At 71.1% G+C, this 41,070-nt stretch carries 33 protein-coding genes; 25 read left to right on the top strand and 8 right to left on the bottom strand.

Annotated elements, in window-relative coordinates:
• Positions 1-43: 43 nt before the first annotated feature.
• Entirely contained in the window at positions 44-2,878 is a 2,835-nt protein-coding gene (locus LE548_RS36600; RefSeq protein ID WP_225101343.1) for a glycoside hydrolase family 3 C-terminal domain-containing protein, read from the bottom strand.
• A 349-nt stretch (positions 2,879-3,227) separates the two neighbouring features.
• Between LE548_RS36600 and LE548_RS36595 the strand changes: the two genes are divergently transcribed.
• The 8 genes from LE548_RS36595 (at position 3,228) to LE548_RS36560 (ending at position 14,884) form a co-directional block, all read left to right on the top strand.
• Complete coding sequence (locus tag LE548_RS36595; RefSeq protein WP_225101342.1) at positions 3,228-4,913, top strand: extracellular solute-binding protein; 1,686 nt, start codon at positions 3,228-3,230, stop codon at positions 4,911-4,913.
• 27 nt (positions 4,914-4,940) lie between these two features.
• Positions 4,941-5,996, top strand: a complete 1,056-nt coding sequence (locus tag LE548_RS36590; protein ID WP_225101341.1) for a sugar ABC transporter permease — start codon at positions 4,941-4,943, stop codon at positions 5,994-5,996.
• Complete coding sequence (locus LE548_RS36585; RefSeq protein WP_225101340.1) at positions 5,993-6,937, top strand: carbohydrate ABC transporter permease; 945 nt, start codon at positions 5,993-5,995, stop codon at positions 6,935-6,937. The genes LE548_RS36590 and LE548_RS36585 overlap by 4 nt, the downstream gene beginning before the upstream one ends.
• A 174-nt stretch (positions 6,938-7,111) precedes the next feature.
• Positions 7,112-9,292, top strand: coding sequence for a sialidase family protein (locus tag LE548_RS36580; RefSeq protein WP_225101339.1), 2,181 nt, complete (start codon positions 7,112-7,114; stop codon positions 9,290-9,292).
• On the top strand, positions 9,289-11,259 hold the full coding sequence (locus tag LE548_RS36575; protein WP_225101338.1) for a beta-galactosidase: 1,971 nt from the start codon (positions 9,289-9,291) through the stop codon (positions 11,257-11,259). The genes LE548_RS36580 and LE548_RS36575 overlap by 4 nt, the downstream gene beginning before the upstream one ends.
• Complete coding sequence (locus LE548_RS36570) at positions 11,256-13,475, top strand: glycoside hydrolase N-terminal domain-containing protein (protein WP_225101337.1); 2,220 nt, start codon at positions 11,256-11,258, stop codon at positions 13,473-13,475. The genes LE548_RS36575 and LE548_RS36570 overlap by 4 nt, the downstream gene beginning before the upstream one ends.
• Before the next feature lie 36 nt (positions 13,476-13,511).
• Entirely contained in the window at positions 13,512-14,225 is a 714-nt protein-coding gene (locus LE548_RS36565; RefSeq protein ID WP_225101336.1) for a hypothetical protein, read from the top strand.
• A gap of 86 nt (positions 14,226-14,311) precedes the next feature.
• A complete protein-coding gene (locus LE548_RS36560) occupies positions 14,312-14,884 on the top strand; it encodes a chorismate mutase (protein ID WP_225101335.1) in 573 nt (190 codons plus the stop codon).
• Positions 14,885-14,947: 63 nt separating this feature from the next.
• On the opposite strand, the gene LE548_RS36555 is transcribed toward LE548_RS36560, so the two are convergent.
• Positions 14,948-17,005, bottom strand: a complete 2,058-nt coding sequence (locus tag LE548_RS36555) for a TIM-barrel domain-containing protein (RefSeq protein WP_225101334.1) — start codon at positions 17,003-17,005, stop codon at positions 14,948-14,950.
• Between the two features lie 75 nt (positions 17,006-17,080).
• On the bottom strand, positions 17,081-18,094 hold the full coding sequence (locus LE548_RS36550; protein ID WP_225101333.1) for a LacI family DNA-binding transcriptional regulator: 1,014 nt from the start codon (positions 18,092-18,094) through the stop codon (positions 17,081-17,083).
• A gap of 321 nt (positions 18,095-18,415) precedes the next feature.
• Here LE548_RS36550 and LE548_RS36545 point away from each other — a divergent pair, with 321 nt between their 5' ends.
• Entirely contained in the window at positions 18,416-20,353 is a 1,938-nt protein-coding gene (locus tag LE548_RS36545) for an acyl-CoA dehydrogenase family protein (RefSeq protein ID WP_225101332.1), read from the top strand.
• A gap of 31 nt (positions 20,354-20,384) precedes the next feature.
• On the opposite strand, the gene LE548_RS36540 is transcribed toward LE548_RS36545, so the two are convergent.
• Positions 20,385-20,849 carry a hypothetical protein gene (locus LE548_RS36540; protein WP_225101331.1) on the bottom strand — a complete coding sequence of 155 codons (465 nt, stop codon included), beginning with the start codon at positions 20,847-20,849 and terminating at the stop codon, positions 20,385-20,387.
• Between the two features lie 224 nt (positions 20,850-21,073).
• Between LE548_RS36540 and dxr the strand changes: the two genes are divergently transcribed.
• From dxr to ispG, 3 genes are all read left to right on the top strand, one after another.
• Entirely contained in the window at positions 21,074-22,345 is a 1,272-nt protein-coding gene (gene dxr / locus LE548_RS36535) for a 1-deoxy-D-xylulose-5-phosphate reductoisomerase (RefSeq protein ID WP_225101330.1), read from the top strand.
• A gap of 8 nt (positions 22,346-22,353) precedes the next feature.
• Positions 22,354-23,646 (top strand): RIP metalloprotease, encoded by a 1,293-nt coding sequence (locus LE548_RS36530; protein WP_225101353.1) that lies wholly within the window; start codon positions 22,354-22,356, stop codon positions 23,644-23,646.
• Between the two features lie 278 nt (positions 23,647-23,924).
• Positions 23,925-25,082: a flavodoxin-dependent (E)-4-hydroxy-3-methylbut-2-enyl-diphosphate synthase gene (gene ispG / locus LE548_RS36525; protein ID WP_225101329.1), complete on the top strand. Its 1,158-nt coding sequence runs from the start codon at positions 23,925-23,927 to the stop codon at positions 25,080-25,082.
• A gap of 25 nt (positions 25,083-25,107) precedes the next feature.
• Here the strand turns inward: ispG and LE548_RS36520 are convergent, their stop codons facing one another.
• Positions 25,108-25,527: an ATP-binding protein gene (locus tag LE548_RS36520; RefSeq protein WP_225101328.1), complete on the bottom strand. Its 420-nt coding sequence runs from the start codon at positions 25,525-25,527 to the stop codon at positions 25,108-25,110.
• A 91-nt stretch (positions 25,528-25,618) separates the two neighbouring features.
• Here LE548_RS36520 and LE548_RS36515 point away from each other — a divergent pair, with 91 nt between their 5' ends.
• The 5 genes from LE548_RS36515 to LE548_RS36495 all read left to right on the top strand — a co-directional run bounded on the left by LE548_RS36515 (position 25,619) and on the right by LE548_RS36495 (position 30,154).
• Positions 25,619-26,509, top strand: coding sequence for a helix-turn-helix transcriptional regulator (locus tag LE548_RS36515; RefSeq protein ID WP_225101327.1), 891 nt, complete (start codon positions 25,619-25,621; stop codon positions 26,507-26,509).
• Positions 26,506-26,763 carry a DUF397 domain-containing protein gene (locus LE548_RS36510; RefSeq protein ID WP_225101326.1) on the top strand — a complete coding sequence of 86 codons (258 nt, stop codon included), beginning with the start codon at positions 26,506-26,508 and terminating at the stop codon, positions 26,761-26,763. The genes LE548_RS36515 and LE548_RS36510 overlap by 4 nt, the downstream gene beginning before the upstream one ends.
• 210 nt (positions 26,764-26,973) lie before the next feature.
• Positions 26,974-27,822: a GNAT family N-acetyltransferase gene (locus LE548_RS36505; protein WP_225101325.1), complete on the top strand. Its 849-nt coding sequence runs from the start codon at positions 26,974-26,976 to the stop codon at positions 27,820-27,822.
• A gap of 20 nt (positions 27,823-27,842) precedes the next feature.
• Complete coding sequence (locus LE548_RS36500; protein ID WP_225101324.1) at positions 27,843-28,373, top strand: GNAT family N-acetyltransferase; 531 nt, start codon at positions 27,843-27,845, stop codon at positions 28,371-28,373.
• A gap of 74 nt (positions 28,374-28,447) precedes the next feature.
• Positions 28,448-30,154 carry a proline--tRNA ligase gene (locus LE548_RS36495; RefSeq protein ID WP_225101323.1) on the top strand — a complete coding sequence of 569 codons (1,707 nt, stop codon included), beginning with the start codon at positions 28,448-28,450 and terminating at the stop codon, positions 30,152-30,154.
• A gap of 61 nt (positions 30,155-30,215) precedes the next feature.
• Here LE548_RS36495 and LE548_RS36490 read toward each other — a convergent pair whose 3' ends face one another.
• From LE548_RS36490 to LE548_RS36480, 3 genes are read right to left on the bottom strand one after another with little or no spacing between them, the layout of a single operon-like run.
• Positions 30,216-31,115 carry an aminoglycoside phosphotransferase family protein gene (locus LE548_RS36490; RefSeq protein ID WP_225101322.1) on the bottom strand — a complete coding sequence of 300 codons (900 nt, stop codon included), beginning with the start codon at positions 31,113-31,115 and terminating at the stop codon, positions 30,216-30,218.
• Between the two features lie 45 nt (positions 31,116-31,160).
• Positions 31,161-31,667: a ferritin-like domain-containing protein gene (locus tag LE548_RS36485; protein WP_225101321.1), complete on the bottom strand. Its 507-nt coding sequence runs from the start codon at positions 31,665-31,667 to the stop codon at positions 31,161-31,163.
• On the bottom strand, positions 31,664-32,179 hold the full coding sequence (locus LE548_RS36480) for a hypothetical protein (RefSeq protein WP_225101320.1): 516 nt from the start codon (positions 32,177-32,179) through the stop codon (positions 31,664-31,666). Before LE548_RS36480 ends, LE548_RS36485 begins: the two co-directional genes overlap by 4 nt.
• A 326-nt stretch (positions 32,180-32,505) precedes the next feature.
• Here LE548_RS36480 and rimP point away from each other — a divergent pair, with 326 nt between their 5' ends.
• From rimP to LE548_RS36440, 8 genes are all read left to right on the top strand, one after another.
• Positions 32,506-33,024 carry a ribosome maturation factor RimP gene (rimP, locus tag LE548_RS36475; protein ID WP_225101319.1) on the top strand — a complete coding sequence of 173 codons (519 nt, stop codon included), beginning with the start codon at positions 32,506-32,508 and terminating at the stop codon, positions 33,022-33,024.
• Positions 33,025-33,026: 2 nt separating this feature from the next.
• Entirely contained in the window at positions 33,027-34,013 is a 987-nt protein-coding gene (nusA, locus tag LE548_RS36470; RefSeq protein ID WP_225101318.1) for a transcription termination factor NusA, read from the top strand.
• A 101-nt stretch (positions 34,014-34,114) separates the two neighbouring features.
• Positions 34,115-34,411, top strand: coding sequence for a YlxR family protein (locus LE548_RS36465; protein WP_225101352.1), 297 nt, complete (start codon positions 34,115-34,117; stop codon positions 34,409-34,411).
• A 147-nt stretch (positions 34,412-34,558) separates the two neighbouring features.
• Positions 34,559-37,633, top strand: coding sequence for a translation initiation factor IF-2 (infB, locus tag LE548_RS46200; protein WP_225101317.1), 3,075 nt, complete (start codon positions 34,559-34,561; stop codon positions 37,631-37,633).
• 185 nt (positions 37,634-37,818) lie between these two features.
• Positions 37,819-38,112, top strand: a complete 294-nt coding sequence (locus tag LE548_RS36455; RefSeq protein WP_225101316.1) for a DUF503 domain-containing protein — start codon at positions 37,819-37,821, stop codon at positions 38,110-38,112.
• Positions 38,113-38,188: 76 nt separating this feature from the next.
• Positions 38,189-38,641: a 30S ribosome-binding factor RbfA gene (rbfA, locus tag LE548_RS36450; RefSeq protein WP_225101315.1), complete on the top strand. Its 453-nt coding sequence runs from the start codon at positions 38,189-38,191 to the stop codon at positions 38,639-38,641.
• Positions 38,638-39,543, top strand: a complete 906-nt coding sequence (truB, locus tag LE548_RS36445) for a tRNA pseudouridine(55) synthase TruB (protein ID WP_225101314.1) — start codon at positions 38,638-38,640, stop codon at positions 39,541-39,543. Before rbfA ends, truB begins: the two co-directional genes overlap by 4 nt.
• Before the next feature lie 253 nt (positions 39,544-39,796).
• Positions 39,797-41,070, top strand: a 1,274-nt coding sequence (locus LE548_RS36440; RefSeq protein WP_225101313.1) for a serine protease, incomplete at its 3' end; no start/stop codon positions are given.

Here is a 41,070-nt window from a genome sequence, read left to right as displayed (position 1 = left end):
TCCGGTGCCGGACCCCTTCTTGCCGTCGGTCTCCTCCGGACCCTCAACCGGAGAAGCCGACGTGCGCGAGCCGCAGCGGGCCGCGCAGTCCGATGCGGACGTCGTGCACGCCCTCGGCGACGAGGCCGGTGCCCAGGGTGGTGTAGGCGTAGGGGCCGGCGGTGGGGCTGTCCAGGCGCAGAGCCGCGAGCACCGGGCCGCCGTCCAGGGAGAGTTCGAGCACGCCCTCGCCCGCCAGCTGCGCGCTCACCTCGGTCACGCCCGGACCGAAGTCGCAGGCGCGGTAGAGCAGTTCGGCCGTACCGCCGTCGGCGGGAGTCACCGCGTCGCCCGCCGTCCGCGTCCGGTCCACGATCGCGATGCCCGACTGCTCGTCGAAGTCCACGCCCGCGAGGCCCCGTCGGGCCACCGGACGCGGCGCGGGCCCGGTGCCGTCGAGGTGGACCGTCGTACGCAGCCGCACGTCCTCGCTGGACGCGCCGACCAGCAGCTCGTACGGCCCCGTCTCCAGGCGTGGTCCATCGTGCGCCACGTCCCAGAACTCCAGCGCGGACAGCGGGACCTCGAAGGACACCTCGGCCCGCTCGCCGGGCGTGAGCGTGAGCCGGCGGTGCGCCAGCAGTTCGCGGCGCGGGCGGGTCACCGACGGGTCCACGGCCCGCCCGTAGAGCTGGACCACCTCGTCCGCCGCCCGGTCCCCGGTGTTCGTCACCGAGCAGGAGACCGTGAGCACGCCGTCCGCGACACCGGTCACGAGGTCGCCGTAACCGAACGACGCGTACGACAGGCCGTGCCCGAAGGGGAACAGCGGGGTGTCCTCGAAGTACAGATAGGTCTGGCGGCCGCCGATCACGTCGTAGTCGAACAGGTCGGGCAGATCGGCGTCCGAGGCGTACCAGGTCTGCGGCAGCCGGCCCGCCGGGGAGACGTCGCCGGCCAGGACCCGGGCCAGTGCCGTGCCCGCCGCCTGTCCGCCGTGCGCGGTCCACAGCGCGGCCGGGAGCCGCGCCACGTCCACCGCGTACGGATAGGCCGAGGTCAGGATCAGTACCGTACGCGGGTTCGCGGCGCGGGCCGCACGCAGCAGCCGCTGCTGATGCTCCGGCAGGGCGAGGGTCGTACGGTCCTCGGTCTCGCGGCCGTTGATGTGCGGGTCGTTGCCCGCGACCACCAGGACGACCTCCGCCGCCTCCGCGACCCGGGCCACGGCCTCCTCGCCCCGCTCGACCGTGATCACCTCGAAGACGTCACCGGAGTCGGCAACCTGCACGCCGTCGGCGGCGACACGGACATGGCGACCCGTGCCCAGATGCCTGAGGAGGTGACCGTTGTGGTGCGGTTCGAGACGGAAGGTCTCCTGGACCACCCAGCCGCCCGGCTGGTCGGCCGAGGCGCGGACATACCCGTCCTCGGCGACCGACAGATACCGGCCGTCCGGCGCGCGCAGGGTCAGCACGCCCTCGCCCCAGTCCACCAGCGCGAACTCGGTGCCGGTCACGTCCGCGGTGAGCGGCGGCAGATCGGTGCGGCCGGCCAGCAGCGCCGGGTCCAGGGCCCCCTCGGCGCCGCGTGCCTCGTCCGGCGCGTCCGTCGGCGGCACGTGCAGGAACGCGTCGGCGGCGGTGCGCAGCCGGACCCGGTCCACGCCCTCCGCGAACTCCACACGCTCGGCGCCGAACCGCTCGTACAGGCCCTCCAGAGGGGTGGAGCGGTGCAGCAGGCTGCCGCTGTACCAGTCGAGCTTGCACTCGTCGGCGAGCAGGCCGACCACCGCGATCCGGGTGTCGGGCGCGAGCGGCAGCAGGTCGTCGTCGTTCTTCAGCAGCACGACCGCCTGCTCGGCGGCCTCCCGGGCGAGCGCCCGGTGCGCTGGGGTGTCGAACTCGCCGGTGCAGGCGTGCGGGTCGTAGTGCGGGTCGAACTCGCCGAGCCGGAACCGGACGGAGAGCTGCCGGCGTACGGCGGTGTCGATGTCCGCCTCGCTCAACAGGCCCTGCTCGTACGCCTTCCGCACCCGCTCGACGATCTGCGAACCGTCCGTGCCGTGGTCGGTGAAGCTGTCCACGCCCGCCAGCAGCGCGGCCGCGGTGGCCTCCTCGTGGGTGTCGAAGTAGTGCTCGGCGTCGACCAGGTTGGAGGGCGCGCCCGCGTCCGAGCAGACCAGCAGCTCCTCGTCCGTCCAGGTCCGCAACGGGTCGCGGAGGTACGGGGAGAGGTGGTTGGGGCGGCCGTTGACCAGGTTGTACGCCGGCATCACCCCGGCCACCGCGCCCGCCTTCACCGTCTCCTCGAAGGCGCGCAGATCGTACTCGTGCAGCACGCGCGGGCGGACGGAGGCGGACGACGTGGCGCGGTCCGTCTCGTTGTTGTGGGCCAGCCAGTGCTTCAGGACGGGCGCGGTGCGCCAGTACAGCGGATGGTCGCCGCGCAGGCCGTGGGTGTACGCCGTGGCGATCGCCGAGGTCAGCTTCGGGTCCTCCGCATACCCCTCCTCGTTACGGCCCCACAGCGGATGGCGCAGCAGATTCACCGTCGGCGACCAGACGTTGAGGCCGACCCGCTCGTCCCGGGCCCGCATCGCGCGGACCTCCTTGGACACCGCCTCGCCGACCCGCCGCACCAGCTCCGGATTCCAGGTCGCGCCCAGGCCCACGGCCTGCGGGAACACCGTCGCCGGGCCCATCCAGGCCACCCCGTGCAGGGCCTCCTGGCCGGTGCGGAAGGCGGCGATGCCGAGGCGCTCGACGGCCGGCACGAACTGGTGGAGAAAGGAGATCTTCTCGTCCAGGGTGAGCCGCGCCAGCAGGTCGTCGATGCGCTTCGCGAACGGCAGTTGCGGGTCGCGGAACGGCGGAGTGGACGGCGAGTCAACGGTCACGAGCGGTTCCCCTTGCGGATGGAGCGACGAGACGCTTTCGAAGCGCTTCGATGCTCGGCCGAGCGAGGCCGGGTGTCAAGGTGCTGGGCGTGAAGAGGGGGCACGAGGGCGCACATCTCGCCGACATGGCAAGGGAGTGTGGTGGCCTTATGAAGGAGCCGCGGCTCGCAGGAATCTTGGGAACGACCCTTGTGCACCCCCAGGTGTTCACTTAACCTCGCAGCAACATCGAAGCGCTTCGACTGACTCAATTTCGTCGAAGTACGTTCCAGCTCAGCCAGATCCACTCAAGACACCGCAGCCGACGGCCACCGCCGGGTGTCCTGGTGCGCCATGAAGGGTTGACGCAATGACGCCGAACGCCGCCTCTTCCGCCCCAAGTCGGAGAAGCTTCCTCGCCTCCACCGCGGTCGCCGCCGCGGCGGTCGCCGGAGGCATGCCGTTGCTCACCGCCTGCGGCAGCTCGGACAGCGGCACGGGCGGCGGCTCCTCCGGGGGCAAGGGCGAGAAGAAGCTGCTGCCCTCCTACGTCGCGAGCAACGTGGTGGTACCGGACATCCCGTCCAAGAACGGCTCGCCGATCGGCTTCACCGCCAAGCTCGACCTGGCGACCCTGAAGACCTCGGTCTCCAAGAAGCTCGGCAAGGGCGGCAAGGTCACCATCATGTCGCCGTTCTGGGGCTCCCCGCCCAAGAGCGACAACGCCTACTACAAGGCGATGAACGACATGATCGGCGTCGACGTCGTCTGGCAGAACCAGGACGGCAACACCTACGACCAGAAGCTCGGCGCGGTCCTCGCCTCCAGCGACGTACCCGACGTCGTGGTCGTCCCCAGCTGGAACATGGGCGGCAAGATACCCACCGCCATCATCAGCAAGTTCGCCGACCTCGGCCCCTACCTCTCCGGCGACGCGGTCAAGGACTACCCGAACCTCGCGGCCATCCCGACCGACGCCTGGCAGCGCTGCATCATCGGCGGCAAGCTGCGCGGCCTGCCGATGCCCTCCTCGTACGTCACCAGCATGGTGCCCCTCTACCGCAAGGACATCTTCGACAAGCAGGGCTACCAGGTCCCGCGCTCCGCGGACGAGTTCATGTCCCTCGCCAAGGAGATCACCAACGCCAAGGCCAAGCGCTGGGCCTGCCTGGACATGAAGTGGACCGCCTTCCAGATGTTCGGCGTGCTCTCCGGCAGCGAGAAGGCGCTCGGCTGGAACCTGGTCGACGGCAAGCTGATCAACCGCATCGAGACCCAGGAGTACCTCGAAGCGCTGGAGTGGGCCCGCAAGCTCTTCGCCGCCGGATACGTCCACCCCGACGCGATGATGGGCAAGAGCGCCCCCGACCCGGGCCCCAAGTTCGCGGCCGGCGAGTTCCTGATCTACCCCAACAACATCTCCCAGTGGTGGGGCCGCACCGCCGAACAGGCCACCCAGAACCCGTCGTTCAAGATCTGGGGCATGGACATCTTCGGCCATGACGGCGGCAATCCGCAGCTGTGGGCCGAACAGCCCGCCGGGATCTTCGCCTTCATCAACAAGAAGGCCTCGCAGTCCGTGGTCCGTGACGCGCTGGCCGTCGCCAACGTCACCGCCGCGCCGTACGGCACCAAGGAGTACATGGCCACCAACTACGGTGTCGAGGGCGCCGATTACACGGTCAAGAACGGCGTTCCCGTCAAGACCACCCAGGGCAACAACGAGGTCAACAACGCCTACGTCATGGTCGCGAGCCCCGCCGCCACCGTCGCCCACCCCGACTTCCCCGAGGTCGCCAAGGCCCAGGTCGAGTGGCAGCAGCGGATGGGCGCCTTCACCAAGAAGTCCAGCTTCTACGGCCAGATGATCACCGAGCCGTCCCGCTACACCAACCTCGGCGACAACTTCGAAACGCTTGAGGACGACATCACCCGCGGCCGGAAGAAGATCAGCGACATGCAGCAGGCCGTCTCCGACTGGAAGAGCGGGGGCGGCGACAAGCTGCGCGACTGGTACAAGAAGCTTCTCGACGAGAACGGCACGGCGGCCGGCTGACGCGAGACACGAGGCAAGGAGAAGGCTGTGTCCCACAGCACGGTGCCTCGGAGCAGGGCCGGGGCGGACGACAGGGCGGGGAAGAGCGCGACGGCGTCGGACGGCGCCACCGCGACCCGGAAGGACCGGAAGAACCAGCAGAAGGCGAGGACCGGGAAGCTCAGCCTGCGCCTGCGCTTCAGACGCGACCGCGTCCTGCTGCTGATGACCCTGCCGGCGATCCTGCTGATCCTGCTCTTCAACTACCTGCCGATCCTCGGCAACATCGTCGCCTTCGAGGACTACGACCCCTACGTCAGCGACAACGGCATCGTCTCGATGCTGCACAGCCCCTGGATCGGCCTCGCCAACTTCCAGCAGCTCTTCGCGGACTCGGCCTTCTGGCACGCGGTCCAGAACACGCTGGTGCTGTTCTTCCTGCAACTCGTGCTGTTCTTCCCGGTGCCGATCCTGCTCGCGCTGCTCATCAACAGCGTGATCAGGCCGAGGGTGCGGGCGGTCGCACAGGCGGTCCTGTACCTGCCCCACTTCTTCTCGTGGGTGCTGGTCATCGCCGTCTTCCAGCAGCTCTTCGGCGGTGCGGGCGTCTTGTCCCAACTGCTGCGCCGGCACGGCTACAACGGCCTGGACATCATGACCAACCCGTCCACCTTCAAGTTCCTCGTCACGGCGGAGGGGATCTGGAAGGACGCGGGCTGGGGGATCATCATCTTCCTCGCCGCGCTGGCCTCGGTGAGTCCCGATCTGTACGAGGCCGCCGCGATGGACGGCGCCGGCCGCTGGCGCCGCATGTGGCACGTCACGCTCCCCGCGCTGCGCCCGGTGATCGCGTTGTTGCTGGTCCTGCGGGTGGGCGACGCCCTGACCGTCGGGTTCGAACAGATCCTGCTCCAGCGTGACGCCGTAGGACCGGGCGCGGCGGAGGTCCTCGACACCTTCACCTGGTGGAACGGCGTGCGCAACCAGGACTTCGGCTACGCGGCCGCCGCCGGACTGATCAAGGGCGTGGTCAGCCTCGGACTGGTCCTCGCCGCGAACAAGGTGGCCCATCTCATGGGCGAGCAGGGGGTGTACAAGAAATGACCGCCGTCATCGACAAGCCGCCGGTGCAGGAGCGACCGCCGTTCCGGTGGGCCGCGCCGCCCCGCCCGGTGTGGGAGGAGGAGCCGACCAAGGCGGGCCTCGCCGGCAAGGGCCTGGTCCTCACGCTGGCCTGTCTCGGCATCCTCTTCCCGCTGTGGATCGTGATCGTCACCAGCCTGTCCTCCCGGAAGACGATCGACCAGGCGGGCGGCCTGGTGATGATCCCCAAGGGCATCACGTTCGTCGCGTACAAGGAGCTGCTGAGCGGGGGGCAGGTCACCCGGGCCGCGGTCATCAGCATCCTGGTCACGCTGGTCGGCACGCTGTTCTCGATGACGGTGTCGGTCCTGTGCGCGTACGGCCTCTCCCGCATCGGCTCGCTCGGCCACCGCTGGTTCCTGATGCTGCTGCTGGCGACGATGTTCTTCAGCGCGGGCCTGATCCCCACGTATCTGCTGGTGCAGTCCCTGGGCCTGATGAACAGCTACCTCGCGCTGATCCTGCCGAGCGCGGTGAGCGTGTTCAACATCCTCGTCCTGCGTGGGTTCTTCATGGGCATCTCGCAGGAACTGATCGACAGCGCGCGGATCGACGGTGCCGGGGACTTCCGGATCCTGTGGCAGATCGTCGTGCCGCTGTCGCGGGCCGTGCTGGCGGTGATCACGCTGTTCTACGCCGTGGGCTACTGGAGCGCGTGGTTCAACGCGTCCCTGTACCTCAACGACCAGGACAAGATGCCGCTCCAGAACGTCATGATCCAACTGGTTCAGAAACAGCAGGCCCCGGTGGGCCTGGGCCAGGCCATCAAGACCGGCCAACTGTCCGGCCTGGCCGTACAGATGGCGGTCATGGTGATGGCCCTGCTCCCGGTGGCGGTCCTGTCCCCGTTCGTCCAGAAGCATTTCAAGAAGGGGATGCTGACGGGAGCGGTGAAGGGGTGACGGTTCGCTGCGCGGCCTGTGCCGGAGAACCGCGGGACGCCGTACCTGCCTAGCTGCGGGCAGTCGTGCCGCTGGGGCGGCACGGGTGGGCGCAGCGGCACCCTGCACGCGCCGGTAAGCGACCCCACCCCCGCCCAGCAACCACACCGGTCCACCAATTCACCGAGGTACCCCATGCCCACCCCCACCCGCAGAACCGTCCTCGCCGGCACCGCAGCCGCCGCAGCCCTCCTCGCCCTCCCCGCCAACGCGACCGCAGCCCAAGCCCCGCAGAAATACCGCTGGCGCAACGCAGCAATCGGCGGCACCGGCTTCGTCACCGGGATCCTCTTCCACCCCACCACCCCCGGCCTCGCCTACGCCCGCACGGACATCGGCGGCGCCTACCGCTGGGACGAGGACACCGCCCGCTGGACCCCCCTCACCGACCAGCTCGGCTGGGACGACTGGAACCTCCTCGGTGTGGAGGCCCTCGCCGTGGACCCGGCCCACCCGGACCGGCTCTACCTCGCCCTCGGCACGTACGCCCAGTCCTGGGCCGGCAACGGAGCAGTCCTCAGATCCGAAGACCGCGGCGCGACCTGGCGGCGCACCGACCTCACCGTGAAACTCGGTGCCAACGAGGACGGCCGCGGCACCGGCGAACGCCTCCTCGTCGACCCCCGCGACAGCGACACCCTCTGGCTCGGCACCCGCCACGACGGACTCCTCAAGTCGACTGACAGAGGCGCCACGTGGGAGAAGGACAGCACCTTCCCCACCACCCCCACCACAACCGGCCAAGGCGTCACCCTCCTCCTCGCCGTCGGCCGTACCGTCTACGCCGGCTGGGGCGACTCCGACGGCACCACCGCGAACCTCTTCCGCACCACCGCCGGCGGCACCGGCTGGCAACCCGTCCCCGGACAGCCCACCGGCACCGCCGCCAAGGTCCCGATCCGCGCCGCGCACGACCCGCACACCCGCGCGCTGTACGTGACGTACGCGAACGCGCCGGGCCCGAACGGCCAGAGCGACGGCAGCGTGCACCGGCTGGACACCGCGACCGGCACCTGGACCGACGTCACCCCGGTCGCCCCCGGCGGCACCGACACCTTCGGGTACGGCGGAGTCGCCGTCACCGCCCACCGCCCCGGCACCGTCGTCGTCTCCACCAACAACCGCTGGTCCGCCGGCGACACCCTGTACCGCAGCACCGACGGCGGCCGCACCTGGGTCTCGCTGAAGGACACCGCCGTCCTCGACGTCTCCGAGACGCCCTACCTGAGGTGGGGCGAGGCCGCGCCCAAGTTCGGGTGGTGGATCCAGGCCGTCGCCGTCGACCCGTACGACTGCCGGAACGTCCTCTACGGCACCGGCGCCACCATCTACGGCACCCGGGACCTGCGCCGTTTCGCCCCCCGGATCCGCGGCCTGGAGGAGACCTCGGTCCGCCAGCTCATCTCGCCGCCCACCGGCACCGCCCATCTGATCAGCGCCAACGGTGACATCGGCGTCCTCTACCACGAGCGCCTCACCGCCTCCCCGGCCCGCGGCATGGCCACCGACCCCGTCTTCGGTACGGCCACCGGGCTCGCGCAGGCCGCGGCGAAACCGTCGTACGTCGTGCGCACCGGCTGGGGAGACCACGGCAACGGCGCCTTCTCGACCGACGGCGGGCAGACCTGGGCGCCCTTCCCGAGCCAGCCGTCCCTCGGCAAGGACGCCCCGGGGCCGATCGCCGTCAGCGCCGACGCCGGCGTGCTGCTGTGGACCTTCGTGCACTCGGACGGCACCACGTACCCCGCCCAGCGTTCCGCCGACGGGGGCACGACCTGGGCCGAGGTGGCCACCTACCCGAAGGGCGCCACCCCGCTCGCCGACCCCGCCGACCCCGCCCTCTTCTACACCTACGACACCGACACGGGCACCCTGTACGCCAGCACCGACGGCGGCCGCACCTTCGCCGCCCGGGCCACCGGACTGCCCTCCGGGGACAGCCAGTTCCAGCTCGCCGTAGCACCGGGACGCAGCGGTGACCTGTGGCTCAGCACCAAGTCGAACGGGCTGTACCGGTCCACCGACGGGGGCAGGAGCTTCGCCGAGGTGGGGAGTGCCCGGGCCGCCTACACGCTCGGGTTCGGCATGGCGGCACCCGGCGCCGGCTACCCGGCGATCTACCTCGTCGGCAGCACGGACAGCTCCCTCACCGCCGTCCACCGCTCCGACGATCAGGCCGCCTCCTGGATCCGCATCAACGACGACGCCCACCAGTGGGGCTGGACCGGGCAGGCGATCACCGGCGATCCGCGCCTGTACGGCCGCGTGTACCTCGCCACCAACGGACGCGGCATCCAGTACGGGGAGCCCGCATGAGACCGACCCTCGCCGACGCCACCCGGGGCCGCATCCTCTTCGGCGGTGACTACAACCCCGAGCAGTGGCCCGAGGAGACCTGGCAGGACGACGTCCGGCTGATGAAGGACGCCCGGGTCAACTCCGTGACCCTCGGCGTCTTCTCCTGGGCGAAGCTCGAACCCGAGCCCGGCGCGCGGGAGTTCGGGTGGCTCGACCGGGTCATGGATCTCCTGCACGAGCACGGCATCGGGGTCGTGCTCGCCACCCCCACCGCCTCCCCGCCGCCCTGGATGGGCCGCCTCCACCCGGACACCCTGCCCCGCGACGCCGACGGGCGGACCGAGGTGTGGGGCGGCCGGCAGCACTTCTCGCACTCCAGCGCCACCTACCGCCGTTACGCCGCCGCCATCACCGAGGACCTCGCCGCCCGCTACGGCACCCACCCGGCCCTCACGATGTGGCACATCAACAACGAGTACTGCACCTTCGACTACGGCGACGAGGCGGCCGCCGCCTTCCGCCGCTGGCTGCGGGCGAAGTACCGGACCCTCGACGCCCTCAACTCCGCCTGGGGCACCGCCTTCTGGAGCCAGGGTTACGACACCTGGGACGGCATCCTCCCGCCCCGGCACGCCCACTATCTGAAGAACCCCGCCCAGGTGCTGGACTTCCGGAGGTTCACCTCCGACATGCTCCTGGAGTGCTTCACCGCCGAACGGGACATCGTCCGCCGGCACACCCCGCACGCCCCCGTGACCAGCAACTTCATGCCCCTGTGGATCGGCCAGGACGCCTGGCGCTGGGCGGAGGAGGAGGACGTCGTCTCCGTCGACCTCTATCCCGACCCGCGTGATCCGCTCGGCGGGCAGCGCGGTGCGCTCGTGCAGGACCTCACCCGTTCACAGGCCCGCGGGCCGTGGATGCTCATGGAGCAGGCGGCCGGGCCGGTCAACTGGCGCGGGGTCAACCACCCCAAGCCCCCCGGCCTCAACCGGCTCTGGTCCCTCCAGGCCGTCGCCCGCGGCGCCGACGCCGTCTGCTACTTCCAGTGGCGCCAGTCCCGCCAGGGCGCCGAGAAGTTCCACTCCGGAATGGTCAGCCACGCGGGGGAGCACGGCCGTACCTATCAGGAGGTCCGGCAGCTCGGCCATGAACTCGCGTGCATCGGCAGTTCGGTGACGGAGAGTCAGATCGTCTCCGATGTCGCGATCCTGCACGACTGGCACTCCTGGTGGGCCGGGGCCCACGAGGGGCGGCTGTCGGCGGAGGTGGATCTGCCGGAGGTGCTGACCGCCTGGCACCGGGCGCTGTGGGAGGCCCATCTCGCCACCGACTTCGCCCATCCGGAGCACGACCTGTCCGGCTACCGGCTCGTCGTCGTCCCGCAGCTCTACCTCCTCACCGACGCGGCCGTCGACAACCTCCTTCGCTATGTCCACGGCGGCGGCACCCTGGTCTGCGGCTTCCTCACCGGCGTCGCCGACGAGGACGACCGGGTCCGGCCCGGTGGCATGGACGCCCGGCTGCGCGAGCTGTTCGGCATCCGCACCCTGCACGAGTGGTGGCCGCTGGAGGCGGGGGAGACCGTCGAGTGCGAGGGGTTCCGCGGGACGCTGTGGTCGGAGGAGATCGAGGCCGAGCCCGGGGCCGCCCGGACCGTGCCGTACCGGGGCGGCGAGCTGGACGGGCTGCCCGCCGTACTGCACACCGGCCGCGCCTGGTACGTCTCCACGCTCCCCGAGCCGGAGGCACTGCGTGAGCTGCTCGCCTCCGTCGCCGAGGGGGCCGGGGTGCGCCCGGTGCTGGCGGGGCTGCCGGACGGAGTCGAGGCGGTGCGCCGGGGTGAGCTGCTGTTCCTGCTCAACCACGGGCGGGAGCCGGTCACCGTCGAGGTGCCGGGCGACCACCGTGAGCTGCTCGGCGGCGAGAAGGTCACCGGGTCCCTCACCCTCGGCCGCTACGGAGTGGCGGTGCTGCGGTCATGAGCCATGGACCCGTCCACGGGACCTGGGAACCCGCCCCGGCCGCACGCTGGGAGGACGGCTTCCTGAGCGGGAACGGCCACCACGGCGTCTGTGTGTTCGGTGATCCGCACGAGGAACAGGTCGTCGTCAATCACCACACCCTGGTCCGGCCCAACGGCGGCGAGCACGCCCGGCCACCCCGGCTCGCCGACCAACTCACCCTGCTCCAGGACCGGTTGCTCGCAGGCGACCGCACCGCCGCCGAGGGCTTCACCGACGGGCGGCCGCTGCGGTGGGTGCAGCCCTTCCACCCCGGCTTCCGGATACGGCTCACCCGGTCCGGCGAGGGCGCGAACGCCGGCTACCGGAGGGACGTCGATTTCAGCAGCGGCGAGATCACCGCCGTCGCCGGCGGCTTCCGCAGCCGGGTCTTCGTCTCCCGCGCGGACGACGTGATCGTGCACGAGATCACGGCGGACGGCGACCTCGACATCCGGCTCGACCACCGGCTGCCCGGCGCCCCGGCCGGGCTGCGGGTCGGCCATGGCGCGCTGCTCACCCCCGAGGGCGCCCTGCTGAGCCTGCGCGCCCGCTACCCCGACAGCGACCGCGCCTACACCGGAGTCACCCTCGTCGCCGTCCTCGACGGCCGCACCGAACTCCTCCCGCCCGGCGTCCGTGTCACCGGCGCCCGCACGGTCCTGCTGCTCACCCGCGTCCTCCGGCACACCGACGAGGCTGACGTGATCGCCGAGGCCCGGCTGCTCCAAGGGCTCCTCCAAGGCACCGCCACCGAACACGGCACACAGTCGCCGTACGACGACCTCCTCCTCGCCCGGCACCTGCCCCTGCACCGCACCGCCTACCAGCGGGTCACCCTCGACCTCGGCGCCGATCCCGCCGACCGTGCCCTGCCCGGCTCGGAGCTGCTCACGCGCCCGGACAGCCCCGCCCTGCTGGAACGGCTCTTCGCCGCCGGCCGCTACCACCTGCTCTCCAGCAGCGGCCTGCTGCCACCCCGGCTCACCGGACTGTGGACCGGTGACTGGAACACCGCCTGGTCCGGGGCGTTCACCACCAACGCCAACCTCAACCTCCAGACCGCCTCCGCACCGGCCGCCGCCCTGCCCGAGGTCACCGAGGCGCTCGCCGGCCTCGTCGCCGGGCAGCTGCCGCACTGGCGGGAGAACGCCCGCGCGATCTTCGGAGCCCGGGGCGTGGTCGCGCCCTCGCACACCGACGGCGAGTCCGGGCTGACGTACCACTTCAGCCGCGAATACCCCCTGCACCTGTGGACGGCCGGCGCCGACTGGCTGCTCAAGCCGCTGGTCGACCACGACGAGATGCGCGGCGAGCGGGATCCGCGCACGGCCGCCGCGCTCGCCGAGACCGCCGCCTTCTACGAGGACTTCCTCACCCGCACCGACGCGGACGGCCATCTCGTCGTCGTGCCCTCCTACTCGCCCGAGAACCGGCCCGCGAACGCCGGCTGGGGCGCGCTCAACGCCGCCATGGATCTCTCCGCCGCCCGGCACGCCCTGCTCACCGCCGCCGACTACCACCCCGAACAGGGTGAGAAATGGCGGAAGTTGGCGGAGCGGCTGCCACCGCACCGCATCAACGCCGACGGCGCGCTCGCCGAATGGGCCTGGCCCGGTCTGGACGACACCTACGACCACCGCCACCTCAGCCACCTCTACGGCGTCTGGCCGCTGGACGAGATCAACCCCTACGACGCCCCCGGCCTGGCCGCCGCCGCCCGCCGCGCCCTCGAACTGCGCGGCGCGGAGAACCACTCGGCGCACGGCCATCTGCACCACGCCCTGATCGCGGCCCGGCTGCGGGACGCCGGCCGGGCCGCGCACGCCCTGCGCCAGGTGCTCGGCGGCGACTTCTTCCACGCCTCACTGATGAGCGCCCACTATCCGCGGCGGGACGTCTACAACGCCGACGCCGCGCACACCCTGCCCGGCGTCCTGATCGAGATGCTCGTCCAGTCCACCCCCGACCGGCTGGTCCTGCTGCCCGCCGTACCGGATTCCTGCCCCACCGGTGAACTGAGGGGCGTACGCACCCGGTTCGGCGCCGAGATCGACCTGAGCTGGACCCCGGACGGAGCCCGAGCCGTCGTCAAGCCCAGCCGCACCCACCGCATCGACCTGCGGACTTCCTCCGGCGCACAGCCGCTCGACCTCGTCGCCGGAGAAGACCGCGTCCTCACCCTGAGGACGCGGTGACTCCCCGCAATTCCCCCCACCCATGGAAGGGACACCATGGCAGCACGCACGCTCAGCAGGGTCGCCACGGCCCTCGCCGCCCCCGCCCTGGCCCTCGGCGCCACCGTCGGCCTCGCCGCGGCCCCCGCCTCCGCCGCGGTCTGGTCCTCCTGCGACCAGTGGGGCAGCACCACGCTGAACGGCTACACCCTGTACAACGACATCTGGGGTTCCGGCGCCGGCAGTCAGTGCATCTGGGCCAACTCCGGTACGAACTGGGGTGTCTGGGCCAACCACCCCAACACCGGCGGCATCAAGTCCTACCCCAACGCCGACAAGGTGATCAACAAGTCGATCAGCTCTCTGGGCTCCCTCAGCACCAGCTACAACGTCACCGTCCCGTCGTCCGGCGCCTACGAGACGGCGTACGACATCTGGGACACGAACCACAAGTACGAGATCATGCTCTGGGTCAACAAGACCGGCGCCGTCGGCCCGCTCGGCACCTCCCAGGGCACCGTCAGCCTCGGCGGCTCCACCTGGACCGTCTACAAGGGCAACAACGGCTCCAACGACGTGTTCTCCTTCGTCCGCAGCTCCAACTCCAGCTCCGGCACGGTCGACGTCCTGCCGATCCTGAAGTGGATCAGGGACACCAAGGGCTGGTTCGGCGATGTGACCATCGGTGACTTCCAGTTCGGCTTCGAGATCACCTCGTCCTCCGGCGGGCTGAACTTCACCGTCAACAGCGAGAGCGTCAGCAGCAGTTGAGTGACCCTGCGGTGACGAGGGCCGTCCCGGGCGCGCGACCGGGACGGCCCTCCCGTTGTTCACCTGCTTGCGGTTGGATGGCGTGCATGCGTATCGCCACTCCCCTCAGGTATGTGCTGCCGGCCGGCGTCGCCGTCCTGCTCGCCGCCGCGCCCGCCTCCGCGGCCCCCGCACCGCTCTCCCCGCTGCGGCCGGTCGCCTCCCTCGCCGCCGACCGTCTGGCCACCGCCGACCTGGTCGCCGCCGCCAAGTGGGGCACCGACAGCCCCATCGACGACCCGGCCCGCGAGCAGCAGGTCCTCGACTCCGTCGCCGCCCAGGCCCAGCGGATCGGCGCGGACCCCGACGAGGTCCGGCGTATCTTCCGCGACCAGATCGAGGCCAACAAGGTTGTCCAGCGCGCCCTGTTCGCCCGGTGGACGGCCCACCCGGAGCAGGCCCCGACCACCAAGCCCGACCTGAACGTCGTGCGTCAGACGATCAACCGCATCAACACGGACCTCGTCCAGAGCATCGCCGACACCACCCCGGAGCGCATCGCCCCGACGTGCGATCCCGAACTCGCCGTGGCCGTCGTCGAGGTCCACCACGACAAGCATCCGGACCTGCTGCACACCGCCGCCCTGGTCCGCTCCCTGGTCTCCGTCTGCCGCGACTGACGCGTGAGAGGGCGGCCGGTCCCTTCCGTGGGTACGGATGGGACCGGCCGCCGTTCGGCCCGGCTACTCCCCTACAGGCAGCCGGGCCCCGTCCCGCAGGAACAGCGGGATCCGGTCCAGGGGGGCGTCCACCGTCACCGCCGTACCGCCCTCGTACGTCGCACCCGTCCAGGCGTCCGTCCAGCGCGCGCCCGCCGGGAGGTACGCCGTGCGGGCCGTGGCGCCGGCGGTCAGCACCGGCGCGACCAGCAGGTCCCGGCCGAAGAGGTAGGCGTCGTCCACCGACCAGGCCGCCTGGTCGTCCGGGAACTCCAGGAACAGCGGGCGCATCACCGGCAGCCCCTCCTCGTGCGCCTCGCGCATGACGGTGAGGATGTACGGCTTCAGGCGCTCGCGCAGCCGCAGGTACCGCTCCAGGATCGCGCCGGCCTCCTCGCCGTACGACCACACCTCGTTCGGACCGCCGGTCATGTCCGGGCCCAGCGGCAGACCGGGGTCGCGGAAGCCGTGCAGCCGCATCAGCGGGGACAGCGCGCCGAACTGGAACCAGCGGACCATCACCTCGCGGTACGCCGGATCGTCCGGGTCGCCGCCGTGGAAGCCGCCGATGTCGGTGTTCCACCACGGGATGCCGGACAGCGCGGTGTTGAGGCCGGCCGCGATCTGCCGGCGCAGGGTCGCGAAGTCGGTGCCGATGTCACCGGACCACAGGGCCGCGCCGTGCCGCTGACTGCCCGCCCACGCCGAGCGGTTGAGGGTGATCACCTCCGGCTCCCCGGACGCCAGCAGGCCCTCGTGGAAGGTGCGGGCGTTCTCCAGCGGGTAGAGGTTGCCGACCTCCAGGCCCGGTCCCGCCCAGTAGCGCAGGTTCTCCGCGAAGCCGGGCTTCAGCTCAGGTTCGCACGCGTCCAGCCAGAACGCCGTGATGCCGTACGGGGTGAGGTAGTTCTCCCGGATCCTCGACCACACGAAGTCGCGGGCCTCGGGGTTCGTCGGGTCGTAGAAGGCGACCTGGACGGTGGAGGCGACCTCCTTGTCCGGCCAGTCGGCGTGCGCCATCGGGCCGTACTGGGTGCCGACGAAGTAGCCGCGCTGCTCCATGAGCTGGTGGTTCTCCGACAGCGGGGACACCGACGGCCATACGGACACCACCAGCTTGATGCCCAGCTCCTCCAGCTCGCGGACCATGCCCGCCGGGTCGGGCCACTCCTTGGGGTCGAACTTCCACTCGCCCAGGTGCGTCCAGTGGAAGAAGTCGCACACGATCGCCGAGATCGGCAGGCCCCGGCGCTTGTACTCCCGTGCCACGTCGAGGAGTTCGTCCTGGGTGCGGTAGCGCAGCTTGCACTGCCAGAAGCCCGCCGCCCACTCCGGGAGCATCGGCGAACGCCCGGTGGCCGCGCTGTAGTTGCGCTGGCCCTCGCCCGGAGTGCCCGCCGTGATCCAGTAGTCGATCTGCCGGGCCGAGTCCGCGACCCAGCGGGTGCCGTTGCCCGCCAGCTCCACCCGGCCGATCGCCGGGTTGTTCCACAGCAGGGTGTAGCCCCGGCTGGACACCAGCACCGGGACGCTCACCTCGCTGTTGCGCTGCACCAGGTCCAGCACCAGGCCCTTCTGGTCCAGCCGCCCGTGCTGGTGCTGGCCGAGGCCGTACAGCTTCTCGTCCTCGTACGCGGCGAAACGCTGTTCCAGGCGGTGGTAGCCGTTGCCGACCGCCGTGTAGAGACGCGGGCCGGGCCACCAGAAGTGGGCGCGCTCCTCGGCGAGCAGCTCGCTGCCGTCGTCGGTGCGCAGGAAGCGGAGCATGCCCTCGGCGCTCACCTCGACGGTCAGCGATCCGACCGTCAGCCGGCCTTCCCCGTCACCGGCGTCGACCGTCGCCTCGGCGGCGGGCGGGGAATCGAGGAGCGCGCCCGGGAGACCGTGCAGCACCGGGCCGCCGAGCCGGGCCCGCACCCGGACCGCGTCCGGACCCCATGGCTCGATCCGCACCGTCTCCTGACGGCCGCTCCACTCCAGTGCCCCGTCCTTCACCTGGACGCGGCCGACGGTGGGGGAGGACTGGGCGAGGCTGACCTTGGGCTGCGCGAGGGCAGGCTGAATACCGGCAGGCTGATTCACGGCGGCTCCTGAGGAGAGGCGTGCAGACAGGGACGCAGGCAGAGGTGTGCCCCCAAAGGGCACGGTCGGTGCGGATCAGGACCCGGCCGGCGCCGGTCCCGTACTCGCCCGTACGGTCAGCTCGGGCGCGAGCAGCACGACCTCGTCGCCGCCCCGCCCGTCCAGCTTGGCCACCAGATGCTCCACGGCGTGCCGGCCCATCTCCTGTGCGGGGATGGCCACCGAGGTCAGCCGCACCGAGGCCTGGACGGCGACCTGGTCCGGGCAGATCGCGACCACGGACACGTCCTCGGGCACGGCCCGGCCCTGCTGGCGCAGCAGCGCGAGCAGCGGCTCCACCGCGGACTCGTTCTGCACCACGAACCCGGTCGTCCCCGGGCGCTCGTCGAAGATCCGGGCCAGGGTGAGGGCCATCGCGTCGTACCCGCCCTCGCACGGCCGGTGCAGCACCCTGACGCCCGACGCACGGGCCCAGGAGCGCAGCCCGTCGAGGGTGCGCTCGGCGAAGCCGGTGTGCCGTTCGTAGACGGCCGGTGCCTCGCCGATGACAGCGATGTCACGGTGCCCGAGCCCCGCGAGATGCTCCACGCACAGCGCGCCCGTCGCACTCCAGTCCAGGTCCACGCAGGTCAGACCGTTCGGGTCGGCGGGCAGCCCGATCAGGACCGAGTGCTGGTCGGTCTGCCGCAGCAGCGGCAGCCGCTCGTCCTCCAGCTCCACGTCCATCAGGATCATGGCGTCGGCGAGCCCGCTGCCGGTCACCCGGCGCACCGCGTCCGGGCCCTCCTCGCCGGTGAGCAGCAGGACGTCGTAGCCGTGCGTCCGGGCCGTGGTGGCCACCGCGATGGCGATCTCCATCATCACCGGCACGTACATGTCGGTGCGCAGCGGGACCATCAGCGCGATGATGTTCGACCGGTTGCTCGCCAGGGCGCGGGCGCCGGCGTTCGGGTGGTAGCCCAGCTCCCGGATGCTCTGTTCGACCCGCTGCCGGGTGGTCGCGGAGATGGACCGCTTGCCGCTGAGGACATAGCTCACCGTGCTCGCCGACACTCCGGCGTGCTGGGCGACCTCGGCGAGGGTGACCATCCGGCTCTCCAAGCTTTGTGAAGCGCTTCGACAGAGCGCGTGACCGACTGGGGCGAGTGAGGGTGAGATTGACACTAGCTTCAGCGGGAGTGGGTGTCCATAGGCGCTGTCGAAGCGCTTCGACACCTTTTCCGTGACCGAAATCCCGAACGAGTCGCCGAGCAGCAGTACACACCGGTGCGCCGGGCTTCGGCAGCCCCCTCGGCCGTTCGGACGCGCGAGGGGTGGTGGGGTCGGCCCGTTTCGGGTACCAACGATCCAGTAGCACTGGTCGGTAGCGAACGGTCCGCAATCATCCCTCTTCGCGGCGAGGTGAACCTCATGTCCGCCCCCACCACACCCCGTACCAACGTCACCGAGCGCGAAGCCCGCCAGGTGGCGGAGGCCGCCCGGGAACAGGACTGGCGCAAGCCCAGCTTCGCCAAGGAGCTGTTCCTCGGGCGCTTCCGGCTCGACCTCATCCATCCCCACCCGCTCCCCGACGACGAGTCGGTCCGGCGCGGCGAGGAGTTCCTGGCCAAACTCCGCGCCTTCTGCGAGACGACGATCGACTCGTCCCGGATCGAGCGCGAGGCCCGCATCCCGGACGAGGTCGTGGCGGGCCTGAAGGAGCTCGGCGCCCTCGGCATGAAGATCGACCCCAAGTACGGCGGTCTCGGCCTCACCCAGCTCTACTACAACAAAGCCCTGGCCCTGGTCGGCTCCGCGAGCCCCGCCGTCGGCGCGCTGCTCTCCGCCCATCAGTCGATCGGCGTGCCCCAGCCGCTCAAGATGTTCGGCACCCAGGAGCAGAAGGACGCCTTCCTGCCCCGCTGCGCCCGCACCGACATCTCCGCCTTCCTGCTCACCGAGCCGGACGTCGGCTCCGACCCGGCCCGCCTCGCCACCACGGCGGTGCCCGACGGGGACGACTACGTACTCGACGGAGTGAAACTCTGGACCACCAACGGAGTGGTCGCCGACCTGCTCGTGGTGATGGCACGGGTGCCGAAGTCGGAGGGCCACAAGGGGGGCATCACCGCGTTCGTGGTGGAGGCCACGGCGGAGGGCATCACCGTCGAGAACCGCAACGCCTTCATGGGCCTGCGCGGCATCGAGAACGGCGTCACCCGCTTCCACCAGGTCCGGGTCCCCGCCGCCAACCGCATCGGCCCCGAGGGCGCGGGCCTGAAGATCGCGCTCACCACCCTCAACACCGGCCGGCTCTCGCTGCCCGCGATGTGCGCCGGGGCCGGGAAGTGGTGTCTGAAGATCGCCCGCGAGTGGTCGGCGGAGCGCGAGCAGTGGGGCAAGCCGGTCGCGCTGCACGAGGCCGTCGGCTCCAAGATCAGCTTCATCGCGGCGACGACGTTCGCCCTGGAGGCCGTCCTCGACCTGTCCTCCCAGATGGCCGACGAGGACCGCAACGACATCCGCATCGAGGCCGCCCTCGCCAAGCTCTACGGCTCCGAGATGGCCTGGAAGATGGCCGACGAACTGGTCCAGATCCGCGGCGGCCGCGGCTATGAGACGGCCGAGTCGCTGAGGGCGCGCGGAGAGCGCGGGGTCCCGGCCGAGCAGATCCTGCGCGACCTGCGGATCAACCGCATCTTCGAGGGCTCGACGGAGATCATGCACCTGCTGATCGCCCGCGAGGCCGTCGACGCCCACCTCTCGGTCGCGGGCGACCTGATCGATCCCGACAAGTCCCTGTCGGACAAGGCGAAGGCGGGCGCGAACGCGGGCGTCTTCTACGCCAAGTGGCTGCCGAAACTGGTCGCCGGTCCGGGTCAACTCCCCATGGCCTACGGCCAGTTCAAGCACGGAATCGATCTGTCGGGGCATCTGCGCTACGTCGAGCGCACCGCCCGCAAGCTGGCCCGCTCCACCTTCTACGCCATGTCCCGCTGGCAGGGCCGGATGGAGACCAAGCAGGGCTTCCTCGGCCGGATCGTGGACATCGGCGCCGAACTGTTCGCGATGAGCGCCGCCTGCGTACGGGCCGAACGGCTGCGCGCACAGGGCGACCACGGCCGCGAGGCCTACCAGCTGGCCGACGCCTTCTGCCGCCAGGCCCGCATCCGGGTCGAGGAACTCTTCGACCGGCTGTGGACCAACACCGACGACCTGGACCGCACGGTGGTCAAGGCGGTCCTGGCCGGCTCGTACTCCTGGCTGGAGGAGGGCGTCGTCGATCCCTCCGGGGACGGCCCGTGGATCGCGGACGCGACCCCCGGACCGTCGGCGCGGGAGAACGAGCGCCGCCCCTACGGCGACTGACTCGTTCCCCGCGCGGACCGGGCGCCTGGGGTCAGTTGCCCCAGGTGCCCTGGTTCACGGCGCAGTTCCAGCCCGAGCCGTGCAGGGTGAACTTCAGCGCGTAGGAGCGGGTGTTGAGCAGATGCGTCGGGATCCTCATGCCGAGACTGGCCTTGCCCTTGAAGGTCCCGGTGTAGACGGACACCGACGTCGAGGTGTTGTGGGTGATCCTGCCGCCGGTCGGCTTGGCCTTGCCGAAGCGGAGGTTCTTCTGGTCCGTGACGGTGAAGGTGACGTACTTGAAGCTCTTGGTCGTCTTGCTCTTGAGCCCGAAGTACAGGCCCCCGCCCGTGACCCAGCCGTGCGAGTCGATGTAGAAGCGGCTCGGGTACACGATGTCGATCGGGCAGCCGGCGCCGGTGGACGTCCGGGTGGCGGCCGAGGCGGCTCCGGCGAGTCCGAGCTGAGCGGCGGTCAGGACTCCGGCGGTGGCCAGGACGGCCGCGGTCGCGCGCATGCGGTTCATGGTGGTGATTCCTCCCCCTGTGTGCGGGCCCTTGGTGACGGGCGCCACGGGAAGGATGCCATCACCGGGGGCCGAAAGCGCGTGATTTCAGAAGTGTGATCTTCACAATGGCTTAACAACGGGAAAAATGCTCCATCCAGCGACGAAACCTGTTAACGCACCCGCCCGGGGGATGCCCTGTCCGGAGCGGTGCCGGTTGCGGCAACAATGGAGAGATGACCGACAGTCCCGCCCATCCGGCCCCTCTCGCCGATCCGCACCTCGTCTACGACCCGCTCGCCGGCGACGGGCCGAAGGACGTGGTGATCCTCGGCTCCACCGGATCCATCGGCACCCAGGCCATCGACCTCGTGCTCCGCAACCCCGACCGCTTCCGGGTCACCGCCCTGTCCGCCAACGGCGGCCGCGTGTCCCTCCTCGCCGAGCAGGCCCGCCGGCTGCGGGTGCGGACCGTCGCGGTCGCCCGCGAGGACGCCGTAGCGGCCCTGCGCGAGGCCCTCGCCGCCGAGTACGGCGCCGGGGAGCCGCTGCCCGAGATCCTCGCCGGACCTCAGGCGGCCACCGAGGTCGCCGCCTCCGACTGCCACACGGTGCTGAACGGCATCACCGGCTCCATCGGCCTCGCCCCCACCCTCGCCGCCCTGGAGGCCGGCCGTACCCTCGCCCTCGCCAACAAGGAGTCGCTGATCGTCGGCGGCCCCCTGGTCAAGGCGCTGGCCAAGCCCGGCCAGATCATCCCGGTCGACTCCGAGCACGCGGCGCTCTTCCAGGCGCTGGCGGCCGGGACGCGGGCCGACGTCCGCAAGCTGGTGGTCACGGCCTCCGGCGGCCCCTTCCGCGGCCGTACGAAGCAGGAGCTGACGAAGGTCACCGTCGAGGACGCTCTCGCCCACCCGACCTGGGCGATGGGCCCGGTGATCACGATCAACTCCGCGACCCTCGTCAACAAGGGCCTGGAGGTCATCGAGGCACACCTCCTCTACGACATTCCCTTCGACCGCATTGAGGTGGTCGTGCATCCCCAGTCGTATGTTCACTCGATGGTCGAGTTCACCGACGGATCCACGATCGCCCAGGCGACGCCCCCCGACATGCGCGGGCCCATCGCCATCGGTCTGGGCTGGCCCGAACGCGTACCCGAAGCCGCGCCCGCCTTCGACTGGAGCAAGGCCTCCACGTGGGAGTTCTTCCCGCTGGACAACGAGGCCTTCCCGTCCGTGAACCTCGCCCGGCACGTGGGGATGCTCGCGGGCACGGCCCCGGCGGTGTTCAATGCGGCCAACGAGGAGTGCGTCGAGGCCTTCCGCAGCGGCGCGCTGCCCTTCAACGGGATCATGGAGACCGTCACCCGGGTCGTCGAGGAACACGGCACCCCGGTCACGGGAACCTCACTCACCGTGTCGGACGTCCTCGAAGCGGAAACCTGGGCCCGCACCCGGGCCCGGGAACTGACAGCCACCACGGCGAGCGCGGAGGCGCGTGCATGACGTCCTTGATGTTCATCCTCGGCATAGTGGTCTTCGCGGTCGGCCTGCTCGTCTCGATCGCGTGGCACGAGCTGGGGCACCTGTCCACGGCGAAGCTCTTCGGCATCCGCGTGCCGCAGTACATGGTCGGCTTCGGCCCGACCGTCTGGTCGCGGAAGAAGGGCGACACCGAGTACGGCGTCAAGGCGATCCCGCTCGGCGGCTACATCCGCATGATCGGCATGTTCCCGCCCGACGAGGAGGGCCGGGTCTCCGCCCGCTCCACCTCGCCGTGGCGCGGCATGATCGAGGACGCCCGCTCGGCCGCCTTCGAGGAGCTCCAGCCGGGCGACGAGACGCGCATGTTCTACACGCGCAAGCCGTGGAAGCGCGTGATCGTCATGTTCGCGGGCCCGTTCATGAACCTGATCCTGGCGGTCGCCCTCTTCTTCACGGTCCTGATGGGCTTCGGCATCCAGCAGCAGACGACGACCGTCGCCTCGGTCTCGCCCTGCGTCATCGCCCAGAGCGAGAACCGCGACAGCTGCAAGAAGTCCGACCCCGCGTCCCCGGCCCAGGCCGCCGGCATGCAGAAGCGCGACAAGATCGTCTCCTTCGACGGCAAGCAGACGAAGGACTGGAACACGCTGTCGGACCTGATCCGCGACAGCGCGGGCAAGAGCGTCCCGATCGTGGTGGTGCGAGACGGCAAGCAGCTCACCCTCCACGCCACGATCGCCACGAACCTGGTCGCCAAGAAGGACTCCAGCGGCCAGTACGTCCGGGGCCAGTACGTCAAGGCGGGCTTCCTCGGCTTCAGTTCCGCCACCGGCGTCGTCCACCAGGACTTCGGCCAGTCCGTGACCTGGATGACCGACCGGGTCGGCGACGCCGTCGACTCCCTCGCCGCCCTGCCCGCCAAGATCCCGGCGCTGTGGAACGCCGCCTTCGGCAACGGCCCGCGCGAACCGGACTCCCCGGTGGGCATCGTCGGCGCGGCCCGCATCACCGGCGACATCGCCACCCTCGACATCCCCGCCTCCCAGCAGGTGGCGATGTTCGTGATGCTCCTCGCCGGCTTCAACCTCTCCTTGTTCCTGTTCAACATGCTCCCGCTCCTCCCGCTCGACGGCGGGCACATCGCGGGCGCCCTGTGGGAGTCGTTGCGCAGGAACCTGGCGCGCGTGCTGCGCCGCCCGGACCCCGGTCCGTTCGACGTGGCGAAGCTGATGCCGGTGGCGTATGTGGTGGCGGGGATCTTCGTCTGCTTTACCGTTCTCGTCCTGATTGCGGATGTGGTTAACCCGGTCAAGATCAGTTAGCAACTGATCGTTTTCTGTCGCGATGGCCACAGACTGTGCCCTTCACTCGTGCAACTCACACGAGTGAAGGGCGCGCCCCGACGTGGTTAACCCGGTGAAAATCTCGTAGCCATACGACGTTCTCGGCGGCCCGGAGGATGATCTTCCGGGCCGCCTTCCATCGGGTGGGTTTCCGGGGAGGGATGTGCTGGCGCAGGGGTCGGTGCCGTAATCTCGGAGCCTGGGGCCCGCCGTTCACGGGACCGGATCCTGATCCACGACTTGGGGTTGCACAGCAGATGACTGCGATTTCTCTCGGCATGCCGTCCGTTCCGACCAAGCTCGCCGAGCGCCGCAAGAGCCGGCAGATCCAGGTCGGAAGCGTGGCGGTCGGCGGAGACGCACCGGTCTCGGTCCAGTCGATGACCACGACCCGTACGTCGGACATCGGCGCCACCCTCCAGCAGATCGCCGAGCTGACCGCGTCCGGCTGCCAGATCGTCCGCGTGGCCTGCCCCACCCAGGACGACGCCGACGCCCTCGCCACCATCGCCAAGAAGTCCCAGATCCCGGTGATCGCGGACATCCACTTCCAGCCCAAGTACGTCTTCGCGGCGATCGAGGCGGGCTGCGCGGCGGTCCGGGTGAACCCCGGCAACATCAAGCAGTTCGACGACAAGGTCAAGGAGATCGCCAAGGCCGCCAAGGACCACGGCACCCCGATCCGCATCGGCGTCAACGCCGGCTCTCTCGACCGGCGCCTGCTCCAGAAGTACGGCAAGGCGACGCCGGAGGCGCTGGTCGAGTCGGCCCTGTGGGAGGCGTCCCTGTTCGAGGAGCACGACTTCCGCGACATCAAGATTTCCGTCAAGCACAACGACCCGGTCGTCATGATCGAGGCGTACAAGCAGCTCGCGGCCCAGTGCGACTACCCCCTCCACCTCGGCGTGACCGAGGCGGGCCCGGCGTTCCAGGGCACGATCAAGTCGGCGGTCGCCTTCGGCGCGCTGCTGTCCCAGGGCATCGGCGACACGATCCGCGTCTCGCTGTCCGCGCCTCCGGTCGAGGAGGTCAAGGTCGGCACCCAGATCCTGGAGTCCCTGAACCTCCGCCAGCGTGGCCTGGAGATCGTCTCCTGCCCGTCCTGCGGCCGCGCCCAGGTCGACGTCTACAAGCTGGCCGAAGAGGTCACGGCGGGCCTGACCGGCATGGAGGTCCCGCTGCGCGTCGCCGTCATGGGCTGCGTGGTGAACGGCCCCGGCGAGGCCCGCGAGGCCGACCTCGGCGTGGCCTCCGGCAACGGCAAGGGCCAGATCTTCGTCAAGGGCGAGGTCATCAAGACCGTCCCCGAGTCCAAGATCGTCGAGACCCTCATCGAGGAGGCCATGAAGCTGGCCGAGCAGATGGAGGCCCAGGGCGTGGCGTCGGGGGAGCCGTCGGTGTCGGTCGCGGGCTGACCGCTGCGTGTTCTCGTGAGTCCCGTCACCTCCCGGTGGCGGGACTCAGTCGTACCTCCGCCCAGACGGATTTGCCGGGCTGTCGTGGCGTGACGCCCCACTTGTCGGCGAGCGCCTCGACCAGCAGCAGCCCACGGCCGGACTCGCCCTGCGGGATCCGGAGGGCGGGCAGCCGTTCGGTGCGGGTGTCGGAGACCTCCAGGCGCAGGGTGGTGTACGACGCGGTGAGCTGAAGGTGGAAGTCTCGCCCGGATACGTGCCCGTGCCGGACCGCGTTCGCCACGAGTTCGGCGGCGATCAGGGTGAGGGCTTCGTTGACTGGGCCGTCGTAGGGGTGCCCCCACTCGTCCAACCGGTGCGAGACGAGCCGCCGGGCGAGGCGCGCGCCGCGCGGGGTCGAGGTGAAGCGCATCGCGAATTCGCGGGTGGAGATTTCTGACGTCATGCCGTTTACGCTCCCGCACGCTCAGTAACGTTGAACAGCGGCTGCACCTTGACCAACACGCGTTGCACGTGCGTGGGGTGCCGCTGTAGGCATGCGCGCCGTGACCGGCGGTGGCGCCCAGGTATTGGGGGTGTATGTGAGCGAAGAAGCGCGGGAAGTACTGGAGCTGGACGAGGAGTCCGAGGCGGGCTCAGGCATTGCGGTCGCCTTCGGGCGGCTGTTGAAGCGGCTGCGGACACAGGCGGGCATGGAGCGTGCCGAACTCGGCTCCCGTACCGGCTACTCGGCAGCGACCATCGCATCGTTCGAGCAGGGCGGGCGCATTCCGCCCGCAAGGTTCATCGTGCGGGCCGACGAGGTGCTGAACGCGCGCGGGGCGCTGGCCGATTTCATGGAGGACATGGAGAAGGCGCAGTATCCGGCGTTCTTCCGAGGTGCGGCCAAGCTGGAGAGGGAGGCGGTCGGGTGGCACGTGTACGACGCGCTGGTGATCAACGGTCTGTTGCAGACCGAGGACTACGCGCGGGCTGTGTTCACCATGTGGCGGCCCCTGTTGGACGAGGAGACGATCGAGCAGCGAGTTGCCGCAAGGCTGGCCCGACAGGAGATCTTCGAGCGGAAGCCTGCGCCTACCATCAGCTTCGTGATGGAGGAGGTCCTCCTGCGTAAGAGGTTGGGCGGACGGACAGTTATGCGGGGCCAGTTGGAGCAGATCCTGCTCATCGGGCAGCGGCGTAACGTGGAGATCCAGGTCATGCCGAACGACCGCGAGGAGCACGCTGGGCTCAATGGCACCTTCACCTTGATCGACACGGCTAAAGGGCGCAGGATCGGCTACGTGGATGCACACAAGGGCAGCCGCCTCTACTCCGATGTCCAGACGGTCAGGGAGATGGAGGAGCGATATGGCATCCTGCGTGCCCAGGCCCTGACGCCACGCGAGTCGCTGGCATTCGTAGAGAAGCTGCTGGGGGAGTCATGAACGTCGAAGAGCTGTCGGACCTGACGTGGTTCAAGAGCAGCCACAGCAGTGGCGACGGCGGACAGTGCGTCGAAGTCGCCCTCGCCTGGCGCAAGTCCAGCTACAGCAGCGGCGAGGGCGGCGAATGTGTAGAGATCGCCACCTGTCCCACCACCATCCACGTCCGGGACTCCAAGCAGAGCCCCGCCACCGCCCCCACCCTCACCCTGCCCCCCGCCGCCTGGCAGGCGTTCCTGGGTCTTGCGCGATCCTGAACCGAGCTTTACTGCGCCTGCACGTCGTCGTGCTCGACGCGAGCCGGAAGCCTCCCCGGCTCAGCGCACTGCAACGGGACATCGACGTCGCGCGGCGGCTGCGGGATGCCGGCGCCTGAGATGCCCCGAGGCCCTCACCACTGAGCGCTCCACCACCCCTCGGGGTACAGTGCGGAGGATCCGCAGATCCCCAGCCCCGAGGCCCCCTACGTGTTGACCCAGACCACCTCACGGGTGCTCGAACCGAGCGACCTCGACGCCGCGCTCGCCGTCCTCGACCGCGAGCCGGTCGCGAACGCTTTCGTGACCTCGCGCGTCCAGGTCGCCGGCCTCGACCCGTGGCGGCTCGGCGGCGAGATGTGGGGCTGGTACGAGGACGGCATGCTCACGTCCCTGTGCTACGCGGGCGCCAATCTCGTCCCCATCTGCGCCACCCCGAGAGCCGTACGGGCCTTCGCCGACCGGGCCCGCAGGGCCGGCCGCCGCTGCTCCTCCATCGTCGGCCCCGCGCAGGCCACCGCCGCACTGTGGCGCCTGCTGGAGCCGCACTGGGGTCCCGCCCGCGAGGTCCGCGCGCACCAGCCCCTCATGGTCACCGACCGCATGCCCGCCGACGTCGCCCCGGACCCCTACGTCCGCCGCGTCCGCAAGGACGAGATGGAGACGATCATGCCGGCGTGCGTGGCGATGTTCACCGAGGAGGTCGGCGTCTCCCCGATGGCGGGGGACGGCGGGCTGCTGTACCAGGCCCGCGTCGCCGAACTCGTCGGCTCCGGCCGCTCCTTCGCCCGCATCGACGAACACGGCAAGGTCGTCTTCAAGGCCGAGATCGGCGCCGCGACCCACCAGGCCTGCCAGATCCAGGGCGTGTGGGTCGCCCCCGAGTACCGGGGGAGGGGGCTCGCGGCACCGGGCATGGCCGCCGTCCTGCGCTATGCGCTCGCCGACGTGGCCCCGGTGGTGAGCCTGTACGTCAACGACTTCAACACGGCGGCGCGACGGACCTACCAGACGGTCGGCTTCCAGGAGGCCGGGGCCTTCATGAGTGTGCTCTTCTGAACGCGCTGTACCCTCCCCGCATGGACCTCGTGATCGGCCCCCTGGACCTCGCAGCCCACGTCGACGAGGCCCTCGCGGTCCAAGCGGTGGCGTTCGGGCTCGGTCCCGACGAGGTCGCCGTACGCCGGCAGATCGTCCAGCGGCACATGCAGTACCGGGGCGCGCGGGCCCTCGGCGCGAGCGTCGCGGGACGCCTCGTCGGGTTCGTCTACGGCATGCCCAACAGCCGTACCCACTGGTGGTCCACCGTCGTCGAGCCCTACCTGCGCGCGGGCGGCAACGACTTCTGGCTCGACGACTCCTTCGTCATCACCGAGCTGCACGTGCACCCCGGTCACCAGAACCGGGGAATCGGACGGCGGCTGATCACCATGATCACCGACTCCGCCACCGAGCCCCGCTCGATCCTCTCCGCGATCGACACCGACAGCCCCGCCCGGGGCCTGTACTTCTCCCTCGGGTACGTCGACCTCGCTCGCCAGGTCCACTTCCCGAGCGCACCGAAGCCGTACGCCGTGATGGGCGCCCACCTCCCCCTGCGCAGGCGCTGACCGATTTCCGCCCGCACAGGCCGCCCGGCTAACCTCCATGCCATCACCTAATACCCGGCAGGAGTACGAGAGCCATGGCGAAAGCACCGGTCCAGCGCATGTCCCAGTTGATGGCGAAGACGCTGCGCGACGACCCGGCGGACGCCGAGGTCCTCAGCCACAAGCTCCTCGTCCGCGCCGGCTACGTCCGCCGCACCGCCGCCGGCATCTGGAGCTGGCTGCCCCTCGGCAAGAAGGTCCTCGCCAACGTCGAGCGGATCGTCCGCGAGGAGATGGACGCCATCGGCGCCCAGGAGGTCTCCCTGCCCGCCCTGCTGCCCAAGGAGCCGTACGAGGCGACCGGCCGCTGGGACGAGTACGGCCAGGAGCTGTTCCGGCTCAAGGACCGCAAGGGCGGTGACTACCTCCTCGGCCCCACCCACGAGGAGATCTTCACCCTCCTGGTCAAGGACCAGTGCACGTCCTACAAGGACCTGCCGGTGATCCTCTACCAGATCCAGACCAAGTTCCGGGACGAGGCCCGCCCCCGCGCCGGCATCCTGCGCGGCCGCGAGTTCCTGATGAAGGACTCGTACTCCTTCGACCTGGAGGACGAGGGCCTCGCCAAGTCCTACGCCCTGCACCGCGAGGCCTACCAGCGCGTCTTCCGGCGCCTGGGCCTGGACTACCGCATCTGCGCGGCCACCGCCGGTGCCATGGGCGGCTCCAAGTCCGAGGAGTTCCTCGCCCCGGCCGAGGCCGGCGAGGACACCTTCGCCGACTGCCCGAACTGCGACTTCGCCGCCAACACCGAGGCGATCACCTACGCCCTCAAGCCGGTCGACGGCTCGGCCGTGCCCGCGCTGGAGGAGATCCCCACCCCGGACACCCCGACCATCGAGACCCTGGCCGCCTCCCTCGGCGTCCCCGCCTCCGCCACCCTGAAGAACCTGCTGGTCAAGGTGGACGGCGAGATCGTCGCCGTCGGCGTGCCCGGGGACCGCGAGGTCGACATGGACAAGGTCGAGGCGCACTTCGCCCCGGCCGCCGTCGAGATGGTCACCGAGGCCGACTTCGCCGGCCGCCCCGACCTGGTCCGCGGCTACGTCGGCCCGCAGGGCCTCGGCGAGAAGGTCACGTACATCGCCGACCCGCGCGTGGCCCCCGGCACCGCCTGGATCACCGGCGCCAACAAGGAGCACACGCACGCCAGGAACGTCGTCGCCGGCCGTGACTTCGAGGTCGACGCGTACGTGGACGTCGTCGTCGTACAGGACGGCGACCCCTGCCCGCAGTGCGGCACCGGCCTGAAGCTGGACCGCGCCATCGAGATCGGCCACATCTTCCAGCTGGGCCGCAAGTACGCCGACGCCCTCAAGCTCGACGTCCTCGGCCAGAACGGCAAGCCCGTCCGCGTCACCATGGGCTCCTACGGCATCGGCGTCTCCCGCGCCGTCGCCGCGCTCGCCGAGCAGAACGCCGACGACAAGGGCCTGGTGTGGGCCAAGGAGGTCGCCCCGGCCGACGTGCACGTCGTCGCCGCCGGCAAGGCCCTGCAGACCGAGCTGGCCCTCGACGTCGCCGAGAAGCTGTCCGCCGCGGGCGTCCGTGTCCTGGTCGACGACCGGGCCGGCGTCTCCCCGGGCGTGAAGTTCACCGACGCCGAGCTGATCGGCGTCCCGCAGATCCTGGTCGCCGGCCGCCGCTCCGGCGAGGGCGTCGTGGAACTGAAGGACCGCAGGACCGGCGAGCGCGAGGAGCTGTCGGTGGAGGACGCGATCGCCCGCCTGACGGCCGAGTAGGCCTCGGCAGAAGAAGCCCCCTGAGACCCGTGGAGGTCCCAGGGGGCTTCTCCTTCACTGCTTACAGCCACCCGGCGAACTCCAGCAGCAGTTCCGCATCCTTCTCACGGCCGACCCTTCGTGCACGCACACCGGACTCCACCGCCCGGAACAGGGTCCACCCCCGCAACCGGTCCTGATCGACCTCCAGCGACTCCGACAGCCGCTTGATCCGCCGCCGGACGGCACTCGCGCCGGACGGCGTCGCGATCAGGTCCTCCACCCGGTCCCGCACCAGCCGCGCCAGATCGAAGGCGCACTCGCCGGCCACCGGATCCGGACCCACCGCCAGCCACGGCATCCGCTCCCCGGACAGCACCTTGCTCTGCCGGAACGTGCCGTGCAGCAATCGGTGCTCAGGTGGCGCGGCCAGCAGCTCCTCACGGGCCGCGAGCGCCGCGTCGACCAGCGGCGCCGCCTCCGGGTCGGCCTCCGCGCCCGCCCGCATCGCCGCCGCCTGCCGCCCGGTGCGCTCGGCGACCGTCTCGAAGACATGCTCCGCCGGCGGCTCGACCCACAGCCGGCGCAGCGTCCCCGCCGCCTCCAGCAGCGCCTTCGCCTCCGGCAGCGACCGCACCGACACATCCGGGTGCAGCCGCTCCAGCAGCAGCACGCCCTCCTCGCCACCGGCCTCCAGCAGCTGTACGGCGCCCAGACCACCCCAGTGCGCCAGCGCCGCCCGCTCACTTTCCGGGCGGGCCCGGGGCGGGGCCAGCTTCAGCACGGCCGGGGTGCCGTCCGCCCGCCGCACCAGCAGCACCAGGCTGCTACGACCGCCCGGCACCTGCACCCGCTCCACGGTCAACTCCAGCCCGGCGACGGCCCGTTCGGCGGCTGCGGGCAGCTCCGCCAGCCAGCCGTCGCCGTCCGGTGCCGTCTCACCGAGCGCCCGGATCAGGCGGGGCGGCGGTTCGAAAGCCATGCGCGAGCGTTTCCTTCCAGTCCGGGTCGTGCCGTGGGGGGCGGGTCAGGGTGCCGTCGAGGCGGAGGCCGACGGCGCCGTACCGGCCGCACCCGTCCCGGTCGTCCCCCCGTTCTCAGCGGCCCGCTCGGCGAGCCCAGGGAAGGTTACGCTCTCCCCGCTCCAGCGCGCCGCGCGCACCGCGGCCTCCCGCAGCGCCCCGGCGGCCGAGCCGCGCCGCGCGCCCGTCGCCGCCCGCACCAGGTCCGCGTACACCCCGGCCAGCCGCTCCTCCAGCCGCGCGGCGAGCCGTACCGCGGCCGCCGAGTCCGGCACCAGGAACGGCAGTGCATACGCGGCGTCCGCGGCGACCGGTTCGCCGCCCAGATCGCGCACCTCACGCACCAGCGCGTCCCGGCGGGCCCGGTGGGCGTCCCACGCCGCCCGCGCCTCGCTCCGGCGCGCCGCGGCGATCCGCCCGCCGACGACGCCGTATCCGTACACGGCCGCGTGCTCGGCCGCCAGCGCTGCCTGCAACGCGGTCAGGTCGGCCTTCTTCGCCTCGTCACTCACTTGGCCCCCTCGGTCAGCAGATACGCGTGCGCGGCCCCGGCCGCCGCCACCGACGCCAGCAGCCGTGCCAGCTCGCCCGGCACGTCCAGCAGGGCCTTGGCCCGCTGATCGGCGAGGGTGCGCTCGGCGCCGGCCAGTGCGGCGAGGGCGGCCTTCTCGGTGGCCGGGACGGCCGGCGCGGGGGAGGGGGAGGCCGAGGACTTCGCGGGGGCGGGCGTGGGCGCCGTACCGTCCGTGAACGCCTGCACGTGCGCCGCCACCTGGGCCCGCAGCGGCCGCAGCCGCTCCGCGAGCCCCGGATACGCGGCGAGCACGGCGTCGTACCGCGCCAGCAGCCCCGCACTGTCCCGCGCCGCACGCGCGCGTGCCCGCGCGGTCACCGAGGAGCTCCCGTCGCCGCCGGAGTCCGGACCACTCGTACAGCCCGTCAGCAGAGCGGCCCCGGCGGCCGAGGCGAGCAGGGATCTTCTGCGCGGCCCCGAGGGGGCACGCAAAGGTGAGGGGTACGGCACGGCTGACGTCCTCGGGGGCCTCGTACGAACACACGGGCGGGAAGGAGCTCCGCCGTGATCACGGTACCCGCGTACCCCCACGCCTGATGTCACCGGCTCAGTGGGACCCACCCAACGGGCGCGGGACCGTATCGATATGCGGCTCCGCCGCGTGGGCGCGAACAGTCCCCACAACCCGCACCCGCCCGGAAACCCCAGCCCTCCGAGCCCGAAGGCGCACCGGCCCCCCGCCGGAGGCAGCACGCATCACTCCCCGCGACCGGATACCCTTTGACCAGACACGCGACCCATCCCACAACAGCACACGCGGCCGAGGAGTCACCCGGATGAGCACCACCCAGAGCGAGAGGCTGCGAGAGCTGCTGGAACCGCTCGTCACCTCCCAGGGGCTGGATCTCGAAGAGATCGCCGTGGACTCCGTCGGACGCAAGCGGGTGCTGCGTGTGGTCGTCGACTCCGACACCGGAGCCGATCTGGACGCCATCGCCGATGTGAGCCGTGCGCTCTCGGCGAAGCTCGACGAGACCAACGCGATGGGTGACGCGGCGTACGACCTGGAGGTCGGCACCCCTGGCGCGGAGCGCCTCCTCACCGAGCAGCGTCACTTCGTGCGCGCCACGGACCGGCTCGTGAAGTTCCAGCTGACCGAGGGCGGCGAGCTGGTCGCCCGGATCCTGGACGTCGACGACGAGGGCGTGGACCTGGAGGTCCCCGGGGTCAAGGGCCGCAAGGCCACCACCCGCCGCCTCGCCTTCCCGGAGATCGCCAAGGCGCGCGTGCAGGTCGAGTTCAGCCGCAAAGACAAGACGGACAAGAAAGACATGAAGGAAGAGGAGGAGGCGTAGCCGTGGACATCGACATGAGCGCCCTGCGGGGCTTGGTCAGGGAGAAGGAGATCTCCTTCGACCTGCTGGTCGAGGCGATCGAGTCGGCCCTCCTCATCGCCTACCACCGCACCGAGGGAAGCCGCCGACACGCGCGCGTGGAGCTCAACCGGGAGACCGGGCATGTGACCGTGTGGGCGAAGGAGGACCCCGAGGACCTGGAGGAGGGGCAGGAGGCGCGCGAGTTCGACGACACCCCGTCGGGCTTCGGACGCATCGCCGCCACCACCGCCAAGCAGGTGATCCTGCAGCGCCTGCGCGACGCCGAGGACGACGCCACGCTCGGTGAGTACGCGGGCCGCGAGGGCGACATCGTCACCGGCGTGGTCCAGCAGGGCCGCGACCCGAAGAACGTGCTGGTCGACATCGGCAAGCTGGAGGCCATCCTGCCGGTGCAGGAGCAGGCGCCCGGCGAGACCTACCCGCACGGCTTGCGCCTGCGGTCGTACGTCGTCCGCGTGGCGAAGGGCGTGCGCGGCCCGTCGGTGACCCTGTCCCGGACGCACCCCAACCTGGTGAAGAAGCTCTTCGCCCTGGAGGTGCCGGAGATCGCCGACGGGTCGGTCGAGATCGCGGCGATCGCCCGCGAGGCCGGCCACCGCACCAAGATCGCCGTACGGTCCACCCGTTCGGGTCTGAACGCCAAGGGCGCTTGCATCGGCCCGATGGGCGGCCGGGTGCGCAACGTGATGGGCGAGCTGAACGGCGAGAAGATCGACATCGTCGACTGGTCGGACGACCCGGCGGAGATGGTGGCGAACGCCCTGTCACCCGCTCGGGTGAGCAAGGTGGAGGTCGTCGACCTCGCCTCCCGCTCCGCCCGGGTGACCGTGCCGGACTACCAGCTGTCGCTGGCGATCGGCAAGGAGGGGCAGAACGCCCGCCTCGCCGCCCGCCTCACCGGCTGGCGCATCGACATCCGGCCCGACACCGAGCAGGCCGGGGAGTAGGCGGGGAATAAATCCCAGCCGCAGGCCGCTGAGATCACGACAACAACCGTTCGATCTTTGCCCCAAAGGGGTGAGGTCGGTACGGGGAGGTAGACTTGACTGTGTCTGGCCGGACGCACACCGGAGTCTGCCCTGAACGCACCTGTGTGGGGTGCCGGGAGCGGGCGGCCAAGGACGATCTCCTGCGGATCGTGAGGATCGAGGACGCATGCGCCCCCGATCCTCGCGGTACGCTGCCCGGCCGGGGTGCCTATGTACACCCCGCCCTGGTCTGTCTCGACCAGGCGGTTCGCCGCCGGGCGTTCCCGCGGGCACTGCGCGCCCCGGGGCCGCTCGACACAAAGGCGTTGCGTCGATACGTCGAGCAGACAACAGTTGCCGAGCAGGCAACACCGTAAGACGTGCCGTGCGGAACCCCCCGTGCGGCCTGGTACCTCGCGAGTCGAAAGCAGGTCGAGATTGCGATGAGCACTCGATGAGTACGCGATGAGTACGCCCATGAACTAGCGACGGTCCGGCTTCAACCCGGACCTCAAAGGAGCGAAGTGGCTAAGGTCCGGGTCTACGAACTCGCCAAGGAGTTCGGCGTTGAGAGCAAGGTCGTCATGGCCAAGCTCCAGGAACTCGGTGAATTCGTCCGTTCGGCGTCTTCGACGATCGAAGCGCCGGTTGTACGCAAGCTGACCGACGCCTTCCAGGGTGGCTCCGGCAAGTCCGCCGGCAAGCCCGCCCCGCGCAAGGCTGCCCCCAAGCCCGCCGCGCCCTCTCCGGTGCAGGCGGCACGTCCTGCTGCCCCGAGGCCGGCAGCCCCCAAGCCTCCGACGGCGCCCGCTGCCCAGCAGCCGGTCACCCCGTCGGCTCCCGCCCCGGCCGCGCCGGCTCCCGGCCCGCGTCCGGTGCCGGGTCCCAAGCCCGCGCCGCGTCCGGCGCCGGCCGCCCCGGAGTTCACCGCTCCGCCGGCCGCCCCGGCCGCTCAGACCCCGCAGGCCCCGGCCGCGCAGGGTCCGCGTCCCGGCGCCCGTCCGGGTGCCCCGAAGCCCGGTGGCGCCCGTCCGGGTGCGCCCGGCCAGGGCCAGGCCCGTCCGGGTCAGGGTGCCTCGCGTCCCGGTGGTCAGGCCCCGCGTCCGGGTGCCCGTCCGGCCGGTCCGCGTCCGGGTAACAACCCCTTCACCTCCGGTGGCTCCACCGGCATGGCCCGCCCGCAGGCCCCGCGCCCGCAGGGTGGCCCCCGTCCTGGCGGCCACGGCGGTCCCGGTGCCCCCGGCGCCGGTCCCCGCCCGCAGGCGCCCGGTCAGCAGGGCGGCGGTCCGCGTCCGCAGGCTCCGGGCGGTGCCCGTCCGTCGCCGGCCGGTATGCCCCGTCCGCAGGGCGGCCCGCGTCCCGGCCCGGCCGGTCCGCGTCCGAACCCCGGCATGATGCCGCAGCGTCCCGCTGCCGGCCCGCGTCCCGGCGGTGGTCCCGGTGGCCGCGGCCCCGGTGCCGGCGGTCGTCCCGGTGGCGGCGGCGGTCGTCCGGGTGGCGGCGGCTTCGCCCGTCCCGGTGGCGGCGGTGGCGGCTTCGCCGGTCGTCCCGGTGGTCCCGGTGCCGGTGCCGGCGGTGGCTTCGCCGGTCGTCCCGGTGGTGGTCCCGGCGGTGGCGGCGGTGGCCGTCCCGGCTTCGGCGGCCGTCCCGGCGGTCCCGGTGGCCGCGGTGGCACGCAGGGCGCCTTCGGCCGTCCCGGCGGTCCGGCCCGTCGTGGCCGCAAGTCGAAGCGGCAGCGGCGCCAGGAGTACGAGGCCATGCAGGCCCCGAGCGTCGGCGGCGTGATGCTGCCGCGCGGCAACGGCGAGACCATCCGTCTCTCCCGCGGCGCGTCGCTCACCGACTTCGCGGAGAAGATCAACGCCAACCCGGCGTCGCTCGTCGCGGTCATGATGAACCTCGGCGAGATGGTCACCGCCACGCAGTCCGTCTCCGACGAGACCCTGCAGCTCCTCGCCGACGAGATGAACTACGCGGTTCAGATCGTCAGCCCCGAGGAGGAGGACCGCGAGCTCCTGGAGTCCTTCGACATCGAGTTCGGCGAGGACGAGGGCGACGAGGAGGACCTGGTGGTCCGCCCGCCGGTCGTCACCGTCATGGGTCACGTCGACCACGGCAAGACCCGCCTGCTCGACGCCATCCGCAAGACGAACGTCATCGCGGGCGAGGCCGGCGGCATCACCCAGCACATCGGTGCCTACCAGGTCTCGACCGAGGTCAACGACGAAGAGCGCAAGATCACCTTCATCGACACCCCGGGTCACGAGGCGTTCACCGCCATGCGTGCGCGTGGTGCGAAGTCGACCGACATCGCGATCCTGGTCGTCGCGGCCAACGACGGCGTCATGCCGCAGACGGTCGAGGCGCTCAACCACGCCAAGGCGGCCGACGTCCCGATCGTCGTCGCGGTCAACAAGATCGACGTCGAGGGTGCCGACCCGACCAAGGTGCGCGGTCAGCTGACCGAGTACGGCCTGGTGGCCGAGGAGTACGGCGGCGACACGATGTTCGTCGACATCTCCGCCAAGCAGGGTCTGCACATCGACTCGCTGCTGGAGGCCGTGGTCCTCACCGCCGACGCCTCGCTCGACCTCAGGGCCAACCCGGCCCAGGACGCGCAGGGCATCTCGATCGAGTCCCGCCTCGACCGCGGCCGCGGTGCCGTGGCGACGGTCCTCGTCCAGCGAGGCACCCTGCGGGTCGGCGACACGATGGTCGTGGGCGACGCCTACGGTCGCGTCCGCGCCATGCTCGACGACAACGGCAACAACGTCGCCGAGGCCGGTCCCTCGACGCCGGTCCAGGTCCTCGGCCTGACCAACGTCCCGGGTGCGGGCGACAACTTCCTCGTGGTCGAGGAGGACCGTACGGCCCGCCAGATCGCGGAGAAGCGCGCCGCTCGTGAGCGCAACGCCGCGTTCGCCAAGCGCACGCGCCGCGTGTCGCTGGAGGACCTGGACAAGGTGCTCAAGGCCGGCGAGGTCCAGCAGCTGAACCTGATCATCAAGGGTGACGCTTCTGGTTCGGTCGAGGCGCTTGAGTCCTCCCTGCTCCAGCTGGACGTCGGCGAAGAGGTCGACATCCGCGTCCTGCACCGCGGTGTCGGTGCGGTCACGGAGTCGGACATCGACCTGGCGATGGGCTCCGACGCCATCGTGATCGGCTTCAACGTCCGCGCGGCCGGCCGCGCGGCGCAGATGGCCGAGCGCGAGGGCGTGGACGTCCGGTACTACTCGGTCATCTACCAGGCGATCGAGGAGATCGAGGCGGCCCTCAAGGGCATGCTCAAGCCGGAGTACGAAGAGGTCGAGCTCGGTACGGCGGAGATCCGCGAGGTCTTCAAGTCGTCCAAGCTGGGCAACATCGCCGGTGTCCTCATCCGGTCGGGCGAGGTCAAGCGCAACACCAAGGCGCGCCTCATCCGCGACGGCAAGGTGGTCGCGGAGAACCTCAACATCGAGGGCCTGCGTCGCTTCAAGGACGACGTCACCGAGATCCGCGAAGGCTTCGAGGGCGGTATCAACCTCGGAAACTACAACGACATCAAGGTCGACGACGTCATCGCGACGTACGAGATGCGGGAGAAGCCGCGGGCGTAACGGCCCACGGTTCGTGCTGGCCGGCGGAACGCTGTTCCGCCGGCCAGCGCCCCGTTGCGCGCAGCCAAGGGTGCCGCGTAAACCCTGTCGAGCCACCGGCGGGTACGCGGTACCGTTCTTGATGTCCCCGGCCACACGGCCAAGGGGCCATCGATCCCGTACCGGCGGGTGAACCGGCTATACACATGTACGTGGGGACTCTGTCCTTCGACCTCCTCCTCGGCGACGTCCACTCGCTGAAGGAGAAGCGCTCCGTCGTCCGCCCGATCGTGGCCGAACTCCAGCGGAAGTACGCGGTGAGCGCGGCCGAGGTGGACCACATGCACCTCCATCGCAGGGCCTGCATCGGCCTGGCGATGGTCTCCGGCGACGCCGGGCACCTGAGCGACGTACTCGACCGGTGCGAACGGCTGGTCGCCGGCCGCCCCGAGGTGGAACTGCTGTCGGTACGACGCCGTTTCCACGGCGAAGACGACTGAACGCCGACGGCTGACCGACGGAACGCCGACGACCGAGCACAGAACGCAAGAAGAAGAAAGAACGGGAGACGGACCAGTGGCCGACAACGCGCGGGCGAAAAGGCTGGCGGACCTCATCCGAGAGGTGGTGGCCCAGAAGCTGCAGCGCGGGATCAAGGACCCGCGGCTCGGCTCGCACGTCACCATCACGGACACCCGCGTCACGGGTGACCTGCGGGAGGCGACCGTCTTCTACACGGTCTACGGCGACGACGAGGAGCGGCAGGCCGCGGCCGCCGGTCTGGAGAGCGCCAAGGGCATCCTCCGGTCGGAGGTCGGCAGGGCCGCCGGCGTGAAGTTCACGCCGACCCTGACCTTCGTCGCGGACGCCCTGCCGGACACCGCCCGGACCATCGAGGACCTCCTCGACCGGGCCCGGCAGTCCGACGCCGCGGTGCGCGAGGCGTCCGCGGGCGCCACGTACGCCGGTGAGGCGGACCCGTACAAGAAGCCGGGTACCGACGAGGAGACGGACGACAGCGCCGAATGACCAGCAAGCCCACCCCGCCCGACGGCCTCGTCATCGTCGACAAGCCGTCGGGTTTCACTTCGCACGACGTGGTCGCCAAGATGCGCGGGATCGCCCGGACCCGCCGCGTCGGCCACGCCGGCACCCTCGACCCGATGGCGACCGGAGTCCTGGTCCTCGGCGTCGAGCGTGCCACCAAGCTCCTCGGCCACCTCGCGCTGACCGAGAAGGAGTACCTGGGCACCATCCGCCTGGGCCAGAACACGGTCACCGACGACGCCGAGGGCGAGATCACCTCGTCCACCGACGCCTCCAAGGTGACCCGGGACGCCATTGACACCGGCATCGCCAAGCTGACCGGCGACATCATGCAGGTGCCGTCCAAGGTCAGCGCCATCAAGATCGACGGCGTGCGGTCGTACAAGCGGGCCCGCGAGGGCGAGGACTTCGAGATCCCGGCCCGCCCGGTGACGGTCTCCTCCTTCACGGTGTACGACGTCCGGGACGCGGTCGCCGAGGACGGCACCCAGGTCCTCGACCTGGTCGTCTCGGTCGTCTGCTCCTCCGGCACCTACATCCGCGCCCTCGCCCGCGACCTGGGCGCCGACCTCGGCGTCGGCGGCCACCTCACCGCGCTGCGCCGGACGCGCGTCGGGCCGTACAAGCTGGACGCGGCGAAGACGCTGGACCAGCTCCAGCAGGAGCTGACCGTGATGCCGGTCGCCGAGGCCGCCTCGGCTGCCTTTCCGCGCTGGCAGGTGGACGCCAGGCGGGCCCGGCTGCTGCTGAACGGCGTCCGGCTGGAGATGCCCGACGCGTACGCGGGCGCCGGCCCCGTCGCCGTCTTCGACACCGAGGAACGCTTCCTGGCGCTCGTCGAGGAACAGAAGGGCAAGGCCAAGAGCCTGGCCGTCTTCGGCTGAGACGGATGCGTGCGTGTCGCCCGTGGAGCGGCGGCCGGCCACGGGGCGGGCCCCTGCCGCCGCTCCACGGTCCCCCCTCGGTTCCCCCACCTCCAGGGTTATCCAGCGGCACCCGACTATTCACCCGTCCGGGCAGGCGCTCGGAGTGAACCGGGGGAGCGGACGGGGGCGCGTTCGCCACGCGATCTGTCGCGCCGATCACCGCGCGCCTACCGTCGTGCACAGGGCACGGGTACGGGCGGGGAGGTACGGCATGGCGGGACGGGGCCCGCGCACCGGAAGCGGTCGCGGGGAGCCGGCGGACGGTACGGGGGAACGGGAAACGCCGGACGGCACCGGCCGCACCCCCGCCCCGCTGCACGCTCCGCCCGACCCCACTCCCGCGCTGGTCCAGATCCGCGACCTGGCCGGCCGCCCCCGGGGCATCGGTTTCCTCGCCGATCACGACGGCACCCTGCTCACCAGCCACGAAGCCGTCGACGGTCTGCCCCGGCTCGTGCTGCACGCCGCCGACGAGGGCACGGGCGAGCGCGTCCGCGTCGTGGACGCCTCCGCCGTCATCCCGCTGCCCGACCGTGACCTGGCCCTCATCCGCGCCGAGGGGCTGGGCCTGTCCCCGCTGCCGCTGACCGTGCGAGAGCGGATCGACGCCGGTACGTATGTACGGCTCCCCGCGGGCTGCTGGCGTCAGGCGCGGGTGCTGGCCGCCACCGAGGTGACGTACACCGCCACCGACCGCTTCCATCTGCTCCAGGACGCGCTGGAGCTGGCCATCGGCACCGGCGGCCGGGACGCCCTGCGGCTCGGCGGCGGCGCGGCGGGCGCACCGGTGCTGGACGCGCGGACCGGCGCGGTCCTCGGCGTCGTCGGCACGGCCCTGCACTCCGCGCAGCGCGACGCGGCCTTCGCGGTCCCGCTGCGGCCCGCCGACGGCCCCCTCGGCGAGCTGCTCGCCCGCAACGCGGCGACCGTGCCCGCGTACGGCGCCGACCTCAACCCGGCCGGCATCCTGGAGCTGACCGCCACCTCGGTCGGCCAGGCCGCCCCGCAGTCCGGCCCGGAGCCGGTCGAACGCGCCCTCCAGGCAAGGGAGTTGGCGGCCTTCACGGACGGCGACCGGAGGGTACTCGCCCTCGTCGGCGCTCCGGGCAGCGGCCGTACGACGGAGCTCGCGGCCCTGGCCGCACGCCGGGCCCGTACCGAGCGGCCCGCGCCCACGCTGTGGCTGCGCGGCGCCGACCTGGCGGACGCCGACGGCTCCGTGGCCGACGCGGCCCGCCGCACCCTGGAGCGCGCCGCCCGTATCGTCGCCGCCGCACGCGGCGGCCACCCCGCCGACCTCGGCGACCACACCCCCGAGCGCGTGGCCCGCCTCGCCGCGACCGCCGGCCGCCCCCTGCTCCTCCTGCTGGACGGCCCCGAGGAGATGCCCCCCGTCCTGGCCCACCGCCTGGCCGAATGGATCCAGGGCACGACCGCCTGGCTCCGCGAGACCGGCACCCGCCTGGTGGTGGCCTGCCGGGAGGA

This window comes from Streptomyces sp. CoH27 (assembly GCF_020181035.1).
In the GTDB taxonomy this organism is placed as follows: Bacteria; Actinomycetota; Actinomycetes; order Streptomycetales; family Streptomycetaceae; genus Streptomyces; species Streptomyces camelliae.
This window is presented reverse-complemented; position numbering and strand designations above follow the sequence as displayed.

Excerpts from the sequence above, each read along its gene's own strand:
- LE548_RS36565 (WP_225101336.1), top strand. The coding sequence starts at position 13,512 with ATGGCAGCACGCACGCTCAGCAGGGTCGCCACGGCCCTCGCCGCCCCC.
- LE548_RS36570 (WP_225101337.1), top strand. The coding sequence starts at position 11,256 with ATGAGCCATGGACCCGTCCACGGGACCTGGGAACCCGCCCCGGCCGCA.
- LE548_RS36515 (WP_225101327.1), top strand. The coding sequence starts at position 25,619 with ATGCGCGCCGTGACCGGCGGTGGCGCCCAGGTATTGGGGGTGTATGTG.
- LE548_RS36595 (WP_225101342.1), top strand. The coding sequence starts at position 3,228 with ATGACGCCGAACGCCGCCTCTTCCGCCCCAAGTCGGAGAAGCTTCCTC.
- truB (WP_225101314.1), top strand. The coding sequence starts at position 38,638 with ATGACCAGCAAGCCCACCCCGCCCGACGGCCTCGTCATCGTCGACAAG.
- LE548_RS36495 (WP_225101323.1), top strand. The coding sequence starts at position 28,448 with ATGGCGAAAGCACCGGTCCAGCGCATGTCCCAGTTGATGGCGAAGACG.
- dxr (WP_225101330.1), top strand. The coding sequence starts at position 21,074 with ATGACCGACAGTCCCGCCCATCCGGCCCCTCTCGCCGATCCGCACCTC.
- LE548_RS36560 (WP_225101335.1), top strand. The coding sequence starts at position 14,312 with ATGCGTATCGCCACTCCCCTCAGGTATGTGCTGCCGGCCGGCGTCGCC.
- LE548_RS36510 (WP_225101326.1), top strand. The coding sequence starts at position 26,506 with ATGAACGTCGAAGAGCTGTCGGACCTGACGTGGTTCAAGAGCAGCCAC.
- LE548_RS36580 (WP_225101339.1), top strand. The coding sequence starts at position 7,112 with ATGCCCACCCCCACCCGCAGAACCGTCCTCGCCGGCACCGCAGCCGCC.
- LE548_RS36500 (WP_225101324.1), top strand. The coding sequence starts at position 27,843 with ATGGACCTCGTGATCGGCCCCCTGGACCTCGCAGCCCACGTCGACGAG.
- LE548_RS36575 (WP_225101338.1), top strand. The coding sequence starts at position 9,289 with ATGAGACCGACCCTCGCCGACGCCACCCGGGGCCGCATCCTCTTCGGC.
- LE548_RS36520 (WP_225101328.1), bottom strand. The coding sequence starts at position 25,527 with ATGACGTCAGAAATCTCCACCCGCGAATTCGCGATGCGCTTCACCTCG.
- rimP (WP_225101319.1), top strand. The coding sequence starts at position 32,506 with ATGAGCACCACCCAGAGCGAGAGGCTGCGAGAGCTGCTGGAACCGCTC.
- LE548_RS36545 (WP_225101332.1), top strand. The coding sequence starts at position 18,416 with ATGTCCGCCCCCACCACACCCCGTACCAACGTCACCGAGCGCGAAGCC.
- ispG (WP_225101329.1), top strand. The coding sequence starts at position 23,925 with ATGACTGCGATTTCTCTCGGCATGCCGTCCGTTCCGACCAAGCTCGCC.
- LE548_RS36490 (WP_225101322.1), bottom strand. The coding sequence starts at position 31,115 with ATGGCTTTCGAACCGCCGCCCCGCCTGATCCGGGCGCTCGGTGAGACG.
- LE548_RS36540 (WP_225101331.1), bottom strand. The coding sequence starts at position 20,849 with ATGCGCGCGACCGCGGCCGTCCTGGCCACCGCCGGAGTCCTGACCGCC.
- LE548_RS36455 (WP_225101316.1), top strand. The coding sequence starts at position 37,819 with ATGTACGTGGGGACTCTGTCCTTCGACCTCCTCCTCGGCGACGTCCAC.
- LE548_RS36530 (WP_225101353.1), top strand. The coding sequence starts at position 22,354 with ATGTTCATCCTCGGCATAGTGGTCTTCGCGGTCGGCCTGCTCGTCTCG.
- LE548_RS36550 (WP_225101333.1), bottom strand. The coding sequence starts at position 18,094 with ATGGTCACCCTCGCCGAGGTCGCCCAGCACGCCGGAGTGTCGGCGAGC.
- LE548_RS36585 (WP_225101340.1), top strand. The coding sequence starts at position 5,993 with ATGACCGCCGTCATCGACAAGCCGCCGGTGCAGGAGCGACCGCCGTTC.